A 57671-nucleotide genomic window follows, 5' to 3' on the forward strand; every position below is an offset into this window, starting at 1 on the left:
TTATTAAAAGTCATGGTAACGCTAAATTATAACGATAAAGGTATAGGTTTAAACCTCTTTAAGTATGCTTGCTATATTAATACACAGTTCATCTTCTAAATGCAAGTAAATAAAGGGAGGTAAACTCAATGTTCAAAAGATATTAAGCCATTAGTATTGATAAAAATTAAAGTAATAAATCATGATTAATGAGCTAACTCATAAACTTTAAGTTTAACTAACTTATATAAACTTATGATATTGCTTATAAATATAGGTACATAAAAAACTTTCAAAAATTTTTATATTACGCTATTAACTTTTCATTACTTAACTATTTATTACTATAGTGGTTATGTTGAATTATCTGCAATATGCTATTATTTAACACGGTTTTGATGGCTTAGAATCTAACTCTAACTTAGTGAATTGAAAATAATTAATAATTGTTAGTTTATAGTTAATAGTTTAAATAAAAATAGTTAACCCTTACGTATTCAATATTTGTCCCTACACACTTCAGTCTATTTAAAATTTAGTAACAGACTTTTATAACGACATACTTTTTTAACAATAGACTTTTTTAAATAATAATAAGGTTTCGCATGAATCAAAATCCTATCACAAACTCTATATTAAATATGGTACTGGTATTAGCAGAATCTGTTATTTCCATCGTGTTAAGGTTTGATCCCAACCTGCGTAAAGCAATGTACCCATTAGCTAAGTCTAATACGACGGTTTGTATACGAAGCTATTTGCCACATACTCAAGTTTTCGCGACGTTTAACAACCGCGGGGTGTTATTAGATACCAAACTAGCAGACGATCATCAAAAAGCCGATGTCGTCATTAATGCTTATAGTCATCAACTTATTAATTCGTTAATCAGCAATGACCCTAAGCAAATCAGTAAATTAACTATGCGAGGAGCAACTGAAACTGTGGTCCAATTGCGCCACTTTTTAGTTCAGCTTGGTATTGCTAGTCTGTTCCAAAGTTTAATACGTACATTTAAGGGTGACAATAAATCGGACAAACCCAAATCTACTGAGGAAAATAAGCCAGACTACAAAGCAAGAATTCAAGAACAACAAGAACAGCTTAATGTTTTAAGTATGCGGAATCATGAGCTTGAAATGACTATAAAAGAGGTACAAAGTAAGCAGAAAGTCACTTTGATTGCGCTAGTAGTTGTCTCTTTAGTTGCTATCGGCGCTATAATTGGATGGATATTGTAGTTAAAGTATTAAAGTGATTTAAGTACTTGATTAGGTACGTGAGTCGAGAACTTTGCTTTACTTATTAGGTAATATATATCTAATTACTATGACATATTAAAACCTCTTACACTAAATATCTCTCATACTTAATATCTCTTATATTCTATACATTATTAAAACTTTTATATAAAAGAGGCGTATTGAAGATTTCAATACGTCTGTTTTGTTATGTACTATTCAGTCTATTTTAGCCCTTTTTAAAGAGACGTTAAGATACTTTAAATGACTAAAATAATTAGCCCTATTTGTGCTAATTCTACCTGCCTATAGCTTGCGTTTTAATCTATCCCCCCCCATATAGCAAGTAACATCCACCTATTGTAATTAAATAACTACTTTAATTTTTTTGCCAGTTAAATCTCTTCATTCGATAATTAAGTTTTATTTTTTTAAGATATATTGCCTTACAAAAACTTTACTATCAATACAATATTTAATCTTGACTAAATTACTCAGGTTTAATTATAATAGCTTTATTATAATTCATAGTAAGCTTTGGAGGCACGATGCGCTTAACTACTCGAGGAAGATATGCGGTTACTGCGTTACTTGATTTGGCTATTCAAGATAGTGACACTTCAAGCGCTGTTTCCTTATCTGATATAGCAAAACGCCAATCAATTTCGATATCTTATTTAGAACAGCTTTTTTCTAAATTAAGAAAAGCTGGATTAGTCACTAGTACTCGAGGTGCCTTTGGTGGTTATCATCTTGCTAAACCTTTAGCTGACATTGATGTCATGACCATAATCACTGCCGTTGATGAATCTATTAATGCGATGCAATGTGATGGTAAGGGCAACTGTCAAGGTGGTGCGATGTGCTTAACCCATGATTTGTGGTGTGCACTATCAAAACATATCGAACAATATTTAAGAAACATTACTCTAGATCAATTATTACAAATGGAGAATGTGAGTGATGTTGCAGCGCGTCAACAATTGATTTCTGAGACCGCAACTGATATTTCATTAAATAACCTAAACCCTAATATTATATTCTCAGCCAGTGAGGTTAAACCAGTATGAGTAACTTAGATCGCCCTATTTATCTTGATTATGCAGCAACAACTCCTGTAGATCCTCAGGTTGCTAAAGTTATGGCTGAATACATGACCTTTGATGGCATGTTTGGTAACCCAGCATCACGCTCGCATGGATATGGCTGGCAAGCTGAAGAAGCAGTAGAAAACTCGCGCCAGCAAATTGCAGACCTTATTAATGCAGACTCACGTGAGATTGTATTCACATCAGGCGCGACTGAGTCGGACAACTTAGCCATTAAAGGTGCCGCTCACTTCTACGAAGGTCGTGGTAAACATATTATTACGAGCAAAATCGAACACAAAGCTGTCCTTGATACTTGTCGTCAACTTGAGCAAGAAGGTTTTGAAATCACTTATCTTGTTCCGCAAGAAAGTACAGGCTTAATCCTACCAGAGCAAGTTAAAGAAGCTATGCGCGAAGATACCATCTTAGTATCTTTGATGATGGTTAATAATGAGCTCGGTACACTTACTGATGTAAAAGCTATTGGCGAGATTACTCGAGAAGCTGGTGTTATATTCCATGTAGATGGTGCTCAAGCAGCTGGTAAGACGGAAATAGACTTGCAAGACATGAAAATTGACTTGATGAGTTTCTCAGGTCATAAAGTTTACGGTCCTAAAGGTATTGGCGCTTTATTTGTACGCCGTAAACCGCGTGTACGTATTCGTGCTGAACAACATGGCGGTGGCCACGAGCGTGGTATGCGTTCAGGCACTCTGCCAACACACCAGATTGTTGGTATGGGGGAAGCGTTTGCTATTGCTGGTGAGCGTCTCCAAAATGATAGAGCTCATGCTCAAAAGATGCATGATAAGCTTTGGGCTGGTGTACAAGATATCGAAGAGATCTATCTAAATGGTAGTCTTGAAAATAGCGTGCCTCATATTATCAATATTAGTTTTAACTTTGTTGAGGGTGAGTCGTTAATGATGTCGCTTAAAGACATGGCTGTCTCTTCTGGATCAGCTTGTACGTCTGCTACGCTTGAGCCGTCATATGTACTTCGTGCTATCGGACGTCCGGACGAACTGGCTCATAGCTCAATACGTTTTAGTTTCGGTCGTTATACTACCGAAGAAGATATTGATGTTATATTGGCTCAAATTCATGAAGCGGTAGATAAGCTTAGAGATTTGTCTCCACTTTGGGATATGTATCAAGACGGTGTTGATTTAAACACGGTTGAATGGGCTGAACATTAATATTAAATGAACATCAATAATAGCTAACCATTAACATAGCTAGCAAGTAAATATTAAATAATAATATTCATATTTTGATAGGTTAAAACCTAGGAGTAATACAATGGCTTATAGTAATCAAGTAATTGACCATTATGAGAATCCACGTAACGTTGGTAATTTAGATAAAAATGCGACTAATGTCGGTACTGGTATGGTTGGTGCACCCGCTTGTGGTGATGTCATGCGCTTACAGATCCAAGTAGATGATGATGGCATTATTGAAGATGCAAGATTTAAGACGTATGGTTGCGGATCAGCTATTGCCTCAAGCTCATTAGTTACTGAGTGGTTAAAAGGTAAAACGTTGGATCAAGCTGGTGAGATTAAGAACAAACATATCGCCGAAGAGCTTGCTCTACCGCCAGTTAAAGTGCATTGTTCAGTATTAGCAGAAGATGCGATTAAAGCCGCTATTCATGACTATCAAGCAAAAAGTAATTTAAAAACCGATGCTTAATATGAGTTAAATAGTGTCGGTGAAACACAAGCTAATGAATTTAAGCTATTGAATTAAATCAAAAGCTACTGAATAAAATAAGTAGGAAAGTCTATATGATTGAATTGACCAAACGCGCAGCTAAACATGTGACAGATTATTTAGATAATCGTGGTCATGGTGAAGGTATACGGGTGGGAATTCGCACTGCTGGGTGCTCAGGACTAGCCTATGTACTTGAATTTGTTGATGAACCTGATGAGGTTGATGAAAAATACACAAGTAATGGTGTCAATATTTTTGTCGATCCCAAAAGCATGGTTTATCTTGATGGCTTACAAATGGATTATGTGGTTGAAGGTCTTAATGAAGGCTTTAAATTTACTAATCCAAATAAAAAAGGCGAATGTGGTTGTGGTGAATCTTTCACCGTTTAACTTATATCATCTATGATACTGCATCATAAGTTTTGAAGTATTGCTTCTATTACTCGACTGTTTTATTACTTACCTTATTACCTTTAGCTGACGACGTTGTTCGTCAGCTTTAGTTTTTAATATTATAATATTTATAACTGATATAACTCCTATAATTAGTAAGCTTGCTTCTTATTCTAGTATGGATATCTAAGGGTTTACCTATTTACATGTTACGATAACTCACTTTTAAATATTATCATCCTTATTCATTTTTCAATACAATAAACTTATGTCTAATATTAAACCTTCATTTTCAAACTTTTTTGATTTATATGATCAGCCTGTGGCTTTTGATATTGATACATCAATGTTAAATCAAAAATTAAGAAGCCTTCAAAAGCAGTTTCATCCCGATAATATAAGTGGCAGTAGCACTGCTCAATCTCAGCAAAATTCTGCGGTTATAAATCACGCCTATGAGATACTATTAAATCCCGATAGCCGTGCAACCTATCTATTAGAGCTTTCTAATCAAGAGCTTAATACCGATAAGTCTATAAGCGATTTAAATTTTTTAGACGATGCTATGGATTTACGAGTTTCATTAGAGGATGCTGAAAGTAATCAGGATATCGATACATTACAGTCCCTCAAGGCAAGCGTTGATACCCGTATTGATGACTATTCCGATCGATTTAAAAGCGCTTATTTAGATCAAGACTGGAACAGTGCTATTGATGCGACGCAAAAGCTTAAATTTCTTGTTAAGCTAAAAAGAGATATTAATACCGCTATTGATACCAGTCAGCAAAGTCATGACAATGATGATGATTTGTATATATAAAGTTACATTTATAAAATTGAATTTATAGAGTTATGGTTTGATTTTATACTATATATTTTGCATAGTTAGACTCAAGAACACTGTCACTTATGAACACTGTCACTTAAGAAAAGTGTCATTTGACCCTATTTATCGCTTTATAGTAAATTTTCTTTTTTTTATTTCATATTTTCTTAACCGATTGAGTTTTATATGTCTTTATTACAGATTGCTGAACCTAACAAAAGTACCAAACCGCATGAACATAAATATGCTATTGGTATAGATTTGGGGACGACACGTTCTATGGCCGCTGTAGTGCGCTCGGGTAAAGCATCTTTAATAGAAGCGCCTACTTCTAAGTCGCAAAAGGACATGACAAATTCAACCGAAGCTGCTGTTATTCATAACCCTAAAAGCAGCACGACTCTATCGAATGAAAGCCCTACAGATACCCTACTACCTTCGGTTGTTTACTATGGAAATAACTTAAATACGTCTAATCCTGTTGTAGGTAGCTTGGCGCTTGAGCAGTTCGAAACTGATCCCAGTAACACCATCATCTCTGCTAAACGCTTTATGGGTCGAAGCATCAAAGACATCAAATTTTCGCACCCTTATGAGTTGAAAAGCACTGATGCCCAGCAAGCATCCATGCCTTCGTTTATCACGTCACAAGGTGATATTTCGCCGGTTGAAGTATCAGCCCAGATACTTCGAACATTAAAAAATCGTGCTGAACTAGCGTTACCAGATGACAGTCTGCAAGGTGCGGTCATTACCGTACCTGCTTATTTTGATGAAGCTCAGCGTCAAGCAACAAAGGATGCCGCAAAGCTTTCGGGACTTGAGGTATTACGCTTATTAAATGAGCCTACAGCTGCAGCAGTTGCTTATGGTCTTGATCGAGACGCTACGGATACTAAAGAAAAGATTTATTTGATATATGATTTGGGCGGCGGTACTTTTGATGTGTCGTTACTCAAGATGAATGATGGGGTATTTGAGGTACTTGCTACAGGAGGCAACAGCGCATTAGGCGGAGATGACATGGACCGCCTGATTATGGGCTGGCTATTAAAACAAGCCGGTCTAAATCCTGCGGATTTGTCTGCTCAGCAGAGATCAAAAATTGCACGCCAAGCTGAAAGGTACAAACAAAAGCTTTCCGATACTGATCGTGTTGACGTAACTTTAGATATAGCAAATACAACTTGGCAGGGCACGCTTGATTCAGATTCATTAACTCAAATCATTGAACCGATTACTCGTAGAGCTTTAGCGACCTGTGAACAAGTTATTCGCGATGCTAATATAAAACCTGATCAACTTGATAATATTATCATGGTGGGTGGTTCTACGCGCATGCCAGTCATTCAAAATTCAGTGCATGATTTTTTTGGTATCAAACCACTGTCTCATTTAAACCCAGATGAAGTAGTGGCTTTAGGTGCAGCTGAAGTGGCAGATCAGCTCATTAAAGATGACAAGTCTAACAATGTCTTATTATTAGATGTGACACCACTGTCTCTAGGTTTGGAAACGATGGGCGGACTGGTTGAAGTTGTGATACCGCGTAATACCCCTATTCCTGTCGCTAAAAAACAAACCTTTACGACTTATCAAGATGGTCAGACAGGAATGGTGATACATGTTGTGCAAGGCGAACGCGATACAGTCGAGCACTGTCGCTCACTTGGCCGCTTTGAGTTATTTGGTATTCCACCTATGAAGGCAGGTCTTGCACGTATAGAAGTTACTTTTGATATTGATGCGAATGGCCAATTATCTGTAAGCGCTGAAGAATCCACAACGGGCGTTAAAAGTGATATTAAAATCACGCCATCTTATGGACTGAGCGACGAACAACAAGAAGCGCTATTACGCTCTGGGTTTGAATATGCTGAGCAGGATAAGCTTTCACGCAGCTTGATTGAAGCGAAAGTCGAAGCTGAACGGGAGATACTTGCATTGAAGTCTGCTATGCATGAATATGGTAATTTATTATCTGAAACTGAACTAAACGATCTTAGTAAAGCCATACTAGATTTAGAAACTGCTTTAAGCCAGACCTCAGCCAGCGCAAAAGAGGATCTAAGTGCTATCAAAGATAATGTTGATGCCAAACAATCACAATTGAAACCGTTAAGTGATAGCTTCGCTGCTCGTATTATGAACTTAAGTATTAAACAATCGTTATCAGGTACCAGTGCAGAAGACTGGACTGAATAGGAACTTATTTACAATTTATATTTGAAATGATCATATCTTACTATCTTGGATACTTTTATGCCTAAAATTACATTATTACCTCATCACGAAATATGCCCAGAAGGAGCGGAAGTAGAATTAGACAATGGACAAAACCTATGTAAAGGTCTTCTAGAAAAGGGATTTAAGATTGAACATGCCTGCGAGATGTCAAAAGCATGTACAACGTGTCACGTTGTGATTCGTAAGGGATTTAATAGCTTAGAAGAGATGGATGATATTGAAGCTGACTTACTTGATAGGGCTTGGGGACTCGAACCCGATTCACGCTTATCTTGTCAAGTTATCGTTGAAGACACTGACCTATTGATTGATATCCCCAAATACACACTTAATCATGCTAAAGAGAATCATTAATTACGTTAATTCTTTAAAGTTATATAAATAAGACACCTCAAGGGTGTCTTTTTTTATTTTATATATGTCATTATCGGTTATGTCATTTGCCAATCAAAAGGCATTTGATTATGTCCTCTTAAGGCCATCATTAGCGTTTGTTTCATGGCTAAGTATACTTCTTGAGTATAGGGTACGGATGGCGTTCCCCACACTGGATTAGGCCATGCTAAATCATTTTGAAAACGTACAATATGATGAAAATGAAGCTGAGGGACTTGGTTACCGAGTGCAGCCACATTCATCTTGTCTGCGTTGAATGTCTTTGCTAATTGGCTTGATAGCCAGCTTGATTCACGTAAAAACTGAGCTTGATCTTCAGCTGATAGCTCATAAATTTCTTGTACTCCAGCAACTCTAGGTATCAAAATCAACCAAGGAAACTGGCAGTCATTTATTAAACGACAAGTAGACAAAGGAAAGTCGCCTACTAAAAACGAGTCTTTGGCAAGTGTCGGATGAAGTTGAAACATATTTGCTCTCTGATTTTTATATAAATTATTTGTTAGCTATTTTATCAGGTATTGCCTAGATATTATAGATGTTGATAAGGTTTAATTGGGTTTACTTGGATGTGGCAGTCTATAGTCAAAGAAGTCTAAAATGGTGACAATGCAACCGAGTGCAAGTACTACGCCTGTAGAATTAGTGAGGTTAACGCCATAACCGTTTAGTAGTTCGCTGACTATATAAATAAACTCGTCAAATCTAAGCACAAGGTCTAAAAAATAGCCACCGTCAGTACCACATTTGAATGTTCAACAGACCCTAAGTCCATACACAAAAAAAACAGCCTTAAGGCTGCTTTACGAATAGGTATAGTTTCCAAATACCATCTTAACTAGTCGTTCTTATTATTGTCCTTTTGTTCTAATAGTCATCCTTGGTATCGAATATAACTTTTAACCTGAGTACTTAATTAATTGTACATTACATTTCCACGGCGTCATCTGCCTCATCGTTACCCCATTCTGGCGAATTTAATTCTTCAAGTTCAATCGCAAAATGCACATTTCGTTTATTATTAATATATGGAGTACTTGTAAATACGTTGCTATTGACTCCCCTGCTATTTATTACTTTATGTCTTAATATTGTATACGAACTCACTTCTGCCTCCTTCACTATTTTATTTATTGAAATATATACTAAATACAATAAATGACAACGCTATGAAGTATTGATGACAATTTTATGACTATCTAGGGTGTTCAATACAGCTGTCCTGATGAAGTTATGGCAATGTAGTGTGGTTAAGGCTATGAAGTTTTGGCTATATAACCAAATTCAAAGTCAATTGACTGGTTGTGTAACCGACATTTACTCGTTGGATTTTTCATTGACGTGTTTGGAGAAGTGATTTAATAATTCGTGTACCACATCAATGCGCTTTTGAGGCGTATCGAGCTTATCAGGATTGGTATAGCGTATCCCTGATGCACCGTTCATGCGGTATCGATTACCATCTGACTGTATTAGTTTTATAATAGCCAGCGCTTCCACTGGCGTATCAGGAGCGAATTCTAGTGATACACTGTTTGTGGTTGCGTCTATTTTATTAATGGCTAATGGTTCAGCTTTAACGCGTAACTGATGAATTGCAAGGAGCTGTATGGTTTGTTCTGGTAACGCACCAAATCGATCAATCATCTCTGTACGAATATTTGTCAGGGTATCTTTATCCTCAGCATTACTGATACGTTTGTAGAACAATAAACGCTGCGGCACATCATTGACATAATCTTCAGGAATTAAAGCGGAACAATGTAGATTGATTTCGCTAGTTAGTGATAAAGGTGTATTAAGATCAGGCTCTTTCCCAGATTTAATGGCTTTAGTCGCCCGCTCTAACATATCCATGTACAAACTAAACCCAATAGCTTGCATGTTGCCACTTTGCTGTTTACCAAGTAACTCACCTGCACCGCGAATTTCAAGATCTTCACTTGCCAACATAAAGCCAGCACCTAGAGTATTTGCACGCTCCACCGCCATCAAACGTTTTCTGGCATCGCCCTTAAGCCCTTTCACCGATGGCACCAGTAAATAACAATATGCTTGATGATGGCTTCGTCCTACTCGCCCGCGCAGCTGATGTAGCTGAGCTAAACCAAATTTGTCAGCACGTTCTATAATTATGGTATTGGCATTGGGCACATCAATACCCGTTTCGATAATGGTAGTACATACCAATACGTTAAACTTTTTGTGATAAAACTGCTGCATCACTTGCTCAAGACCACGCTCGTTCATTTGACCGTGCGCAACCCCTACTCTTGCTTCAGGTACTAACTCACGAATGTTTTCAGCCATTCTCTCGATACTTGCGACGTCATTGTGCAGTAAATAGACCTGCCCGCCACGCAGCAATTCACGCAAGATGGCCTCTTTCATGAGTGGATCGGACTTTTGCATCACAAAAGTCTTAATAGACAGTCTTCGCGCTGGCGGCGTAGCTATGATTGACATATCACGCATATCCGTTAGGGCCATATTCAAAGTTCGCGGTATGGGCGTCGCTGTCATGGATAGACTATCCACATCGCTTTGAATCGCTTTAATGCGCTCTTTGTGGCGCACCCCAAAGCGGTGCTCTTCATCGACAATCATCAATCCTAAATTGGCAAATTTTACATCTTTTTGCAGTAATTTATGCGTCCCGATAACAATGTCTACTTTTCCAGCTGCCAAATCTTCTAAAACTTTATCTTGATACTTTTTACCCCCAAATCTCGATAAAGTCTCGACTCTAATAGGCCAATCTGCAAAGCGGTCCTTAAAGTTGTCTTCATGCTGACCGGCAAGTAAGGTAGTCGGTACCAGTAACGCGACCTGATAACCACTATTTACTGCAATAAATGCCGCTCGCATGGCAACTTCGGTTTTACCAAAGCCGACATCGCCGCATATTAACCTATCCATAGGTTTGTTTTGCTTCATGTCATGCATTACTGCATGAATAGCATTGGCCTGATCTGGTGTTTCTTCGAATGCAAACTGACTAGCAAACAGCTCATATTGATCTGTTTCAACCTTAAAATTAATTCCTTCTTTTGCTTGACGCCGAGCCTGCATATTAAGAAGCTCTGCTGCAACATCATGAATTTGTTCGAGCGCTTTTTGCTTGGCTTTATCCCATTTACCACTACCAATTTTATGTAGTGGTGCTAATGCTGGATCGCCGCCACTATATCGGCTAATGAGCTGTAGATTTGCGACAGGTACATAAATACTGGCATCGTCTGCATATTTAAGATGAATAAACTCTTGCTCACCCTCACCTGCATCAATGGTTATTAGACCATGATAACGCCCTATGCCCTGATTAATGTGTACAACTGGACTGCCCTCAGTCAGCTCTGTGACACTTTTGATCAAGAACTCTTCTGAGACATCACTTTGACGACGTCTACGAGTCTGTAATACTTGCCTACCAAAGAGCTGGGTTTCGCTAACGATAGAAAGCTCACCCTCTATCACTACCCCACGCTCTAAAGGTGCAATAGTTAAGCCAACAATGGGTTTAAGATCGAGGTCGTTTTGCTGAGGTGACTTGTATAACGGACTGGTTAAAAATTCATTAAGATTATTAAATGTTTTGACATCCAGCTTACCTTTAAATAGCTCTAAAAGTATCTCACGGCGTCCCGCTGTTTCTGCGACGACTAATATTGGACGGCGTACATCTTGAGGATTTGCACCATTTATACGCTGTCCAACATCTTCCCATGGCTCTGAGGCGTAGGCCAATAACTTAGCGAGCGGTTCGGCTTTTTGATGACTGACGGGCAGATCTGGGGGAATCTTAATTGGCAGCTTAACCTTACCACTTTGACTGTCATTTTCTGCGCCTAAATCCTGATGACTCAAGACGATACGCGAGTAGTCATTGAGCTTTTCGTTCAGTGCATTGCTCGGTAAATACAAAAGAGCTGGGTTGAGAATGGGCTTATCGATATCATGGCGACGCTCTTCATAACGGCGCTGAATTTGAGACCAAAAGTCAGCTTGAGCTTCAGCAATATGCTCGTCTGCAATGAATAAAGCATCTTTTGGCAGGTATGAAAACAGATGACCAGTTTGAGACCAATCTTCAAGATCGAAGAATAAAGGCTGATAGTATTCAATGCCGCTACTGGCGATTCCTGCCATCACATCTTTATGTAGCTCAAACTTGCGGGCACTGGTTTTTGGAAACATGGCAGCGAAGTTATTGCGGAAGGTATCTCGCCCTTCTTCAAGTGGAAACTCTTTTGCAGGTAATATCTGAAACTCTGTGATGGGCTTAGAAACATCGGGTAATTTATGGAGTAAAGACAATGATTCTACGGATAAATCATGCTTGTTGGCACTGTCTGTATCTGAACGACTTGATACCAGCTCTACGAGGGTTTGGGTAGATAAGGTACGCTGGGTTTGCGGGTTAAAAAATCTTATGGTTTCGATTTCATTATCAAACAAATCTAGGCGTAGAGGAAAGGGCTGACCCATAGCAAATATATCTACCACACTACCGCGAACGGCAAACTCCCCTGGCTCAAACACATTGTCGACAGCTCGGTATCCTGCTGTAGCCAACATTTCACGCTGCGTTTCAATATCAAATACATCTCCGGCACTGAGATCAAAGTGCTGCCCAATAAGCCAGCTTGGGGGTGCAACGCGGTGCATGAGGGTTTGAATACTGATGAGTAAAATACCCTCTTTTGGCATTTCGGTAAGTAGATTTATCCGTTCACTAACGATATCTTGATGCGGCGACAACTCATCATAGGTTAGGGTTTCCCAGTCTGGAAATACATAAGCATCTACGCCGCAAAAAGCCAACTCTGTTTCAATTTGATTAAGCTGGTTTTGATCTTTGGTCACCATGACCTTTAAGCGGTTTTCGACATTAGCCTCTGGGCAATCGGTTAGGCTTGCAAGCCACAAACTTCCCGCAGCAGCATGTGCAGGATATAGCCATCGCCTATGTTCTGTTTTGATTGGAAATAGTTGTTTGTTGATGGGGGTAAAGATATCAGTTAACGGATGCTTATGGTGTTTGGGCATAATGGTGAAATTTTTATCCTTAAGGGTAGCCGATCTTATAGATAGCCAATTTGTTAATTAGGGACACGCCCTAGACTCTTTTTTAAAGTGCTTACTACACGCACTAATGTAAAATGCTGACTTTTAGCGATGACTTTTAGCGCTAAATTATAGTGCTGACATAAACGGCTGATTGTACGTACCGCCAGTTAATAGGTGGTGCGGTTTAGCCCTGATTGCAGCGGAAATACTTGGTGATGTCCTTGAGTGAAGCGCTAGTCTTAGCGCGTTATCGCGGTAGCAGGAACGCGATAAGATGTAGCGATTCACCAAGGACGAACCAAGATAGTAGCGTAAAGCAGGTATGGCTTCGTTCATACCTATTAAAGCTTATAATTAAATTTTAATGGTTTTGGGTAATTGGTTCACAGTTATTTTCAATTAACTCATTGGAGCAGCTATTAGCGAATATATTAACCCGTTTATGCTAAATCAATAGAACATTAAATGCCTTATCAAATTGTTAAAACGCCAACATAATTGACTTTATGTTAGCGTATATCGTTTTAACAACTATTAAATGTCTTTAAAGTAAAGGTTTTTCGCTGGCGATAATGCCATTGTTATCGGTATATATGTACATTCCTGAGGTGAGTGTCAAATCACCAAAGCGTATTTCGATATCGGTTTGACCTTCACCGCGCCGAGTTGATTTGCGCGGTATACATCCTAGCGCTTTGACGCCAATATCCATTTGCACCATATCATCGACATCACGTACACACCCATATACGATCACGCCTGCCCAGTCATTATCAATTGCTGATTGCGCTATCATATCGCCCAGCAGCGCACAGCGCATTGAGCCACCACCGTCTACTACTAAGACTTTCGCCTCGCCGTTGTCATCGCGCCCATCGCTATTTAAGAGCTCTTTGACGCGGCTGTTATCTTCAAAGCATTTGACTGTTACGATTTCACCGCAGAATTTGTCTTTGCCGCCGAAGCTTTGAAAGGTTTTGCCTTCTATATTAGGCAAGCAAACTTGGCTTTCAGGGTTGGCATCTAATAAATCACAGGTTACAAAGTTGGTTTTGGTCATTTCAGTCATCGCTTTACCCTTTTAGTTAGACATCTTTTGGTTAGAGATAGTTTAGTTAGGCATGGTTTGGTATTTTATATATGGTTTGGTGATTTATATATGAACATAAGTTTAGTTACGTTGATAAATAAGCTTAAGACTTTATACGTGTCATCGCAAGCAGTTGTTTGTTTTCAATGATAGTTATCTTGTTTTTGACTTTTTCTTTATCTGTATATCCATCGACGTACTTATGACGATCGTATACTTGCTGGGCGCTTAATGCCATCGCTGCAGCAACGCGCTGTGCTTCAATAGGACGCGAACCAAAAGATTTCGACACCAAAGGTGAGACAAGCTTGAATGCAACTTGCGCAGAGTTCTCAAGCACCCGCCCTTTGTGCATACCCAATAGTAAGGAGGGGCGGAAAATAACCAGCTCTTTATATCCAAGTTGTTTTATTGACTCTTCAAGCTCACCTTTTACTTGATTATAAAAAAATCGACTGTTGGTATCTGCGCCTTTGGCAGATAGTAAATAAAATCGTTCTACACCTTTATTGCAGCATAGCTTCGCAAACTGATAATTAAAACCATAATCAACGGCTTTGAACGCTTGCTCACTACCTGCAAGCCGTTTGGTGGTGCCAAGACAAGTAAATGCATCAGTATTTGCACCGATATCGATGTTTGTCATGGTTTGTTCTAGGTTGCTAAAGTCGCCTAAATGATAATACTGCATATGGCTATCAATATGCTTCGGCGCAACTCTTGAGATGATAATTAAGCTGTCATACATTCGGCTCAAGTACTCAACCAAATGTTGCCCGACCAGACCTGTTGCGCCTATTAAAATGGCTTTTCGATTCATACCTTTTATAACCTATAATTTAGTTCTGTATATTAGTACTGAATAAATGCACAGCGAGAGCTGTTAAAGATTCAATTTGAGTTCAACTAAGAGCTGATATTTAATAATTTTTGCAATTTTTATTTAAGTTATGACATACTCTAAACGCATTTTAGCGTCGCCACAATCAGTTATTCATGTTTGCAATCTTTTGACACAAAGCTTGTCAATTTTGTACACAAATGATATAATCCCGCGCTTTATAGCAAACTAGTCAAATAATAATTTATATGGCTCATTTTAAGTATCTTATTTTTAAGTTGCTTATTTAGTGGTTTAAATTTATTTAGCTGTAGATGTATTTTAATAAGTGGTGTAATTAAATTCACCCAAATTTGCATCTGCTATAAATCTCCTTGCTATTGACAATGGTGTCAATGGCTATTAATCCGTAAGGAGTCCTAAATGCGACATTACGAAGTGGTGCTTATCGTACACCCAGATCAAAGCGACCAAGTAGTAGGTATGGTTGAGCGATATATTAAATTAGTTCAAGACAATAGTGGTGTTGTACACCGTCTTGAAGATTGGGGCCGTCGTCAGTTGGCTTATCCAATCAACAAAATCCATAAAGCTCACTATGTATTATTCAATATTGAGTGTGATGGTGAAACTCTATCAGAGCTTGAAGAGCTATTCCGTTACAACGACGCGATTATCCGTAGTTTGGTTGTTCGTCGTGATGAAGCGATTACTGAGCCTTCGCAGTTAGCTAAAAGTGCTGACGAAAAACGCACTCGCAAATCGCCACGTGAAGACAATGAAAACGATCAGAACGCCGAGTCTGACGCATAATTTAAGCTCATTTAAGGAGAACACCCATGGCACGTTTTTATCGCCGTCGTAAATTTTGCCGTTTTACTGCTGAAGGTATCACTCACATCGACTATAAAGATGTTGAGCTATTAAAACAGTATATTAGTGACAATGGTAAAATTGTACCTAGCCGTATCACTGGTACTTCAAACAAGTATCAGCGTCAATTAGCAACTGCTATCAAACAAGCCCGTTATTTAGCATTGCTACCATACACTGACAACCATCAGTAAGCCAACTTAGGAGTGACTCATGCAAGTTATTTTATTACAGCGTATCGTCAACCTTGGTAAGCTTGGCGATACTGTTGATGTTAAATCAGGTTACGGTCGTAACTTTTTAATACCTCAAGGTAAAGCGTTACCTGCAACAGCTGCGAACGTTGAAAGATTTGAAGCACGTCGTGCTGAGCTTGAAGCCATTGAAGCTGAAGAAATTGCAGCTGCTAAAGAACGTGCGGATGCATTAACTGATGTTAATGTTATTATGCGCGCTAAGTCTGGTGAAGATGGTAAGTTATTCGGCTCTATAGGTACACGTGATATCGCTGATGCACTTACTAAATCAGGTCTTGAAGTTGACCGTTCTGAAGTTAAATTACCAGAAGGTACTTTACGTCAGATTGGTGAATACAAGGTTGATATCCAGCTTCACCATGACATCTTTGCTAATATCTTAGTAACCATTATGTCTGAAGATGGTCTTGCCGAAGCTGCAGCTGCTAAGAAAGAAGCTGACAGAAAGAAAGCTGAAGAAGCAGCCGCTAAGAAAGCTTCTGAAGAACCTGTTAACGAAGAAGCTGAAACTGCAGTAACTTCTAGCGAAGAGACTGAAGAAGAAGCTACCTCTACTGAAGAAGCTTCAGAATAATAAGAGTATTATAAAGCTTATAGTTTAGTAAAAAGTCAGCTTAGGCTGGCTTTTTTTATATCGTCATTTTAATACTGTAGTTAAAGTAATCTAAAATAATTACTATGCAACCGAGTGCGAATACTATATTTAAAGAACTTTAAAGTAGTCACAAGGCAACCTAGAGCAAGTACTACTAGGGTAGGCTTAACGAGGTTAACACCGTGACTCTTTATAAGTTCGCCGACTATAGTACATTAGGGCGAGTGAGGTTGCACCGTAACCGTTTAGTAGTTCGCTGACTATATTCTTATATAGAAGTTTTATACTAAAGGTCTTGATATTTCTTATTTAAGACTAATATATAAGTTGTGTGAGACGTTATACCTTATTATTAAATAAGTGCTTTTTAAGGACAGCATCCAATAAGACTCAATGGATCAAACTTGTTTAAAACACTGAAATATAGTATAATATGTCGTTCTATCAATTGGGGATGTTCTGGCTTCGACGCTGGTGATGAAACTCAATGATGCATGTCGAGAGTATATGTCCTCTCGTAAATCAAACATATATTGTTATAGTCGCAAACGACGAAACTTACGCTCTAGCAGCTTAAACCCTGCTTACTCCTCTGCCCTTTACCCATAGTGGGTTAGACGAGTTGAAGCGCACGCATATGGGTTCGCTTAAGCAACTGCCTTAGTTGTTTGGGTTCAAACTTAAAGGATCGCCCAATCCAACCTGACTGTCGGTTCGGTGCGGGCTAAAACTAAAGACAGACCCTAAACATGTAGATTCATGAGCGTAGTGCTGGCGGACGCGGGTTCAACTCCCGCCATCTCCACCATATTCTTAAAAGCTTGTCACATTAATGTGGCAAGCTTTTTTTATGTTTATACTATAATCTGCTTTAATAACGTATCTACTCTAACCTCTCGTATGTTCGAAATTTTCGATATGAGTTCGACATTCTGACATTTTAAAGTCTTGATGCAACTTAAAGTCTTGATGCATTAAAAAATGTTGATCCATCTTAAAGCGTTTATGCATCTTAAAGGGTTGATGTATCACTGCTCTTTTAATTGTTTGATGAACATAAATAATGCCGTTTTAGCCGCTCGTATTTGAACTGCTTGTCTATCTCCGATAATGGTTCTTTCAATAACTGTCACTTGGTTGTTAATACACAAAGCAATAAAGAACCGTTTCTTTGGGCGACCAGATGCTGTCACTGATGTTTGAGAGACTTTGCAATGTAATAAACCCAAACCATTTTCTAACTGGTGTTGGTTAATAAATTCTATAAACTGACTTTTTGCCGATGCTGGCGTGATATTCATTTTTTCAGTTTTGGTAGTGCTAACTAATAAATTCTCATAGGTGGCGTCCGTACTTAAGATTCTATGACTCAAGTAAGCACTGGTGTTAATTTCAATAACCCCAAAGTTATCAATCTGTATTTGACCTAATACCTGTTCAAGTGACTCATTTTGTTCACTATACAGATAGTTACCCAATAACTCCTTTATCTGACTTGCGATTGGTTTAATATCCTTTTCTGCGTGTTCAGCACTCTGTGATTTAACTGACAACCGAACTGTAATCTCACCTATACCGGCATAAGGGGCAATTGATACCTCTTTTTGGTGTTTAATTAAATCTTTTAGAGTATTCTCCACAGCAGACTCACCGATATTGCCAAACTTAAGATACTTTGAATAAAGCTTTTTTCGCTTGCCAAGTAAGTTATCAATATAAGGCTTAAGCGCACACTCAAACATTACTTTCATTTCTCTAGGTGGGCCTGGTATCACTGCAAAATAGGTGCCTTGGTATTGATGAACAAAGCCCACAGCAAGTCCAACTTCGTTTTGAAGTATATGACTGCCTTTAATAATATTGGCTTGTCTTTTATTAGAGGCGATTAGTGACTTACCCCCGCCTTTAAACAATTCAAGGATTTTGTGTTCCGCTGCTTTATCGATAATCAGATTAGAGTTCGTAAATTCGGCGATAGCGTCTTTGGTTAAATCATCTTCAGTTGGTCCCAAACCTCCACAGCAAACTACTATGTCTGAACGCTTACTGGCTATGCTCAGCGCCTCCTTAACGCGGATCATATTATCACCTACCACTCCTTGAAAGTAGACATCCACGCCCAAATCTGCCAATTCTTTAGCCATATATTGAGCATTGGTATTCACAATTTGACCAATTAATATCTCAGTTCCAATGGCGATAATTTCGGCTTTCATAGCAGTCACCTTTTTTATAATTTTTATAACTTACGAATTGATCAAGGATTAGTTAATAAACAACTTGAGAACCTATTAATACCACAGTGCTTAATCAAAGCTTATGATTCAGTCAATAGCCTATGATTCAATTAATTACTTATGATTCTCCATAACTTATGGCGTAATCGATATTATCTGACGATTCAATATAACTCTTAAATATTGTAAGCATTTATCATAGCAATCAATAAACTATACATTGTGTAGTAATCTTCTAAATTGTGCAAAAATAAAAAAAGTCTGACACTTTATAGTGGCAGACCATCATGACTCATAAACTTTATAAAACAATAACTATGAATAGATTTTAGACATAAAAAAAGATGGCCCCATCAGCACATCCTCGGCACACAATATATCTACTACCGTTGCTACCTTCCGGTCCTGGCGGGGTTCGTAGTACACTGTTGCGAGGCTACCAATGGAGCCACCAAACACGTATTATACCTAAACTTTCATTGTTTTCAAGTAGATTCGAATTAATAGTAACCCTTATTGACTAAGTATTATTTATGTAAAGTATCATTTATGTAAAGTATCATTGATGTAGTGAAGTTGCGCGTATTGGAATAATTAAATTTCAGTTTTTTATCGAAACAATATTCACAGGTTTAGAACTTACGGCAATATTTAAAACTGCTACTATTTAGTTGGTATGTTTATAAGTGGCAATACTAATATTCCTAATAAACTAGTATGCTTAAATAAACCAATTCATTAATCTAATAACTTTAAGGGTAAGGATTCACTCTATGCTTAAATCAATGTCTAAAACGCTAACTAAAGCCAGCTTATTGTCATTAATCGGTTGTGCTGCATCAATCACTCAAGTTGCGCATGCAGAACCCAATGGCTACAATCAAATCAGCTTTGATGTAGAAGCGAGACAAGAGGTCGAAAATGATGAAGTAACGGCTACTTTATCCAAACAAGTACAATCCTCTGACCCAAATCTACTAGCTACTCAGTTAAATACCGCTATTAATCAAGCACTTAATATCGCTAAACGCTACCCTACCGTGACTGCAACTACCGGTCAACAAAATAACCATCCAATATATAATAAAGATGGCAAAATAAAGGGCTGGACAGGCTCTGTCAGTATTGATTTAAATAGCAACGACTTTACTAGCACTAGCGAGCTAATTTCTAAATTACAAAATACCTTAGTCATCCAAAATATTAACTTTGGCGTCTCTGAGAACAAACAAAAACAAATAGAACAGGCGTTAATCAAAAAAGCATCACTGCAATTTAAAGAGCAAGCGAAATCTTTAACTGAAACTTGGGACATGAGCGGGTATCAAATCGTCAATGTTTCTCTTAATACCAATGGTGGTTATCAGCCACGTCCGGTAATGATGATGCGCGAATCTTCTTTTAAAGGTAGTGTACCCGCTCAAAACTTTGAAGGCGGTAATACTAAGCTGGGCGTTACTGCTAGCGGTACGATTGAGCTCATACCTTGGATGAAGTAATTGAGCGTTAAAGATTAATAAAAAAAATCCCTGACTTTTAGTCAGGGATTTTATTGTTTTGATTATTAGAAGCAGTCTACAACGGCTTATAAGCTATAGTACATGTCAAATTCAACTGGATGTACTGTTGTATTTAGACGCTGAACTTCTTCTTCTTTAAGATCAATAAAGCCTTCTAACATGTCTTTAGTGAATACATCACCTTTTAGTAAGAACTCATGGTCATCTTTAAGAGCTTGAAGCGCTACTTCTAGGTTTTCAGCAACAGTTGGGATTGAACCTTCTTCTTCAGGAGGAAGATCATATAAGTTTTTATCAGCTGCATCACCAGGATGGATTTTGTTCTGAATACCGTCAAGGCCAGCCATCAATAAAGCCGCGAAAGCTAGATATGGGTTGGCAGTAGGATCAGGGAAACGTGCTTCAACGCGTACACCTTTAGGTGAACTGACATATGGAATACGGATAGATGCTGAACGGTTGCGAGCTGAATAAGCTAACATGATAGGCGCTTCATAATGTGGTACTAGACGCTTATAGCTGTTAGTTGATGGATTAACAATCGCATTTAGCGCACGAGCATGCTTGATAATACCACCGATGTAATATAGTGCATTTTCTGATAAACCAGCGTATTCATCACCAGCAAACGTGTTGACACCATCTTTAGAGATTGACATGTGCACGTGCATACCAGAGCCGTTATCACCAACGATAGGTTTTGGCATAAAGGTCGCAGTTTTGCCGAATTGATGTGCGACGTTATGGACTACGTATTTAAATTGCTGAACTTCATCAGCTTTACGAACCATAGTGTTGAATGAAACACCAATTTCAGACTGACATGATGCAACTTCATGATGATGTACTTCAACGCGGTCTGGACCCATTATGTCTTCTAAACGCTGACACATAACCGAACGAAGATCTTGTGAGCTATCTACTGGTGGTACAGGGAAATAACCGCCTTTAACACGTGGACGGTGACCCATATTACCCCAATCATAGTCGTTATCAGTAGACCAAGCCGCTTCTTCCGCTGTGATACGATGGCGGGCACCTGACATATCTACTGACCATTTAACGTCATCAAATACGAAGAATTCAGGCTCTGGACCAAAGTAAGCCGTATCACCAATGCCTGTAGATTTTAAATATTCTTCTGCACGGCGCGCAATTGAACGTGGATCACGAGAATAACCCTGCATCGTCGTAGGCTCAATGATGTCACAGGTTACAACAACTGTCGTTGCATCATAAAACGGGTCTACAAACGCAGTTTCAGGATCTGGACGTAGAATCATGTCAGACGCTTCAATACCTTTCCAGCCTGCTACTGATGATCCATCAAACATTTTACCATCTTCAAGGACATCTTCGTCGATTGTAGACGCTGGATAACTTATATGTTGCTCTTTACCGCGGGTATCGGTAAAACGAAAATCTACCCATTTAGCACCAGATTCATTGATTAGATCAAAAAGTTTGTTCGACATTTTATGTCTCTCCATTTATTAGTAACAAATACTTAGTTGTCGTTAGTTCAAACGCAACTAATTCTAAAAATTTATGCAATATATGATTATATAGCACGTTTAAAAAATTAAGTTATTCCTAAGTTATTCCTATTGATACGTTACTTTCATCCATATACATATTATAGGCTTTCATGATTTAGTAAAGGCTTAAAATAGTATAGGCGACAGCAGAATAAAAACCTAGTAGTCTTTCAATATAAACCCTTAAAAGATGAACCTCAAAATATAAATCAGTTTTTGATAACAGCTTATATACCACTCTAGCAACTAAATCAGTAACTTAAATAATAATCAAAGAGCCGTATCAATATATACTTTAAATGACGTCCTTATCTAATGGCTTCTCATTCATAAATTAAGTTTTTTAACTTAAGATTTTCTTATTTAGATATTGCAAATCATATGCCAGAATCATTTACCAATATTTAGTAGGGTGAAATTTACGGCCCTATCGCTTATAATTTCAAGCCTTAATAAGGAATGAGTAATTTGATCAGCTATTAGAGATTTATTAAAAATCGATATGCACTGTCAATAAACAAATTTTAAATTATAAAGGCACTTTTATTGTGCAATAGTAAACAGGAAAGAACTATTTTAGTGCATATTAGTATGAAATGATATCACCCTATTTATTTTTTGAATGCGTGTCATTCAATTCAATAAGTTGTCATTTGTTCTATTATTAATTGACTTATTAATTGTCTTATCAATTCGCTTGTCAACACACTTATAAACCCGCTTATTAATTCACTCGTTGATACACTTATAATCTCGCTCTTTAACTCACTTATAATATCGCTTATAAATTTATTTACAAAGTGCCAATTAAATTATGATATTGCTAATAGATAACTATGACAGCTTTACCTACAATATTTTGCAATACTTAGAACAGCTAAATACCAACGTGCTCGTCTGTAAAAATGACGACATTAGTATCAAAGAAATCACGCATATGTCTCCTAAAGCGATTGTTCTCGGCCCTGGCCCTGGTACCCCATCTCAGGCTGGTATAACTTTGGACTGCGTGAATCAATTTTATAATAGTATTCCTATTCTCGGCGTTTGCTTAGGTCATCAAGCTATTGCAAAAGCATTTGGTGCAAAAATTATACATGCACCAAAAGTGATGCACGGTAGAGTCTCTAAAATATATCATAATCAAGCAGGCTTATTTAAAGGTATAAATAACCCTACTGAATTTACCAGATATCATTCTTTAATTGTTGATAAAGCGACATTACCATCAAGCTTAGTAGTGACGGCTTGGACGCGTAGTGAAGATCGTCTTAATAACACGTCACACAACACACTATCCACTAAAAGCATAGAAAGCTCAGCGCCTATTGATTCATCTGCGCAATGCCACCCAACAAATCCAAACATCCATCTATCAAATCCTAATATGTTACTAAATGAGTTGGATACGGAACTTAATGAAATCATGGCCATACGCCATAAGCAATTTCCTATTGAAGGGGTTCAGTTTCATCCTGAATCTATTCTAAGTCACGACGGGCTGAAGCTATTTAAAAACTTTTTAAAACTCAATGATTTGGTTTAAATATAGTCGCTTTGAGTTCAATAGACTTGCTATCTATTGTGAATTTCATTTATAAATTTTATGAGATTTACCTTACTGTCAAAAACTTTGCGTAGGCTGTTGCTTTAATCCAGCATATAAGGTTAATAGATAAATTAGGCTGGGCTAAAAGCATGCCCTACTATAGGGTGTAATAAGTTGAGAGAGGGGTTGAGATTTAAATATGTCTATAGTGTTGTCAGTTATTTGAATTTAGAAAATACCGTCACGTTATAGTCAACAAACTACGAAACGGTTGAAACGTTAAACTTGCTAAGCCTACATGAGTTATACTTTCACTCGGCGCCTTGTAACCATTTGACTTCTGGGACTATATTATAATGTTCTGATATGAGAACTTATGACATAATATGATGATGTATGCCATAAATGTTATGATTTTTGAAATATATCATTGACTTCAAATCTTCTTAAACTACTAATAATTTGAAACTTATGACACATAATGAAGCTTTTTCTACGGCAAATTTAACTGATGATCAGGTTAACCACATTTTGACCACCGCATTAAACCGTATTACCAAACGCATCGATTTGACGGTCAAAGAGATGCGTGAAGTCATGACGATAATTATGGATGGGCGATGCTCAGACGCAGCTATGGGTGCTATCCTCACTGGATTAAATATGAAAGGTGAGGCCATCGACGAAATAACCGCTTCTGCAAGTGTCATGTTAGATTTTGCGACCAAAATTGAACCAAACTGCGAAAATTTGGTTGATATTGTTGGTACTGGTGGAGATGACAGTAATTTGTTTAACGTTTCCACCGCTTCTGCATTCGTTGCTGCCGCTGTAGGCGCGCATGTTGCAAAGCATGGAAATCGAGGGGTGTCTTCAAAATCTGGTAGCTCTGATCTGCTTGAGCAGGCAGGTCTAGACTTAAGTATTACTCCAGATCAAGCCCGCCAATGTATAGAGCAGCAAAACATTGGATTTTTATTTGCACCTAATCATCATAAAGCCATGAAACATGCAATTCCTGTGCGTAGAGCGCTAAGGATTCGTACCATCTTTAACATACTGGGCCCTTTAACCAACCCCGCTGGTGTCAAAAATTTACTCGTTGGTGTATTTGCAGACACGTTGTGCGAACCTTTGGCTCATGTATTTAAAAACTTAGGTGCAAATCATGTGATGGTGGTAGGCTCTAAAGATGGCTTGGACGAGATCAGTCTTGCTACCAGCACTAAAGTTGCAGAACTTAAAGATGGAGTAGTGACGGTATATGAGTTATATCCTGAAGACGCAGGTATAGAATCGCAAACGCTAATCGGCTTGAGTGTGAATTCTTCTGATGAAAGTCTCAATCTTATTCAAGCTGCTTTGTCGGGCGACAAGTCAACAAAAAGTAGTGTAAATAAAGCAAGAGACATGATTGCATTGAATGCTGGCGCGGCTATTTACGTGGCAGGACTGGCCAGTAACCTCCCTAATGGTGTCAGCCAAGCACAGAATATTATTCGATCCGGTAAGGCGCTGGAAAAAATGAATGAATTAGCGGCTTTTACTCAAGCATTTGATGAATCATAATGTTGTTAAATTACAAATTAACCTAATGTTTAATTAGGGGTTGTATAGAATTGATTTATTAGGACTGCTGATAGCTACCAATTTATCCAAGCTGTGTTCCAAACTAGGCGTAAACCGCTGATAATGTCTAGACCTTAGCTAGGTTTACAACAACGTTTGGGGCAATTTTAGCATCAGCCTTACAGGGAAGGGCTATTTTTTGCCAATATATTGTGAAATTATCTAACTTAGAACAACTAAGCTGCGAAAATTTCCCTGCATATTGACTAAAAAATAGCCACTGCCAGTTCCATGAATCAATTCTATACAGCCCCTAACTTATAGTATTAATATTTTTATTTTACTGTCAGCGCTAAACCTGACAATGCTTAAATCATTAGAAAAGACGATATATATAAAGTGTTCTTAAACTCGAGTTTATTATGATGCAGAATAACACCCTTGAAATACCTTCGATACTAAAAAAAATTATCGAAACCAAAAAAGATGAAGTATCTATAGCTAAAGCTAATAAACCCATTGATGATATAAAATCAGAAGCTTTAGAATTGTTTGAATCCAATAACGCACCGCGTCGAGGGTTTGCAAACGCTCTACGCCATAAGAGCTGTCTGAAGCAGCCCGGTATTATTGCTGAAATTAAAAAAGCGTCTCCTTCAAAAGGTATTATTAGTCCTAATTTTAATCCCGCTTCTATTGCCAAACAGTATGAAGCAGCAGGCGCAACCTGCTTGTCAGTATTAACGGATGAACTGTATTTCCAAGGTAGTAACACCTATTTAAAAGAAGCAAAAGAAGCCAGCAATCTGCCTATCTTACGTAAGGATTTTATGATAGATCTTTATCAGATTTACGAGTCTTATTTATTAGGTGCAGACTGTATTTTATTGATTGTGGCCTGTTTGGATGATGATACGCTTTATTCATTACATCAATTAGCCTGTGATTTAGATATGGATGTTCTAATTGAGGTGCATACCCTACAAGAGTTAGAAAGAGCTTTAAAGCTGCCTCATTCCCAACATAATATTTACGGTATTAACAATCGCGACTTAAACACTTTTAATACGAATCTTGAAACCTCTTTAGAGCTTAAACAATATATAGATACTCATACAGATGTTAAACTAGAATCAAAACTATTAGTGACCGAAAGTGGTATTCACAATTCTGATGATATAAAGCTTATGTTAGATAACAATATTTCAAGCTTCTTAATTGGGGAGCAATTTATGAAAACAGACCATCCTGGGGATACCCTTAAAAGCTTAATAGAGTCGTTATAATCGATACATTATAGTTTTAAAATAGCTCTCAAATAGTTTGCAAATAGCTTTCTAATTCTGTCCTAATTAGATCAAATTCAACTATTAATACGAATATATATCAAACTTTAGGTCGTGTCCCTATTAGGACTATGAGTCTAAAAATGTGATAGATTTTTGTCAAACACGAACTATTTCGAAGATAATATAGGCATATTATCTAGAAATTAGACAAAGGTTGGCGAAAATATAGACATTTCTAGACCATAACTTATTTCATTTGCAAATAGGTATACGCCTTAAGCTCATTAAATAAATAAAGTGAACGACAATATGACTAAATCATTATTTTCTAAAGACATGCAAAATCAGCTTAAAGAGCTGAAAAGTGAATTGAGTAAAGGCCGTGCTACCTCGCCCGATGATCCAGAAAATGTAAAACCAACTGATCCTGTAGCGCTACCCACAAAAAAACAAGTTGAAAAAACAGTCAAACAGTTGGATAGCGAGCATATAGATGATGAAAAAATATTGTTTATGCAAGCCATGGCAGGTGTTGAGCCTATAAAAGATAACAATACAATCTCTGAGGTTAAAGAACCTAAAATTAAACCTGATGCTGATACATTATCAAAGCGTGCAGCGGCCCAAGGAGATGAGATTGAAACTTTAGAATCAGGCTTATCAGATATGCAAGCGCTACTCAATCCTGTCAGTGGAGATTCATATTTAATCTACAAAACGCCGACGTTACAGAATAAAGTCTTTAATCAGCTTAAACAAGGTAAGCTACGCTGGTATGATGCGGTAGACATCCATGGTGCTACCATTGATGAAGCTAGAGAAGCCGTAATTGCCCTAATAGCTCAGGCTAAAAAGAACAATGAAACTGTCGTTAAAATAGTACACGGCAAAGGTACTGATGCTGTATTAAAAACATGTGTTAATGGCTGGTTAAGACAACTGCCTGAAGTGCTAGGTTTTAGCTCTGCACCGCCTAAAGATGGCGGCAATGGTGCAGTACTGGTGCTACTAAAAAAGAATAAAACCGATAATCATAAGTCTTAAGGCATTTGAAAAAATATTGAATGGTAGATATTTAATATTTTATTATTTAACTTATGATATCACTTAAGCCACTACTTCTAAGTAGTGGCGTTATAGTGTTCGATTAACTACTGAAAGATATGAATAACAATACTTAATTTCATCAGATGTTTTATTTATCAACTGGTTTATTCATCAACGGGTTTATTTTCAAAGGTTTTAGCAGCGGTTGATGGTGTCGTTTCTGAGGTTTCAGTATCAATAATAATACGCTGAGTTTCAAGTGCATGTTCTACGTTGTACTTCTCCACTTCTTTAAGAATCTCTATAAGCAGTTGTGTCTGCTTGTCATAAAACTCATCGGCTCCGCTCGCATACACATACGCGCGAAACTCAATTACCAAACAGTCCTGTCGCAGTTCTGCAATTCTTACTTGCGTCCATTCAGAATTTGTAAGTTCATGATTATTCATAAACTCTTCCATATCCTTTAAAAACTCGTCAAGATCACTGGCACTTATGTTTCTTTTAATATAAATATTATGCAAAAAGTGAAACATATCACGGGACGCAAAATTTTCGATGGACATGGATGAAAAGTCACCATTTGGCACGGTTACAATAGTACGATTAAGAGTTCGTAGACGGGTAGACCTAATACCAATGTCGATGACTGTACCTTCCAATGGTCCAAACTTACAGTAATCCCCTACTCTTACAGGCTGATCTGCAACAACGACGACACTACCGACCAAGTTTTCAATCATTTTTTGAGCACCGAGCGCTAAAGCTAAACCACCCACACCCAGCGCTGCGATACCAGTTGTTAAATCAAAACCTAAGTTCCCAAATATAAATATACAGGCTAGGATTAATAATAGTGTTTTTATAACCTTTCGCAGTAAGCTTAAGATGGAGACACGTTCGGTTTGGTTTTTCTTATAACTTTGGCGTTCAGCACGGTTAAAAATAGCATCTATTATACGCAAGAGTAACCATGTTGAAGCAAACCAGCCAATAATGTCTTTGATACGGTTCACAGGTTCTCTAACCGTCACTGAGACTCCGGCATACACCATCACTTCATATAAAATGATTGACGTCAATACAAGCGCTAACGGTAAAATAAATTTAGAATCTGCTGGTAAGGGCTTATTACGTATACGTTGATAATATTTTTTGAGCACTAAATAAATGACACCAACAAAGATATAGCTTGATGCTATGCATATTAGTGCTAAAACCAATACTGCAAATATATCTGCTAAGTTATAACCCCCTACGGCCTTGTCTTTTAAGGGTTCAAATGTGTATTTATCTATAAGTGAGGTGTTTGTGGCAAATTGGGTATTCTTGATAGCTTGAATGGTCTCGGAGGAAACTTGCCAGTATTGATTACCGTGTACCGAGTTTTTGCGTACCAATATAATATCAATCACTTGATCACCTGAGGTGATTGTACCTACTTTTTCAAGCGAGGAAGGTAGCTGATCGGCTAAATCGCCGGTGGGACTATTACTGATTTGCAGTTCAGCATACAGCCTTCCCCCTTGATCCAAGGCTAATTTAAGCTGGCGCACTATTTGGACAGGGTTGTCACCCGCGTTTAAATTAAGATAGTTTGCAGCAAGTGAAGCATTATTTTCAGATAGCGCTCTAATAAATCCTTGAACGGTACTTCGCGGTGTTTGACGACCGAAAGGATCAATTATTTCAGGCTCTGGTGCTACTGTCGCTGCCACTGCATCCGTAGATTCATTTTCAGCATGAGCGCCAAACGACATAAACAACGCTAAGATGATAAGAAGAGAGACAGATAGTTTTTTGGCTATAGAATGTATAGATTCTAATTTGACGTCCACAACTTTAAATTTAGCATCTGTTTTTTTCAATTTGACGTCATTGTTTTGCAAGCTTTCATTCGCCTCTAAATTATGTGCCTCTAAATCATGTGCCTCTAAATCATGCGCCTCTAAATCATTCGCTTTAGCAAAGTTACTTTTATTTTCAATATCTGAACTGGTGGTCTTCATGCCAGCTTTAATCAAATTAGCAGACTGTGAATTAGCCGACTGTGATCTGAATAAACGTGTCATTGTGCTAGATTTATATTTAGCGTTGGATTGGTTTATAGGGTGGCGCATCTAGACAACCTTTAGTCTTATTTAAATAAATGTCATATATCATTTGAAATTGAATTTATTGGTATAAATTCAGCTTTTATCTACCGCTATAGATTTGTCCAAATAAAAGTAACATTTATTTTTAGATAGCATTTAGATTCAAAGAACTTATAATTCTAGCATGGCTTTAATAGGCTACAAACTTTATCCCCCGCTTATTTTTACTAAAATTCTATATATTAATTTTTTTATTCGTACAGATTGACGCTTATTGAATCAAATTTGTTGAAAAGTGAGTATAAATCAATTTAAAACCCTTACTTTTTGATGCTAATAATGGATAATACATGCACAAGGTTCTGCTAATCGTTTAATAGACCTATTTTACCCCTTCAAACAATTATTATATCCGAGTCAATAATGAATACCTCTTATAGCACTTTGTACAAAAGTTTATTCAATGCATCCACTACTCTCTTAACTACCATAGCGTGTCTGTCTTCTTTTTCAGCGTATGCCGCTCAGGGTTTTGTAGATGGTTTGCCGACAGCTACTTTAGATAAAATCACGATAACTGCCACACGCACACCACTCGCTATAGACAATACAATAGCGCAAACACAAGTTATTGGCAGTGAAACCTTAAATACCTACCAAGGACTATCTGCGTTAGAAGTTATAAAACGCCAGCCAGGTTTTAGTCAATTTAGCTACGGTGGTTTGGGGACAGGTGGAAACTTCTATCTACGTGGGTACGATAATAAAAGTATTTTGGTACTGATCGATGGCATGCGTTATAGCTCTGTTAGTGCTGGAGGCGCTACCCTAAACTTATTACCCGCAGAACAAATCGAACGTATTGAAGTCCTATATGGGGCATCAGGGTCAAGCATCTATGGATCAGATGCTATGGGCGGCGTTATTCAGATATTTACCAAAGGTAATAATATTAAACACAACCAGCTCTCGGTGATAGTTGGAGCGGGTAGCAATGATCATTATTTGTACGGTGCGACGGCACAATTACTAAATAATCAGGGATCAAGTTTAAGCTTATCTGCTGTGCACAATGAAACTGAAGGCTACAGCGCTGTTTTACCTGGTGGTTATGGGTATAACAAAGACGACGACGGGTTTGAGAGTGACAGCTATAGCTTGAATCTAAAACATCAAATTAATGATTATATTAATGTTGGCGCAAGTGGTATATTCATGGATTCAACAACAGATATTGATTCAGCGGATGAGCGCAACTGGGTTACCGGTGAAATAATTTCATCTGCTCTAGATGACTCTTATGCAGATCAGAAGAATGGGGCTACTACGATATATGCTCAATACTTTACAGATCAATATGATGTAAAACTATCCTATGGTCATAGCGTTGATAAGTCCTCTACCTATGAAACTGAAGCACATATTGGTAATCCAAGTGAATTTAATACAAAGCAGCAGCAAGTTAATATAATAGGCACTTACAACTTACCTACAGGTGAATTGATATACGGGGCTGAACATTTAAAACAAAAGCTTGATTCTAATGTGTATGATGCAGATGACCGCAAAGTAACCAGTGGTTTTTTAGGTTATCTAACCTCATATAATAATATTGATGCTCAGGCTAACGTACGTTATGACGATTATTCAGAATTTGATAGCGAAACCACATATAACTTTGGTGCTGCTTATAACTTTACGCCGAAACTTCGTGCCGGTGTTAATTATGCCAAAGGCTACCGCGTTCCAACATTTAATGATCTTTATTATCCTGGGTTAGGCGATCCCAATTTAAAACCTGAAAACAGTGATAACTATGAATCCTTCATAGAATATACAACACTAATTCAATCTACTAGGCTTACTGGATATTATAATAAAGTTGACGACAAATTAATCTTATTAGCGGAATATGACAATCAAGGTAATTATCTAGGTGGCATGGTAAAGAACTTAGATAAAGCTAAAATCGAAGGTATTTCGTTAACCTCTGATTGGGATATTGATAACTATCTATTTGGTTTAAGCTACGACTACCAGAGGGCTAAGGATAAAAGCAATTATGCGGGTAGAAAGAACTATAAAGGGGAAGCAATCGATTACAATGGTAACTTTTTACCTATTAGACCAGAAAACAAAGGCATGGTCTATGTAGGATATCGTATTGCTGACTTAGATGTTCGCGCAGAATATCAATACGTTGATGACTATTATTATGACAGTGCAAATAATACCCAGCTGGACAGTTACAACTTAGTGAATATAAGTGGTAACTATATACTGTCGCCTTCACTGAAATTATCGGCTCGATTAAATAATGTCTTCAATAAAGATTATGTCACTTCACCGGGTTATAGCACTGATAATGGCACGAACTTTTTAACCTCATTGACCTATACATTCAAATAAAATAGATTTAAAGACTAAAGCGTGTCTTCATATGTAACTTTAAATTTTAAAATTTGAAATAAGCCACTTGAGTAAGTGGCTTATTTTTTAAATTTTATTTGGTATTTGGTATTTGGTATTTGGTATGGAGTTTAACTGATTTGTTTATAGTTCAGAATGATTTATATTTACCAGTCATATATAAGTTTCTATATCTGTCATAATTTTAAGGTATGATTGAATAATTCTGGTTTGGTTCAACTTTCTTATCTATAATATTAAGCCTATCTAATGACTATTAATACCCGCTTTAAATCTTTAATGATGAAGCCCTTCATTTTGACAGGTTTAATGATAAATGCATCATTGTTAACTTCGTGTAGCACCGTTTCAGTAAATACAACCAGCTCCAGTCGAACCATACAAAACCAACGTAGTAATATTGTCACCGCCAGCATCTTAAGTAGAAGAACCACATCCGTACTCAGATCTAAGGGTATAGATGCAAATAATTGCTTGTCTAGTTTTAAAGAATGTTTAGAGAACATCGATCGAGGTACTCTCAATAAGAACAGCCGCGAAAACTTAGCATTATATGCTGAGCTCTACTTAGCTAAGGCTAAAAGTATTGAGTCAAAAGAAGGCTGCGAACCTGAAATAGTCAGACCCCCTATTGACCCTTATTACGCCAATGCTCCCTTGAGTGATGCTGAGAAAATAGCACGTACCAATGAGCTTATTGAATGCAATACCTATTATCGTATTTACTTACTAAACGCTATTAAGTACAGCTACGGCTATCTGTTTTATGCACAGTTAGCGCCTAATGCCGAGGAATCAAAGCAATTATTAAGTAATTCGAACCATTTACCAACAGATTTAGACATCCAAACTCAAGATGTGTATGACGATGCTTCTGATTCCCTCATTAAGCGTCTCTATGTCAATAGAAATATCAGTCATAAAGTTGCAAATGTTACCTCGTACTTAAGTACTGACTTAGTCTCAGATGCTAAGCAGTCTATGGACAACGTCGATAGCTCTGGTATCGCATCTTATGGTGGGCAGATAAAAGTTTTAAATTTTACTTTCCCGCCTATTGAAGACAATAAGTATTTTGTACCTATCAATGCTAAAGAAGAGCCGGCTGTTTTAAACACTAATAGTAATACTGACCTTAAGCAAGTGTCAAAGCCTGAGATTAATACACTGAATGAAGGCAATGGTTCATCACCCTCTATTACTGCTCAACCTTCCTCTATAGACCTATACCTTCCTAATGAACCAGAATATCTTCAAAACTCACGCCGTTATAACCAAAGTATAGATAAAATTTATGCCAGTCACGATCTAAGCTTCTCTGGTCTAAACACCGTCAGTAAGCGAGAAGGCTTTGGTGTGAGCTATGTGACTTTATTTGAAGACCGACTGAACACATCAATTAAAGGATTATTAACCTCTGACAACGAATCTCTTAACTCTGAGGATCCTTTAGACCGTATCCATTTGACAGGCAATTTGCTTCTATCAAGTATTATTCAGCCCAAGGGTGATACTTTAGAAAATGTCTTACAAAGTCAAGATTATGATATTAATTTATATAACCCTTATCATACCGAAACCGTTGACATATTAGGCAATCCATACTATTTAGCTGCCAACTTCTCAGCAAGCTATGGCATGTGGTTAGCAGAAAACAGACTTAATAATGTTGGTTATTTTAACTTGTTAGCCAAACAGCAGTCCTTGGTCCAACCACAATTGTTTATGCTAGAGCCTTACGACCCTAATAAACGTATTATCATTATGATTCACGGGTTAGCATCTAGTCCAGCGACTTGGGTAAGTGTCACGAATGACATAGGTAATGACGTTAATCTTAGAAACAATTATCAAGTTTGGCAAATTTTCTACCCAACCAACATACCAATTTTAGAGAACCGTTACCGTATTCAAGAATTAATTGAAACAGCGTATGATCTAAATGATCCACGCGCTGAACATATAGCCAGTAATCATAGTGTGCTAATCGGCCACAGTATGGGTGCAGTCATCGGAAGAATGCTGGTATCAAATCAAAATCTTGAACAAAAATTTATTGAACTTAGCCGTAAAGAGCCGGCTCATAAATTAAATAAAATACTGTCTAATAAGCTTGATGAGCTCAATATTAAAAATAGATTGTATCTAAATAAAATAGACAGTATTGATACTGCTATATTCATCTCAGCGCCATTTAGAGGTACTAACTTTGCCGATAGATGGTTTACGCAACTGTTACGCCGTATTGTGCAATTGCCTATCGGCTTTTTACAAACTATTCAGGGAAATCTAGCCAGTATAGCCTCAGAAGGAGAATTAACCTCCAATCCTTTAGGTGCATTATATTTTGAAAATGGTGCCAGCCAGCTTAGTGACAAATCCTCATTTATGAAACTCACTGCTGATCTTAAAATAGCGGACGGTGTGACCTATCACTCTATCATTGCAAATAGAGATTCGGATTTGTTTCAAGGCTTAATGAGGTTAAATATCACCAGTGCACCCGATACAGAGCTCTCTGATTTAGATAGTTTATCGCCAGAGAAAGCTGCTATTAGTGCAGAATCTAAAAAAGTGGATAACGAAAATAAAACCAATGGTGAGTATTCGAATCTAACTATCGGTGATTTAAAAGATGAATTGACACAAACGATCACACCTAATCTCTCAGATGGAATTGTGCCTTATAAGAGTGCACATTTAGAAGGTGCGGCCAGTGAAACCATATTATCAGGTGGTCATGGCATTCATGAAACGCCAGAAGCTATTTTAACATTACGTAAAATATTGCATGAACACCTTAATAAATATCCAGTCGAAGAACAATAAATCAATCAGATAACTAATTGAATAAGATGTCTAAATTGTTTAAATCAATAATATGTATGATGGCTTCTGATACCTATATATTTTTAGTATGTCTATTTGGCTGTTGAGAGTGCGTCACGCACAGGTTTAAAGCTACGACGATGCTTGGGCAACACACCAAGCTCTGCTATGGCTTCAATATGAGGCTTAGTAGGATACCCTTTATGGTTTTCTAAGCCATATCCTGGGTATATTAAACCCTCTTGGATCAGATGACGGTCTCGTATTACTTTTGCAATAATACTGGCTGCTGCAATGGCGGTATGACGACCATCTCCTTTTACCAAGGCTTGCGCTTTAAATGAATAGCACGACTCAGTCATTGAATTACCGATATCTGAATTACCTTTGTCTAAATTACCGTTATTTGAAATAAAGTTATCTAAGTTATCATTTAAATCATTATCGTCATCAAACTTAGACCTGATATGAATCCTATCCTTTTTAAATATTCTATTATTTAAATTGGGAACTGTATTACCATCAATCAATAATTCAAATGTCACCAGTTCTGATAAGTCTATTTGTTTAAATGTATTATTTTGCTTTGATAAATTATGGTACCTTGATAAATCTGTATGTGGATAATGCGTTGTGTCGTTATTTTCTGTTTTATATAATATAGACTCTTTGACTTCATCATGATGCATACCTATAAATTTCTGAACATTATTTTCCAAAAATACAGCCATTGAACAAATCGCTCGTTCACTTGCTAGCCGCATTCCTAATAATGTAGCTTGCAGTATATTGATCTCATCAATTACGCTTGCAGGTATGTCTACGGTTAAAATCAATAAAGCAAGTTCGTTTATCGGTTCAAACAACAACTCACGCTTTTTTTCAGTTAGCTTTTTAGAGTCCGTCATAATTTGTAAGGGGGTATTGTTCAATAGCTTGGCGTCAATCTCACCCGACCATCTTGAAGGTAGAACCGCCGCCGACACCACCACACTACCGTATAATGGCCCCCGCCCTACTTCATCAATCCCTACTTGCATACAATAAGGCTCATCAATCTCATCAATCTCATCTATAGTATTTGAATTAAGATGTGATCTGATATCTTTAATAATTTCTAGATCGTTGATATGACCATTAATTTGGATAGGATCTTTTAAAGGGTTTTGTGAATCAAATGAAAATCCATTTATTGTATCGAAGGTTTCATGTAAGTGATACAACGTGTCGTTAAGTATTATCATCTACGCTTTATTAGACCTCTATATAGTATAAATATTTAATTTCTATGTGATGATATAATCTTTAATGACTTTCATTATAATCATGCCATGTGTTGATAACAGCAGCGACTGCACTTTGATTGCTTTGTTTACGCAGCCAGTCAGAGGTTTGTTTAAGCTTTTTAAGTTGTTCGACATACTCTCGATCTTGTATAAGCCGATTGACAGTGCGGCATATATTTTCAGCAGTGGCTTCTTTTTGAATAAGTTCTGGAACTATTGGCTCATCAGCTAATATATTTGGTAAAGACACATAAGGCAGTTTTACCAAACGCTTTGCAATGGAATAAGTGAGTTTGTTTAATTGATAAACCACAACCATGGGACGATTGAGCAGCATTGCTTCAAGTGCGGCTGTACCAGAAGCCAATATAATTAAATCCGACATGGCCATGATAGATTGGCTAAAATTAGCATTGGTTTGCTTCTCGTCATAGGCAACAGCCACCACTGATCTGAGCGATGCATTTTGTTTGTCTACTAAATCTTGAACAATATATTGATGGTTCTTATCAATAGTTGGGATTATAAAACATAAGTTTTCGTCAATTAATAACAATCGGCCTATGGCTTCTAACATAAGCGGTAAAATTGCATTAATCTCAGAGCGTCTGGAACCAGGCATGAGACAAATGATATTACTGATATCATCTTTACGATTTGCAAAATAGGTATGTAGCTCATGATTATTCCATACCCTCTCTAAACGCTGCTCGTGCGTTGAGACCTCTATAAATTCTTTGGGTATGCTATGTAATAAGGGATGGCCGACGCATACCGCAGGATGATTATGCCGCTCATAGACCTCAAGCTCAAAAGGGAATAAGCACAGTACCAAGTGAGTGGCTTTTTTGATAGATTCGATACGTGATTCTCGCCATGCCCATATTGAAGGACTCACATATTGAACGCAAAATACCCCTAAAGGTTTAAGCTTTTTGGATACCCTTAAATTAAAATCTGGCGCATCAATACCGATAAACATATCGATATGAGCCTCTATGAAAGCATTAACCAGCTCTTTTCGAGCTTTCAATAGGTCTGGCAACCGAGACATCACTTCCACAAGTCCCATAACCGCCAATCTGTCTAAAGCAAATAAAGACACCAGCCCTTGTGCCGCCATTTTTGGCCCACCGACGCCCACCCAAATGACGTTTTCGTATAGGTTATTCATTTGCTGCATAAAGTCAGCTCCGAGACTATCACCCGAGGCCTCGCCCGCAACAATACCGATGACTAGCGGCCGAGGTACAACTGCCTCGTGAGCTTCTTGAAAATCTGTAATAGCTTGATCTTTAGGTACATATGAATCTGCAGCGGATGCTAACATTATCAACTCGACTTTCTATTTAAAAGGCTGGATTTAACTTTTGGTTCAATTTTATCTTATGGTTAAATTTTAAACTATTGACTGAATTTAAACGATTGATAGTTAAAAGGCTTAAATAGTATAACAAAAATTTTTACCCCCTATTCCTTATATCAGGTAATCAAAAACGTATAACACTTGTCAATATCATTCAATGCCCTCATAATAATAGGTAACTACTTAAAAAATATTGAATTAATTCGCTACTTTTTTTGTTTTACATCTATTGATATTGATACGAATAGTGATGTCAACATACTTAATAAACGATATTAAATGATCAATGGCTTATAACTGGTGCCCAGTAACCAACTTTTAATCAATTAGGAATGGTTACATCATCTATCTCGATTATCATTTAGTATGATTATAAAGTCGTTTTATTGAGTGATCACCACTAATTAAACTATCAACCGAATTTATAACGAATTAAACTAGGCAGATTGCTTATGACGACATCTTCGATTTCCCACACAGCAGACATTGACGACGTGAATATTGAAAAATTTATACCGCTTGTTACCCCAGCAAAACTTAAATCAGAGTATCCACTATCTGAAAAAGCACATGATACAGTTTTAACAGGTCGTACTACCATCCAAAACATTTTAGATGGTAAAGACAAGCGTTTGTTGATTGTGGTGGGTCCTTGTTCTATTCATGATGTAGAAGCGGCGCATGAATATGCTGATAAATTAGTAGAGCTTGCCAAAGAAGTGCAAGACAGTCTGTATATTGTCATGCGGGTTTATTTTGAAAAACCTCGAACAACAGTTGGCTGGAAAGGTCTGATTAATGACCCCGATATGAATGACAGCTTCCATATAGAGAAAGGCCTGCGTATGGCTCGTAAGCTTCTATTAGATTTGAATGAAAAAGGTCTACCTTGTGCGACCGAAGCATTAGATCCAAACACACCTCAGTACATGCAGGATCTTATTAGTTGGTCTGCCATCGGTGCACGTACTACTGAAAGTCAAACTCACCGTGAGATGAGTTCTGGCTTGTCGTGCCCTGTTGGATTCAAAAATGGTACCGATGGCGGCATGACTGTTGCTGTCAACGCCATGAATGCCGTTAAATATGGGCATAACTTTTTAGGCCTTTCAAGTGATGGTCAAGTCAGTATTATTAAATCCAAAGGAAATCCATACGCTCACGTAGTTTTACGTGGGGGTAACGGAAAGCCAAACTACGACCAATCATCTGTCGAAAAAGCTGAAAATGAGTTGGAAAAAGGCAATGCTATGGTCAAAATCATGATTGACTCAAGCCATGCAAACTCTGGTAAAGACCCCTACTTGCAACCTATGGTTATACAAAATGTGGCTGAGCAAATTGCCAATGGTAATAAATCTATTATGGGCTTAATGATTGAAAGCCATTTAAAAGGTGGCAATCAAAAATTAACCAAAGATCCAAGTGATCTTGAGTATGGCAAATCGATTACAGATGGCTGTCTTGATTGGGACAGTACCGTAGCCTCATTACGCAATCTGCGTAATACCATTAAAGATGTGATTGAAACACGCTAGCAACGCTATAAATGATTTAAATATTATGAATGACTATCCTCTTTGAAATAGCTATTTATCTTATTTAGTAAACCTTAATAGAAAACGCCTAACATTGAGTTAGGCGTTTTTTTTGAAATTATATATATAACGAACCAATCAGTTCTATTCATGACCTGCATTTAGTATGGTCTGCAAACTTTCAATAACATTATTCGAGGTAACATTTTTACTTAACGCTTTAAGTCTTTGTTCAGTCATACTGCGTAGAGGCTCTATCAGTGTATACCATCTTGATAATACTTGTAATAAACGAGATGCCAATACAGGATTACTGTCATCTAGCTTCTGTACCACCTCTATATATAAATCAATACCTTTACTGGTCCATAGTTTGGTAGGATTAGAAGCAAAGCTACTTACTACGGCACGTATGCGGTTTGGCGTATGCCAATCAAAATCTGGATGCACAATCAGTTTTTGTACCTCATCGATCGAGGCATTGTCATCAGCGGCCCGAATACTGAACCATAAATCGATGACCAAAGCTTCTTCTTCAAAACGGTTGTAGAAATCCTGTAGGTAGGCATCTTTTAAAGACGCACCTTTAGTATCTGATTGTTTATCAGCACTATTGTCGTAGGCCTGCTGATGATGAACTAAGCTACTAAGTGCACCCAAGCGCTCAGTCATACAATAGGCATTATTATACTGCGCTTTGGCCCATTCAAGAGCATTTTCAATTTGTGCTTCAAACGCCATGTCTAAAACCACATTGCGTAATGCACGTATACCTCGTGCTTCTGGCGTATCTGTATAGGGCTCGATAGGTAAATTGGCATATATTTCAGATAAGTCTTCTTTTAATGTATTGGCCAATTGCTTTTTGAGCTTTTGTCGTTTTTGTTTAATTATTTCAGGGTCGTAATTTGAATTAAATGCGGTAGCAAGCTCACGTTCAGCAGGTATATCCAATATCCTAGCGGCCAACATAGCGTCAGTATCGACAAGACTTAAAAAGGCTTTTTTAACCGCATCTAGGTACGTTTTAGCGTCTATATCTTGTAATAAGACTCGATTAACTAAAGCTTGGGCACTCTGCCACTGGTTAAACCCACTGATTTCAAAGGCTAACAAAAATGCGAGATCTTCTTCACTGTGGTCATACTTTAATTGCACCGGCGCACTAAAGTCGCGTAGGACAGAGACAACAGGCTCTAGACCTTTAGTAGTTTTTAAATTCTTAAATTCAAACTCTTGAGTGTCCTCAGTTAACATTAATAGACATTCTTCAATTAAGTCACCAGTCTCTCTATCAAAGATAGCGGTAGCAATAGGAATAGGTAAAGGTTTAGGGGCATCAAAGCCTTTTACATGTCGAGTATGCTGAGACAAGGTAACGGTCAAATCGCCCGTTTGGCTCTTATCATCAAATACATACGTCTGGCTACCAGCAACTTCTGGCGTACCGGGCTGTGTGTACCAGCCTATAAAATGCTCTACCGATTTACCCTCAGCACTTAGCGCAGATAACCAATCCTCTACAGTGACAGCTTGACCATCGTAGCGTTCAAAATAGGTGTCCGTACCTTGACGGTATTCATCGCCCAAAGTATTGGCGAGCATGCGTACCACTTCAGCACCTTTTTCATAGACAGTCGCGGTATAGAAGTTATTAATTTCTATAAAACTATTTGGCCGTGGCGGATGTGCCAATGGACCTGCATCTTCACTAAATTGATGCGCCCTAAGCATGGACACATCATCGATACGTTGAACCGCAGGTGACTGATGATCAGCTGAAAAAGACTGGTCTCTAAATACCGTTAAACCTTCTTTTAAGCATAGCTGGAACCAATCACGGCATGTAACACGGTTGCCTGTCCAATTGTGGAAATATTCGTGAGCGATAATAGACTTAACGCTAAAACTACGACTATCCGTGGTGGTTTCAGGACTTGAAAGCACACAAGATGTGTTAAAGATATTTAAACCTTTATTCTCCATAGCACCCATATTGAATTGACTGACTGCGACTATCATATAGCGGTCAAGATCATATGCCCGCCCATAGTTCACCTCATCCCAGTGCATGGCGTCTTTTAGTGCTTGCATAGCGACGTGGCATTTATCAATATCATGCGCTTTGGCATAAATTTCAAGCTTAACGTCCCTGTCTTCAATGGTGGTGTAGCTATCTTCTAATACGGCGAGGTTGGCAAAAACACACGCAAATAGATAGCTGGGTTTCTTGCTTGAATCATGCCATATCGCATAATGCCGCCTACTATCACCATCAACCTCACCCGCTTCTATCAAATCACCGTTCGCTAGCAAAGTTGGATAGGCAATATCTGCCTCTAATCGTGTCGTAAACACAGACAATACATCAGGTCGATCGGGGTAGTACGTTATTTTACGAAACCCTTCCGGCTCGCACTGGGTCACGAACATCTGATCACTACCCTCACCCGCGATATATAGACCTTCTAGTTCAGTATTGGCATGCGGTTCATGCTGTACCTTGATATTAAGTTTGGCATTCTCAGGTGCGTCATGAATAATAAGACTGGTATCACTAAGGGTATAACCACTTGCATCAAGCGTTTTTTCGTTAAGTTTTATCGATAACAACGTCATATTTTGTCCAAACAACACCAAGTCTCCTGGGTATTGACGGGACATTTTTAATGTACTTTCAACCTCAGCATGTTTTTCAAATAATTTGATGTCTAAACTGACGCTATCAACCTCAAATACTGGTGGCTCGTAATCCTTAAGATATACTTTTGCAGGTACACTCGTATCTTGTGGGTTATGATTGGGCGCATCAGGCATTGTGTTATTTATTATTGATGCATTATCGTCATCTGTAATGTTATTGTTATAAAGTTCAGACATTAGAGCTCTCATTTTAGTGATGTAAATTAATTATTATCGACTCATTTATAAATCCATTTATCTCTCATCTATCGTTAAACTGCACGTCATTTTAAATAGAATTAATATAGAATGATGAGACGCATATAGATTTTTATAAGTCATTCAATGTATATTGTTGCTTAAACAAAATTTTAAACCTCTAAAAGTCTTAACTCTTCAAAAAAGTCTCTAATTAAACAGTCTCTTATAACTTCTAACCTTCTTTAGTATAATCGAATGAAGTAGATGGATTTAAGTCGCTATTTTAAGAACAATTAATAAGTATAAATTATGACAATTAAAAATCACTCTGATCTAGATACAATATCTTTTATAACACAGCATATTCTCAGTGTTATTGACTATCTTGAGACTGATGAGCATCACTCCCTAAACGTAATACTCACGAGTACTAAAAGCTTAAACTCTGAGGTATCCACTATAATTTTTGACTTACGCCCTCAAATTAGTATGACCACGCTTTCAATAAATGAGTTCTTAGAAACACCTTTCAACTCAAGATTCGATTTAGGATGTTTTATTGAGCCAAGTGTGACTAATAATTCAGAATTTAATACTATATCGGACTACAATGGTCATCAAAAAAAGGAAAGCGGAGACCTTAGAAAATATGATAATCATACCGATACTTCAAAAACTCTGAATATCATTGCAATGCGCTTAAGGGATTTATTTGCGCATCAAAGTATTGTATTTACGCGCACTGAAGATGCCGTACCCTATCAAAACCAGTCCCAACAGAATTGTACAACTCTAAACAGCTTAGGATACACCTTATTAACATCTGATAATCAAACACAGGCTAATAACAACATACAATGTTGGCAGTTTAACTTATACGATTATAAACAGCGTCCAGATTGGCTAAATTCAAGATTTTGGGCTAATCCAGAAAATTATGATAAATACCGCTGGTAAAATCTGGTAATAGATTGATGAGTTAACATAATTCATTTATTTGACTGACTTTATGTCTATTATTTCTATAAGTTAAGGTCTCAAAACATGCAAGATTAATCATATTTACAGTAAGCCTACTTACACAAAATAACATCAGATATTATTTGTGCTATATTCTTATCCATAAGTCATGAATAATAATTAATGATTATTTAAGCCGGTATTAATTGATATATACATTAAATAAAGAACACATCATTGAGGATAGTAATATGAATACCATAACTAAATTAACGGGTTTAGCAATTATTTCAACAGCAATGGCATTTAGCTCAGGTTGTGCTAATAAACGCTCGACCTCTGAAGTCGTTGTAGCCCCTATGGGCGTACCGGGAAATGCAGTATATGGAACGGGTACGATAGTCACTAACCCAGCATCCATACAAGCAGCTGCGCAAAATGTAAGGGGTATCGTGTACTTTGCATTTGACAGCAATGCAATTACTAGTGAAGCTGCAAGCGTATTGAATGAACAAGTTGCATTTTTGCGTAATAATCCTAATGCTACCGTGTTAGTCGCGGGTCATACTGATGAGCGTGGTAGCCGCGAATATAACCATGCATTAGGTGAGCGCCGTGCAAATGCAGTACGTAATTATTTAGCTGGTCAAGGTATTAGCAATGCTCGTGTAGAGACGATTAGTTATGGTGAGGAACGTCCTGCTGTAGTTGGTAACGATGAAGCTGCATATGCTCAAAACCGCCGTGCAGAACTATCTTACTAAGAATAGTCTTAATAAGTTATAGACTGCAAACTGAGTACTATTCATATTAATTAATAAGCCCAGCTAGCACTGGGTTTATTAGTTTTATAAAGATATGAACAATTAACGTTTAATAATTTCAATTTTATACTAATAAATACTTAACTAACTCATAGACTGCTAATTTATGATAGCGAATAGTTTCTTCTTTAGTTTGAACTTGGCAGAACTTGCTAATCAGGGTAAAGATATTATTCAACCTACCTCAGCGCTAAGCCCATCTTTGTCAGCTTATGCAGCTAAGTCTCTATCGCCTATCTGGTTAGCCTTTGGTCAGATAGAAGATCTTAACAATACTGATGATATGAGTGCTGGTACTTGTATCGATAGTCCATCAATACAAGATCAGAAAAAAATCAATTCTTCAGATTCTAACTCCTATACTAAAATAAAAACAAATCAAAACTCTCGTCAAAAAATTGCGGTACGCCAATTACTTAATGATTTGAGTCATCACTATAAAAACGACATGAATTTATTTGCAACCACTCACACTTTACGTCAATTTTCAAATAATGGTGATGTAAACAACATTTCGTTAAATGACTCAATTTATCCTTACCTATTAACGCCTTACAACTACTATGTAAGTTTTTCACATTCTAAAAATTTTGCAGCATGCGTGGTCTATCACTCACCTATTGGTTTAGATATAGAATTATCAAATGTCTCTCTAAAAGTAGCGCATCGGTATTACCATCCATATGAATTAAAGTGGCTAAATACATTAGATACGCATCAATGCAAACTTGCGTTAAAGCTACTTTGGTCACTTAAAGAAGCTAGGATTAAACGATTGGGGAATGAGGACAATACAGTTGGTTTGTTTAAAGAGTTAAAGTATGACTTAAGTCTGCCTGCCAGCCATCTGCTAAAAATCTATTTCTCAAGCGATCCGTCTACGTTATTCGATACAACGTTATTCAATACATCATTATTTAAGACAACGCTATTAAATACAACGTTATTTAAGACAGCGGCATTTAATAATATCATTAGTAAAATAATTTATAAATATAACGGGCAGGATGTTAATGATAAAAAATACTATACTGCACCAGTTTATTATGCAGATGACCCATATAACTTTAGCTATATTTGGATACCAGATTGTCATTTAGTTATGGCGCTATAAATTCAGATTTTTACAAAGTCTAATCTACCATAATGACTATCTAAAAAGATTGTCAAACTCTATCACATTGTTTTATTTAACATTAATACTATATAGAACAGTATAAAAATAAAAAAAACGACTCAATTGAGTCGTTTTTTTAAATCATGCAACTAACAGATTACTATCAATAGTAATAAATCTTAGAAGCGTAGAGTAACACCTGCTTTAACGATTGGATACCAGAAATCATCTTTTTGAATTTCTTGTTTAGCAGCTTCATTAAAGTTTAAGGTAGAAACTTGACCAGCATCATTTACGCCAGTTACAGTTTCGCCGCCAGAAACTTTAGCATCAAGCTCACCCATGTACGCCGCACCTACTTCAAAGAAACCACCCCATCTTTTATTAATATTAGGACGGTAACCGATAGTCGCATAAGGCGCTAAAGTGTTCTTGTTTTCAGCTTTGATATTAACAGTTTCGTTACCAATGTTATATTCGTAGCCGTCGATAGAAACTGTAGCATCAGAACTATTAGACGTTAAAGTTGCTTTAACTTTGTTATCGGGAACCATTACACCACCAGCAATCGTAAAGTCGTTTGCGAATGGACGCATTTGAACGCCAATGTATGGGTTACTAAAATCAAAATCATAAGCGATGTTACCATCGTAACGACCATAGCCGTCACCAAAAGCTTTTGACCAGTTAATCCAATCATTACTGTCTAAATCTTGATCGCCGTCAAAATCCATACCTGACCAACCAGCTTGAAGCTCAGTAGTTTCATTTAAGCCCCATGCGATGTTAGCACCGTAGCCCATTGTACCAACTTCAGCACTAATAGCGGCTGGATTAGTTACGGTATTGAAAAGTGTCTTAGTAGTACCCGTTACCGCACCAGCAGTATTTCTAACAAGCCCAGCGTTACGGTCATACTGATAAGCAGGTTGAGTTTCTACAACTACCGCATTCGCATCAGTAACAACGACGGCATCCGTAGCTGCCATAGCTGCTGTTGATCCTAACACTGCTGCAGCCAAAGCTGATAATTTTAAAAGTTTCATAATATCTCCAAATTTCAAACTGTATTAGGCCAAAATTACGCAATTAAAAAAGCAATCCAGATAAAACCACCTGAACTGCTAATCCTTTAATTGCTCAATTAAGACATCCCGTATTAATGTATTACTATTAAACACTTTTTTACAATTTAAGTCATCCTCTCATAGTTGTTTTTTAATAGAGTTTCTGTAATTTTTACTTACAATTTGTAATCAGTTAAGATTAGATGAGCTGTTTTACAACTAAATATTGAATAGTTGAGTATAAAAACCAATTATTAAATCTAAATCGGTGATAATGATTTAAGAAGTGAGAAGATGACAATCGTACTTACTTCCATTACAATATGCAGCTACCGAGAGGTGTTGCGTCAGTATGTTTAGCACGATATATATTATATCACTTAAATACAGATTAGTTAAACGTTACTGTCAGGCTCGGTATATCGGTATGGACGCTATTTAAAAATTATTATGTTGCTGCTTAACTTATATCTATTATCTACTACTTCATTCATATAAGTTTGTTTGTTTTTAATTGACTAGCTCCAATAATAATTTTTATGTGCTAAACATTTTATGTATTTATAGCATCCGATAGTCTTAGTGTATACAAAGGTTTATAGGCTTTTGAACAAGTAGCGATAGAATATTAGCACTAACTAAAAGTAGTTTTAAAACTCAATAGTTATCATTTTATTGTATCCTTATTTAAATTTTATAAGGGTACAACCTACTATTAATGTTTTAAATGTATCGAACCTACTTTAGTTGTCTCTATTCTACTTTTTACTTTAATAATGTCTTAAACTTTTAACTAAACAATCAACGACACCTGCGTAAATTTAACCATAAATTTAATTCTATCTAGGAGTTCGAGATGGACGCAGTGTCTAACATCGATTCAAGTTTTACTGACTATAAAGTTGCCGACATCACACTTGCTGATTATGGCCGCCGTGAGATTTCACTTGCAGAAGCAGAAATGCCTGCTCTAATTGGACTTCGTAAGCGCTATAGCGACGAGCAGCCTTTAGCTGGTGCCAAAATTCTTGGTTGTATTCATATGACCATTCAAACCGCCGTACTTATCGAGACGCTTGTGGCGCTTGGTGCTGAAGTACGCTGGACTTCATGTAACATCTTCTCTACTCAAGATCACGCTGCGGCAGCCATGGCGGCTAGTGGTATTCCTGTGTTTGCTTGGAAAGGCGAAACTGAAGAGGAATATGAATGGTGTTTACGTCAGCAATTGCATGTTGGCGGTGAAGAAAGCAGTCAGCTTTGGGACGCTAATTTGATACTAGATGATGGGGGCGATTTAACCGCATTAATCCATAATGACTATCCACAAATGCTTGATAGCATTAACGGTATTTCTGAAGAAACGACTACAGGCGTGCACCGTTTGATTGATATGTTAAATAAAGGCACTTTAAAAGTTCCTGCTATTAATGTTAACGATGCGGTGACTAAGTCAAAAAATGATAATAAATATGGGTGCCGTCATAGCTTAAATGATGCGATTAAACGCGCAACAGATATGTTACTTGCAGGTCGCCGTGCATTGGTTATTGGCTATGGTGATGTGGGTAAAGGATCTGCACAAAGCTTACGTCAAGAAGGCATGATAGTACGTGTATCTGAAGTTGATCCAATCTGCGCCATGCAAGCATGTATGGATGGATACGAGCTGGTTTCACCTTATATTAATGGTACAAATAACAATACTGCTGAAAATATCAATACACGTTTATTACAAGATACAGACCTTATCGTTACGACAACGGGTAACTACCATGTATGCGACAAGCATATGTTAGCTGCTTTAAAATCAGGTGCTGTGGTTTGTAATATAGGCCATTTTGATACTGAAATCGATACCCAATTTATGCGTGATAATTGGAACTGGGTTGAAATCAAACCTCAAGTACATCAAGTTTACCGCTCTGATGATGACGGCGATTATTTAATCTTATTAGCAGAAGGTCGCCTTGTGAATCTTGGTAATGCGACTGGCCACCCTTCACGTGTCATGGACGGTTCATTTGCAAACCAAGTATTGGCACAGATGTATCTACATGAGCAAAAGTTCTCAGAGCTTCCAATAGATGACCGTAGCAATAATTTATATGTCCGTGTCTTACCTAAGAAGCTTGATGAAGAAGTAGCCGCTGCAATGGTCACAGGATTCAGTGGGGTTATGACCAAGCTTACCCCAGAACAAGCAGATTATTTGGGTGTGCCTGTTGAAGGCCCATTCAAACCTGAAGATTACAAGTATTAAACACTAGCCTATAATGCTTAGTTAGTATTAATAATTAAGAAATAAAGCCCTAATGAGAACCTTATAAAATTATTTAATATTTAGGTTCTTATGGGTATTATTCAGTAAGCTAAATTATCTATAGTTCTTTATATTATAAGGCGCTAATCAGTTAAATTATTGAAACTTTTATATTAATTTTTAGCAAACATTAGTGCCTTTTAACTCCTTACAAAGGACCACACATGAACAAACCTCAATTTTCTTTTGAGTTTTTTCCTACCAAGACTGATGACGGGGTGGCAAAGTTATGCCAAACGTTTGATACCTTAAATGAGCTATCTCCCTCATATTTTTCAGTAACCTATGGTGCAGGCGGAACTACCCGGGAGCGTACCTTAGGTATTGTAGAAGCGCTCCAAAAGCGTGCAAACACCCCTATTGCTCCGCATATCTCTTGTATCGGTGATGATAAGAATGAGATTGCCGAACTTTTAGATTTCTATAAATCCATAGATATAGATCGTGTTGTTGCGCTGCGTGGTGATTTGCCCTCAGGTCAAGTGGGTATGGGCGAGTTACCTTTCGCAGTCGATTTAGTCCGTTTTATTCGTGAGCATTCAGGTGATCACTTCAAGATAGAAGTAGCAGCTTACCCTGAGATGCATCCTCAAGCAAAAAGCTTTGATTTTGATATTCAGAATCTAATTAATAAGTTTGATGCTGGTGCAGATTCAGCTATCACACAGTTTTTTTACAATACAGAGAGTTATTTGTATCTCCGTGCTGAGCTTGAAAAGCGTGGAGTTGATACGGATAAGCACAAGCTAGTAGCTGGTATCATGCCTATTACAAATTCAAATAATTTGGTCCGTTTTGCTGATAGCTGTGGCGCTGATATACCCCGTTATATCCGCAAACAGTTAGCAGATTACGGTGATGATCGTAAAGCTATTCGAGAGTTCGGCTTTGAAGTTGTTCACCGTCTATGTGAGAATTTAATTTGTGAGGGTGTGCCTGCATTACATTTTTATAGCATGAATCGCATTGAGCCAAATAAACGTTTGGTAGGATCATTAGGTCTATCCCCTGTTCAACATGCTGTGCAAGAAGAGGGATAATCCCATGCGTCGTTTTTTTTATTCTTCAATTTCAAGTACGAACTTTGAGGATGTTTCTAAAAACGCTTCCCCGTCATTAAATAGCCTTAATATTGGCAGTTCTCTTATGCTACCTGAGAATGTATTTCATCATTGGTGCCGCGTATTGCGCGCCAAGATAGGTGATCAAAGTATCTTATTTGATGGTTTAGGCGGCGAGTCAACTGTACAGCTGGAGTCAATAGATAAGAAAAACGCAACCGTTAGGCTTTTATCTCATTCAACCATTGATAGAACGTCTGATTATCTAACAAATATAGCCATTGTCATGAGTCGCGGAGACAGAATGGACTATGCCATTCAAAAGTCGACTGAACTAGGCGCCACCTCAATCCAGCTTCTTACTAGCCAATATAGTGAAGTTAAACTAAAATCCTCTCAAGTTGATAAAAAGCTTAAACATTGGCAACTAGTTGCTTTATCCGCCTGCGAGCAGTGTGGGCTTAACTGCCCTACTTTAGTATTGTCACCAATATCCATAGTATCGTATTTAGAAGGTGATAGAGGTCAGGTACATGATTCTATTCAGTACTTGGTTGAAAGCGACTATTACAGCAATTACTTCAATCAATATGATTTATACCAAGGCTTAAATGATACAAGAGGTCAAACAAGCGGTCTTGGACCTGGTCGGTTAACTGATAAAGCTGATAATGTAAACAACCCTGAAATTTACAATGCAAGAAACCCGTCATTAAATTTAGTGCTGGCCGTACCTAATACTGAAGAAGACTGTAAAATTAAAGTGCATCAATATATTAGTGATATGATGTCATCAGGTGCTAAAGCTACATCTGATTCTAAATCGCTCACTACTTCTAACATTTCTTCTACCTCTAACACTTCACTCTCAACGACTTCCTCTACGTCAATGTATGTGACACCCCGCTTTAATATCCTTATCGGTGCCGAAGGCGGTCTATCTGATAAAGAGTATAAATTATCTCGTGAAAAGGGATATTTGCCTTGGCAACTGGGTAACCGTGTACTGCGCACAGAGACTGCCCCTGTGGCCGCTCTCTCAACATTAATGGCAATCTCAAAAATGTCATCTGTTCAATATTATACATAAGCGTCTTAAGCACTAATACTTCAAAAATCAGCATCATTTTTAATTTTTCAACAAAGTTTTTGTGACTTATAAGTCTAGCCAAAGGCTTGTAATATAATGGCTTAACATCTATCTTTTATGTCCTAATAGTTAAAATTATTTATAGAAATTAAACCCAGATATTAACTGTAGAAATTAATAACTGGAATTCGCCATGAAAGTTCATTATATAAATGACTTTTAATCGTAAGTGATTATTAATCTTTCTTTATCGTTTAATTTTTTCTCATCTTTTGCCCATCTTGAATCGTGATTCGCCCTATTCATTTGAATGAACCCAATAAAGGATATTAGTATGCAATACAAAGCCCCTATCAGAGACATGCAGTTCGTTTTACATGAGCTTTTAGACAGCACTTCTCACTATAAAAGCATGGCTGAGTATGAAGAAGTTGAAAGTGACATTGTCGATAGCTATCTTGAAGCAGCTGCAAGCTATGCCGAAAACGAATTGTCGCCGCTAAATCGTACCGGTGATGAAGAAGGTTGCCATTTTGATAATGGCGTGGTCACCACCCCGACTGGTTTTAAAGAAGCGTACCAACAGTACTGTGAATTAGGTTTTGCAGCACTATCCGCTGATGAAGAGTTTGGTGGTTTGGGTATGCCCTCTTCATTAGGCACGGTCGTTAATGAAATCATTGGTACGGCAAACTGGTCTTTTTCAATGTATCCACTTTTAGGTCATGGTGCTATTGCAACCCTTGAGCATCATGGTAGTGATGAGCAAAAGCAAACCTATCTTAATAAAATGGTTACAGGCGAGTGGTCGGGCACTATGTGCTTAACTGAGGCGCATGCCGGTTCTGATTTGGGTCTTATCCGTACTAAGGCTGTGCCAAACGATGATGGTACATATGCAATTACAGGTCAAAAAATATTTATCTCATCAGGTGAACATGATTTGACAGAGAACATTATTCATATTGTTCTTGCGCGTCTTCCAGATGCCCCTAAAGGTACTAAAGGTATCTCATTATTTATTGTGCCTAAAGTTAATATAAACGCTGATGGCAGCTTAGGTGAGCGCAATGGTGTTACTTGTGGCTCAATCGAGCATAAAATGGGTATTAAAGCATCTGCCACTTGTGTGATGAACTTTGACCAAGCAACAGGCTATCTCGTTGGTCCTGAAAATCGTGGTCTAAACTGTATGTTCACGTTTATGAACGTGGCCCGTATTGGTACGGCTGTGCAAGGTCTAACGGCATCTGAATTGGCATTTCAAGGTTCATTAGAATATGCTAAAGATCGTTTGGCTATGCGTTCATTAGCAGGCCCGCAAGAACCAGAAAAAGAAGCTGATCCTATTATTGTACATCCGCCTGTACGTAATATGTTATTGACTCAAAAAGCGTTTGCTGAAGGCGGCCGTGCTTTAATCTATTATTTATCTTTCTTTGCCGATACCGTAAATAAAGGTGAAGGCGAAGCACAACAGTACGCCGATCAAATGTTATCGTTACTCACACCTATTGCTAAAGCCTTCTTAACAGAAACAGGTTATGAAGCGGCTAACCATGGCGTACAGGTTTACGGTGGTCATGGCTTTATTCGTGAGTGGGGTATGGAGCAAAATGTTCGTGATACGCGTATTGCTTGCTTATATGAAGGCACTACTGAAATTCAATCCCTTGATTTGTTAGGTCGTAAAGTATTGGGCTCACAAGGTAAGCTGCTAGCTAACTTTACCAAAGTTATCCATAAATTCTGTAAAGAGCACGAAGGTGACGAGTCAATGAGTGAGTTTATCAAGCCACTTGCTGACTTAAACAAAGAGTGGGCAGATATTACTGCCAATATCGGTAAAGAAGCGATGCAAAACCCATTGGCAGTTGGCGCGGCATCTGTTGACTACATGTACTATAGCGGTTACGTCACTTTTGCTTATTTATGGGCACGTATGGCAGTGGTTGCTAAATCAGCGCTGACAGGTGATACCACTGAAACGGGTTTCTATGACGCTAAAGTGAAGACAGCACAATTCTTCTTTAGTAAGCTGTTGCCACGTACTCGTACACATGTAGCTCGTATCGCCACTGGAGTTGAGCCATACATGAGCATGGATGTAGACCAGTTCGCTTTCTAATTTAATTGTAACGAATAAACGCTACTTAGGCTAACAATCAAGTGCTACTATCGATGTGTAGCACTTGTCTTAAGTACTGAATTTAAGCAAAATATAATTTACCCCTTTGATTAACGACTGGTAATTATTTTTGGAGCGGCTACGCTTTACTTCTAGACGATTCAAAAATGATTGCCGGTCGTCATATCTTATTGATATGTGTAAGTTTAGTTAAGTAGATATTCACAAATAATCCCAAAATCATAAAGAATAAAAGGATCATTATGGCGATTTATAATCCCCCATTAGATGAAATGCGTTTTATGTTAAATGACGTATTTGATGTCGAGAAATTTTGGCAAGCCAATGAAAATTTAGCTCATGTTGATATGGATACCGTCAACATGGTGCTTGAAGAGATGGCTAAGCTGTCTAAAAACGTTTTATTACCTCTTAATCGTAGTGGTGATGAAGAAGGCGCAAAGTATGAAGGCGATGGTGTTGTCTCCACACCTGCAGGCTTTAAAGATGCGTTCAAACAGTATGCTGAAGCAGGCTGGATTGGTCTTGGCGGCGATCCTGAGTATGGCGGTCAAGGCTTTCCAAAAATGGTAACAATGCTTACCGAGGAGATGGTATTTACTGCAAACCAAGCGTTTGCTTTATATCCTAACCTTTCTGTCGGTGCTTCACTATGTTTACTAGCTGCTGCCAGTGATGAACAAAAAGAAACCTACCTTGAAAAAATTTATTCTGGCGAATGGTCAGGCACAATGTGTCTTACTGAGCCTCATGCGGGTACGGACTTGGGTATCATCAAAACCAAAGCCGTACCAAATGATGATGGTAGCTATGCCATCTCTGGTACTAAAATCTTTATTACTGCCGGTGAACACGACTTAACCGAGAACATCATTCATTTAGTATTGGCAAAAACACCCAATGCGCCAGAAGGCTCTAAAGGCATCTCACTATTTATCGTACCTAAGTTTTTAGTTAACGAAGACGGTAGCTTAGGCGCACGCAATACGTTATCTTGCGGTTCTATCGAACATAAAATGGGCATCAAAGGCTCAGCAACTTGTGTAATGAACTTCGACGACGCTAAAGGTTGGATGGTAGGTGCTGAAAACACCGGGTTATCATCGATGTTCGTAATGATGAACTACGAGCGCTTAACCATGGGTCTACAAGGTTTAGGTGGTACTGAGCTTGCTTATCAAAATGCCGCAGCCTATGCGTTAGAGCGTGGGCAAGGTCGTAGCGATACTCAAATTCAAAGCCCAGAGAAGCCTGCTGACAGCATTATTCATCATGCTGATGTGCGCCGTATGTTGTTAAATGCACGCGCTAATGCTGAAGCGTCACGTTGCTTTGCGATGTATGTTGCCAAACAGTTGGATGAATCTAAATTTAGTACCGATGCCGACAATGCTAAAGCTGCTGCGAGCCGTGTTGCGTTATTAACGCCAATTGCTAAAGCATTTTTGACTGACAAAGCATTAGAGGCCACCGTTGATGGTCAGCAAGTATTTGGCGGTCATGGTTATATTCGTGAATGGGGTATGGAGCAAATCGTTCGTGATACCCGTATTGCTCAAATTTACGAAGGTGCAAATGGCATTCAGGCTCTCGACTTATTAGGTCGTAAAATCGTTCGTAATAATGGTAAATACCTTGAGAATTTCTTAGGTGAGATTCGTGATTTCGTATCTACTATGAAAGCTGAACATAAGATTAAACAAGCGACATTAGACGCTGCTGATACGATCGAAGAGCTTACATCAACCGTTTTAACTAACTTATCGACTCGTAAAAGTGAAATCAATGGCTGCGCGGTGGATTACCTACATGCCATGGGCTATTTATGCTATTCATTCATGTTTGCCATGATGGTAGAAGCGGCACACGATAAAGAAGGCGAGTTTTATGCTGATAAATTAAAATTAGCTGACTATTATGTCGGGCGCATTTTACCACGCATACGTGCTCACGCTGACATGGTTAAAGCAGGTAGTGACCCCATTATGGCATTCGATCATTCTTATTTTGAAGAGAATGTCAGCTAGGTTATAGTTATATATTTATTTTCTTATTATTTAATTTAAAAAGACAACCAAGGGTTGTCTTTTTTGTTGAGCGTTGTTTTTTGTTGAGCGTTGTATTTCTATTAAGGATTTATTTAATGAAGGCTTATTGGTAAATTAATTAATAGTTTTATTAATTATATCTGATACATGCTCTCAGGAATTATACTACAAATTAGCTATAAACATTTCTCACTATTAGCGCGTAATATAGCATGATATTTGCATTAGTAAAGAACGGTCATAGATGATAAAAGCATGACTGTTTTATACACGGCAGGCTTTATACACGTAACTATTAACACAATGTTATAAGTAAAAAGTAATAAAACTTAAGATTAACTATATTTCAATAGCCGTTAAAAATATTTTAAACTTAACATCTCTAACCTTATAATCATAAAGTAAAAATTGATTTGACATTAATAATTCAGAGGATATTTTAGTGAGTGAGCTTGAGCGTATTTTAAATAAGATAACAGCGCTACAACATGTACCAGAGCCCTATGTTCTTAAACAGCTTATTGATCTGCTTAGGGTCAGTCATGATGATAAAAACGCTCAACAATCCGCGAATGTCAAAATTGATGAGCTTATCGATATATTAAAGTCCAACCCTGATTATGCGGTTGGTCTGACCACCTTTGTTCTCACTTTATTAAATACGCACTATAAAATGTCTCTATTTACCGACACGGGTATCTTAGGATACGGTTTTGTACATAATGTGATGCGGTTGGTTGGTCATCGCTTTCTACCGTTATTACCTGATGATGACAATATGATAGAGATTATAGACTACCTCTTCGATGATCGAGATGATGATCAATGGCTAGACTTAATTGACACCACATTGTGGGAGCAATTAATCAACATATTGTCTCAAGGCGATATTGACAGCGAATTGGTCGCTGAGGTAAAGAACAACCTTATTAACGCCATGGTCGTCTTGTCATATCGTATAAATGGGTTGGGATTGCATCAAGATTTAATGAAAGCCTACCCCGAGATGATTGATTATTCAGCTGCTTTTGTTGCTCAAAACCAAGAGACGCTCCTGTTTGCTAACGAATATCGTAACGAGCAAGGTTTAGAAGGTCGTCCCGAAAATAAAGGAGATGAGCCTGTCTCTACCGACCCCTTATTAGTGATGCTCGAACAGTGTGATAATACCGTATCCACTATTCGCAAGCGCATTTATAAAACTGGCATATCTATACGTTTGACCAATATGCTACTGCGGTTGGAGCAGAAAATTAACCGCCTAAGAGTATTGAGCGAATTATTGTCTAACGAACATCTAAATCGCGATAAGGCCATTGTTGAGCTTAGTCAGGTTCTTATTTTTAGTGCTAAACAGCGGTACAGCATACGTTATCTATTTCGCACCAATACGGAGCTGCTATCTCGTAAAGTCACTGAAAATTCAGGTCGCGTTGGCGAGCACTATATCAGTACTAATAAAGCGGGCTATAAAAAAATGTTTAAGAAGGCTGCTATTGGCGGTTTTGTTATCGCATTTATGGCAACGCTTAAAATACTAGCTTATAACTTAGATTTGGCTCCTATGGGCCGCGCATTTGTTTACAGTATGATTTATGGTCTGGGTTTTGTATTTATTCATATTATTCATGGAACCGTAGCTACCAAACAACCCGCTATGACAGCAGCTGCTATTGCTTCAACAATTTCTGACGGGTCGGGCAAGCGGACTCAACGACTCTCCAAACTATCAGAAATCATGGTTGATATTTTACGTACTCAATTTATAGCCATTATGGGTAATGTTTTGATAGCCATGCCATTGGCGTTGATTATCTCTTTTGCATGGGTGCAATTTACTGGCGATCCAATTATAAACTTCGATAAAGCAAAATATTTACTTGATGATTTAAACCCTATTACTTCCCTAGCTCTTTTTCATGCAGCTATTGCGGGCGTTTATTTATTTATGGCAGGTCTGATAGCAGGTTTTTATGACAACTTAGCTGTGTTTAATGATATTGGTGAACGGATAGGAAGACACAAACTATTACTAAAATTTATGTCTGTCAAAAAGACGGAGCGATTGGGCGCATTTGTTGAATCCAATTTGGGTGCAATAATGGGTAATTTTATGTTCGGTGTATTCTTAGGTAGTACCGCAACTATTGGGTTTATATTTGGTTTACCTCTTGATATACGCCATATTGCGTTTTCATCTGCTAATTTTGCACATGGTATCTTTAACATTCCAGCGGACTACTTTAGCATCACTTTGGTTCTTATCTCTTTATTAGGGGTTGCCTTAATCGGTATAATTAACTTGATGGTTAGCTTTTCATTAGCGTTAATGGTTGCTCTTCGATCAAAAGGCGTTGAGTTCTCTGAATGGAAAACTCTCGGTCATTTATTACTCAATCATATGGTTACCAATACCCGTGATTTCTTTTGGCCAAGACCTGAGCCTATGCAATATGCACATATCAATGAACAAGGTCAGATGATTTATGAAGATAATAATGACAGTAGCCATACTGCTAACTCGCCATCAAATGCTGTATCAGCAAATATACAATCAAAGTCAGCAGTTCGTCACTTATCCGAGATTCAAGTGTTACCAAAAGGTATGACCATTGATAAGGACAAAATAGATGAGATAAAACATAAGAAACAATTGCAGCAGAATCTAGCCAGCGCTGATGGGAAAGAAGTAAACCCTAAACCCGCTAAAAAGGTAATATTAACGAATGATATACCTGAAAATTTAATGCAAAATAAGATCCATAACGGGGCACAAGTTAGCGATAAACAAGCTACTGACAAACCTGATAGACAACTCAGCTCACCTCATAAAACGACGCGCATTGCTGAATTAACCTCTGTAGACAAACACAACAAGTTATCTTCAAACCAACAGACTTCTAAGGATAAAAACCTGTCCATTCAAGAACAGGGGGATAAAAAACACTCCTTACCAAAACCTAAAAAACCCCCTAATCTTCCAAATTAAGGGGTCCTTAAAGTTAAGAGGTCATCAAAGCTCAAAGGTCATCAAAGTTTGTAAGAATCCGATTTGCTAACGTTTATTAATTCTTGGGACAATTTTTTGAAGATGTAATGGTTTTGCCATCGCTCAATCTATAGGCAACTAAACAATTGCCCCACACACATCCGCCATCCAATGCTCGTGCATGAGGTAAGTCTATTTCAGCCTTTAATGCCGCCCAGTGACCAAATAATATCTGTC

Annotated in this window: 40 protein-coding genes, 2 other RNA genes and 1 pseudogene (1 of these 43 only partly in view); 29 read left to right on the forward strand and 14 right to left on the reverse strand. The window is 37.7% G+C overall.

Annotated features, from left to right (window positions below; genetic code table 11):
- Nucleotides 1–584 precede the first annotated feature (584 nt).
- From AC2SLP_RS03950 to fdx, 8 genes are all read left to right on the forward strand, one after another.
- Nucleotides 585–1220, forward strand: a complete 636-nt coding sequence (locus AC2SLP_RS03950) for a hypothetical protein (protein WP_486535334.1) — start codon at nt 585–587, stop codon at nt 1218–1220.
- A gap of 548 nt (nt 1221–1768) precedes the next feature.
- Nucleotides 1769–2290: an Rrf2 family transcriptional regulator gene (locus AC2SLP_RS03955; RefSeq protein ID WP_486535335.1), complete on the forward strand. Its 522-nt coding sequence runs from the start codon at nt 1769–1771 to the stop codon at nt 2288–2290.
- Complete coding sequence (locus tag AC2SLP_RS03960) at nt 2287–3513, forward strand: IscS subfamily cysteine desulfurase (RefSeq protein WP_486535336.1); 1227 nt, start codon at nt 2287–2289, stop codon at nt 3511–3513. The genes AC2SLP_RS03955 and AC2SLP_RS03960 overlap by 4 nt, the downstream gene beginning before the upstream one ends.
- A 103-nt stretch (nt 3514–3616) precedes the next feature.
- Nucleotides 3617–4012: a Fe-S cluster assembly scaffold IscU gene (gene iscU, locus AC2SLP_RS03965; protein WP_486535337.1), complete on the forward strand. Its 396-nt coding sequence runs from the start codon at nt 3617–3619 to the stop codon at nt 4010–4012.
- A gap of 95 nt (nt 4013–4107) precedes the next feature.
- Complete coding sequence (iscA, locus tag AC2SLP_RS03970) at nt 4108–4428, forward strand: iron-sulfur cluster assembly protein IscA (RefSeq protein ID WP_486535338.1); 321 nt, start codon at nt 4108–4110, stop codon at nt 4426–4428.
- Nucleotides 4429–4699: 271 nt separating this feature from the next.
- Nucleotides 4700–5254, forward strand: a complete 555-nt coding sequence (gene hscB / locus AC2SLP_RS03975) for a Fe-S protein assembly co-chaperone HscB (RefSeq protein ID WP_486535339.1) — start codon at nt 4700–4702, stop codon at nt 5252–5254.
- Between the two features lie 192 nt (nt 5255–5446).
- A complete protein-coding gene (gene hscA / locus AC2SLP_RS03980) occupies nt 5447–7465 on the forward strand; it encodes a Fe-S protein assembly chaperone HscA (RefSeq protein WP_486535340.1) in 2019 nt (672 codons plus the stop codon).
- A 57-nt stretch (nt 7466–7522) separates the two neighbouring features.
- Nucleotides 7523–7861 carry an ISC system 2Fe-2S type ferredoxin gene (gene fdx, locus AC2SLP_RS03985; RefSeq protein WP_486535341.1) on the forward strand — a complete coding sequence of 113 codons (339 nt, stop codon included), beginning with the start codon at nt 7523–7525 and terminating at the stop codon, nt 7859–7861.
- Between the two features lie 77 nt (nt 7862–7938).
- On the opposite strand, the gene AC2SLP_RS03990 is transcribed toward fdx, so the two are convergent.
- From AC2SLP_RS03990 to AC2SLP_RS04010, 5 genes are all read right to left on the reverse strand, one after another.
- Nucleotides 7939–8373, reverse strand: coding sequence for an HIT domain-containing protein (locus AC2SLP_RS03990; protein ID WP_486535342.1), 435 nt, complete (start codon nt 8371–8373; stop codon nt 7939–7941).
- Between the two features lie 457 nt (nt 8374–8830).
- The gene (locus AC2SLP_RS03995) at nt 8831–9010 is read right to left on the reverse strand and encodes a hypothetical protein (RefSeq protein ID WP_486535343.1); all 180 of its coding nucleotides are present in this window, start codon (nt 9008–9010) and stop codon (nt 8831–8833) included.
- Nucleotides 9011–9220: 210 nt separating this feature from the next.
- On the reverse strand, nt 9221–12952 hold the full coding sequence (mfd, locus tag AC2SLP_RS04000) for a transcription-repair coupling factor (protein ID WP_486535344.1): 3732 nt from the start codon (nt 12950–12952) through the stop codon (nt 9221–9223).
- 565 nt (nt 12953–13517) lie between these two features.
- On the reverse strand, nt 13518–14033 hold the full coding sequence (gene rraA / locus AC2SLP_RS04005) for a ribonuclease E activity regulator RraA (RefSeq protein ID WP_486535420.1): 516 nt from the start codon (nt 14031–14033) through the stop codon (nt 13518–13520).
- 133 nt (nt 14034–14166) lie between these two features.
- Nucleotides 14167–14883 carry an NAD-dependent epimerase/dehydratase family protein gene (locus AC2SLP_RS04010; RefSeq protein WP_486535345.1) on the reverse strand — a complete coding sequence of 239 codons (717 nt, stop codon included), beginning with the start codon at nt 14881–14883 and terminating at the stop codon, nt 14167–14169.
- Nucleotides 14884–15327: 444 nt separating this feature from the next.
- On the opposite strand from AC2SLP_RS04010, the gene rpsF reads away from it, so the two are divergent.
- The 4 genes and pseudogenes from rpsF to ssrA all read left to right on the forward strand — a co-directional run bounded on the left by rpsF (nt 15328) and on the right by ssrA (nt 17437).
- A complete protein-coding gene (gene rpsF, locus AC2SLP_RS04015; protein WP_486535346.1) occupies nt 15328–15717 on the forward strand; it encodes a 30S ribosomal protein S6 in 390 nt (129 codons plus the stop codon).
- A gap of 26 nt (nt 15718–15743) precedes the next feature.
- The gene (gene rpsR / locus AC2SLP_RS04020) at nt 15744–15971 is read left to right on the forward strand and encodes a 30S ribosomal protein S18 (RefSeq protein ID WP_007395263.1); all 228 of its coding nucleotides are present in this window, start codon (nt 15744–15746) and stop codon (nt 15969–15971) included.
- A 19-nt stretch (nt 15972–15990) separates the two neighbouring features.
- Nucleotides 15991–16485 (forward strand): annotated as a pseudogene (gene rplI, locus AC2SLP_RS04025) (50S ribosomal protein L9); the annotation flags it as partial.
- Between the two features lie 594 nt (nt 16486–17079).
- Nucleotides 17080–17437, forward strand: a transfer-messenger RNA (tmRNA) gene (ssrA, locus tag AC2SLP_RS04030).
- A gap of 220 nt (nt 17438–17657) precedes the next feature.
- Here ssrA and AC2SLP_RS04035 read toward each other — a convergent pair.
- A complete protein-coding gene (locus AC2SLP_RS04035; protein WP_486535347.1) occupies nt 17658–18845 on the reverse strand; it encodes a CinA family nicotinamide mononucleotide deamidase-related protein in 1188 nt (395 codons plus the stop codon).
- Nucleotides 18846–19214: 369 nt separating this feature from the next.
- An RNA gene (gene ffs, locus AC2SLP_RS04040) (signal recognition particle sRNA small type) lies at nt 19215–19311 on the reverse strand.
- Nucleotides 19312–19639: 328 nt separating this feature from the next.
- Between ffs and AC2SLP_RS04045 the strand changes: the two genes are divergently transcribed.
- Nucleotides 19640–20365 (forward strand): SIMPL domain-containing protein, encoded by a 726-nt coding sequence (locus AC2SLP_RS04045; RefSeq protein WP_486535348.1) that lies wholly within the window; start codon nt 19640–19642, stop codon nt 20363–20365.
- A gap of 86 nt (nt 20366–20451) precedes the next feature.
- On the opposite strand, the gene glnA is transcribed toward AC2SLP_RS04045, so the two are convergent.
- The gene (gene glnA / locus AC2SLP_RS04050; RefSeq protein ID WP_486535349.1) at nt 20452–21861 is read right to left on the reverse strand and encodes a type I glutamate--ammonia ligase; all 1410 of its coding nucleotides are present in this window, start codon (nt 21859–21861) and stop codon (nt 20452–20454) included.
- A gap of 877 nt (nt 21862–22738) precedes the next feature.
- Here glnA and AC2SLP_RS04055 point away from each other — a divergent pair.
- The 4 genes from AC2SLP_RS04055 to AC2SLP_RS04070 all read left to right on the forward strand — a co-directional run bounded on the left by AC2SLP_RS04055 (nt 22739) and on the right by AC2SLP_RS04070 (nt 27375).
- Entirely contained in the window at nt 22739–23470 is a 732-nt protein-coding gene (locus AC2SLP_RS04055; RefSeq protein WP_486535350.1) for an anthranilate synthase component II, read from the forward strand.
- Between the two features lie 474 nt (nt 23471–23944).
- Nucleotides 23945–25042 (forward strand): anthranilate phosphoribosyltransferase, encoded by a 1098-nt coding sequence (trpD, locus tag AC2SLP_RS04060; protein WP_486535351.1) that lies wholly within the window; start codon nt 23945–23947, stop codon nt 25040–25042.
- A 425-nt stretch (nt 25043–25467) separates the two neighbouring features.
- A complete protein-coding gene (trpC, locus tag AC2SLP_RS04065; protein ID WP_486535421.1) occupies nt 25468–26328 on the forward strand; it encodes an indole-3-glycerol phosphate synthase TrpC in 861 nt (286 codons plus the stop codon).
- A 312-nt stretch (nt 26329–26640) separates the two neighbouring features.
- Nucleotides 26641–27375: a Smr/MutS family protein gene (locus AC2SLP_RS04070; RefSeq protein WP_486535352.1), complete on the forward strand. Its 735-nt coding sequence runs from the start codon at nt 26641–26643 to the stop codon at nt 27373–27375.
- 167 nt (nt 27376–27542) lie between these two features.
- On the opposite strand, the gene AC2SLP_RS04075 is transcribed toward AC2SLP_RS04070, so the two are convergent.
- Nucleotides 27543–29498, reverse strand: coding sequence for a mechanosensitive ion channel family protein (locus tag AC2SLP_RS04075; protein WP_486535353.1), 1956 nt, complete (start codon nt 29496–29498; stop codon nt 27543–27545).
- A 399-nt stretch (nt 29499–29897) separates the two neighbouring features.
- Between AC2SLP_RS04075 and AC2SLP_RS04080 the strand changes: the two genes are divergently transcribed.
- Nucleotides 29898–31883, forward strand: coding sequence for a TonB-dependent receptor plug domain-containing protein (locus AC2SLP_RS04080; protein WP_486535354.1), 1986 nt, complete (start codon nt 29898–29900; stop codon nt 31881–31883).
- A 270-nt stretch (nt 31884–32153) separates the two neighbouring features.
- A complete protein-coding gene (locus AC2SLP_RS04085; RefSeq protein WP_486535355.1) occupies nt 32154–34733 on the forward strand; it encodes an esterase/lipase family protein in 2580 nt (859 codons plus the stop codon).
- A gap of 92 nt (nt 34734–34825) precedes the next feature.
- On the opposite strand, the gene AC2SLP_RS04090 is transcribed toward AC2SLP_RS04085, so the two are convergent.
- The gene (locus AC2SLP_RS04090; protein ID WP_486535356.1) at nt 34826–35977 is read right to left on the reverse strand and encodes a ribonuclease HII; all 1152 of its coding nucleotides are present in this window, start codon (nt 35975–35977) and stop codon (nt 34826–34828) included.
- A 61-nt stretch (nt 35978–36038) separates the two neighbouring features.
- Nucleotides 36039–37349: a lipid-A-disaccharide synthase gene (gene lpxB / locus AC2SLP_RS04095; protein ID WP_486535357.1), complete on the reverse strand. Its 1311-nt coding sequence runs from the start codon at nt 37347–37349 to the stop codon at nt 36039–36041.
- A 488-nt stretch (nt 37350–37837) separates the two neighbouring features.
- Here lpxB and AC2SLP_RS04100 point away from each other — a divergent pair, with 488 nt between their 5' ends.
- The gene (locus AC2SLP_RS04100; protein WP_486535358.1) at nt 37838–38923 is read left to right on the forward strand and encodes a 3-deoxy-7-phosphoheptulonate synthase; all 1086 of its coding nucleotides are present in this window, start codon (nt 37838–37840) and stop codon (nt 38921–38923) included.
- Nucleotides 38924–39067: 144 nt separating this feature from the next.
- Here AC2SLP_RS04100 and pepN read toward each other — a convergent pair whose 3' ends face one another.
- The gene (gene pepN, locus AC2SLP_RS04105) at nt 39068–41740 is read right to left on the reverse strand and encodes an aminopeptidase N (RefSeq protein WP_486535422.1); all 2673 of its coding nucleotides are present in this window, start codon (nt 41738–41740) and stop codon (nt 39068–39070) included.
- 375 nt (nt 41741–42115) lie between these two features.
- Between pepN and AC2SLP_RS04110 the strand changes: the two genes are divergently transcribed.
- The 3 genes from AC2SLP_RS04110 to AC2SLP_RS04120 all read left to right on the forward strand — a co-directional run bounded on the left by AC2SLP_RS04110 (nt 42116) and on the right by AC2SLP_RS04120 (nt 44704).
- Nucleotides 42116–42763 carry a DUF6231 family protein gene (locus AC2SLP_RS04110; protein ID WP_486535359.1) on the forward strand — a complete coding sequence of 216 codons (648 nt, stop codon included), beginning with the start codon at nt 42116–42118 and terminating at the stop codon, nt 42761–42763.
- Between the two features lie 254 nt (nt 42764–43017).
- Nucleotides 43018–43530: a peptidoglycan-associated lipoprotein Pal gene (gene pal, locus AC2SLP_RS04115; protein ID WP_486535360.1), complete on the forward strand. Its 513-nt coding sequence runs from the start codon at nt 43018–43020 to the stop codon at nt 43528–43530.
- 166 nt (nt 43531–43696) lie between these two features.
- Nucleotides 43697–44704 carry a 4'-phosphopantetheinyl transferase family protein gene (locus tag AC2SLP_RS04120; RefSeq protein WP_486535361.1) on the forward strand — a complete coding sequence of 336 codons (1008 nt, stop codon included), beginning with the start codon at nt 43697–43699 and terminating at the stop codon, nt 44702–44704.
- Between the two features lie 182 nt (nt 44705–44886).
- Here AC2SLP_RS04120 and AC2SLP_RS04125 read toward each other — a convergent pair whose 3' ends face one another.
- Nucleotides 44887–45753, reverse strand: a complete 867-nt coding sequence (locus AC2SLP_RS04125; protein WP_486535362.1) for a hypothetical protein — start codon at nt 45751–45753, stop codon at nt 44887–44889.
- Nucleotides 45754–46639: 886 nt separating this feature from the next.
- On the opposite strand from AC2SLP_RS04125, the gene ahcY reads away from it, so the two are divergent.
- The 6 genes from ahcY to AC2SLP_RS04155 all read left to right on the forward strand — a co-directional run bounded on the left by ahcY (nt 46640) and on the right by AC2SLP_RS04155 (nt 57434).
- On the forward strand, nt 46640–48037 hold the full coding sequence (ahcY, locus tag AC2SLP_RS04130) for an adenosylhomocysteinase (RefSeq protein ID WP_486535423.1): 1398 nt from the start codon (nt 46640–46642) through the stop codon (nt 48035–48037).
- Between the two features lie 224 nt (nt 48038–48261).
- Nucleotides 48262–49137 carry a methylenetetrahydrofolate reductase gene (locus AC2SLP_RS04135; RefSeq protein WP_486535363.1) on the forward strand — a complete coding sequence of 292 codons (876 nt, stop codon included), beginning with the start codon at nt 48262–48264 and terminating at the stop codon, nt 49135–49137.
- A 4-nt stretch (nt 49138–49141) separates the two neighbouring features.
- A complete protein-coding gene (locus tag AC2SLP_RS04140) occupies nt 49142–50248 on the forward strand; it encodes an RsmE family RNA methyltransferase (protein WP_486535364.1) in 1107 nt (368 codons plus the stop codon).
- Nucleotides 50249–50582: 334 nt separating this feature from the next.
- The gene (locus tag AC2SLP_RS04145) at nt 50583–52376 is read left to right on the forward strand and encodes an acyl-CoA dehydrogenase C-terminal domain-containing protein (protein ID WP_486535365.1); all 1794 of its coding nucleotides are present in this window, start codon (nt 50583–50585) and stop codon (nt 52374–52376) included.
- Nucleotides 52377–52639: 263 nt separating this feature from the next.
- Entirely contained in the window at nt 52640–54424 is a 1785-nt protein-coding gene (locus AC2SLP_RS04150; RefSeq protein ID WP_486535366.1) for an acyl-CoA dehydrogenase C-terminal domain-containing protein, read from the forward strand.
- 463 nt (nt 54425–54887) lie between these two features.
- Nucleotides 54888–57434 carry a site-specific recombinase gene (locus AC2SLP_RS04155; RefSeq protein ID WP_486535367.1) on the forward strand — a complete coding sequence of 849 codons (2547 nt, stop codon included), beginning with the start codon at nt 54888–54890 and terminating at the stop codon, nt 57432–57434.
- Between the two features lie 76 nt (nt 57435–57510).
- Here AC2SLP_RS04155 and AC2SLP_RS04160 read toward each other — a convergent pair whose 3' ends face one another.
- Nucleotides 57511–57671, reverse strand: the 3' portion of a protein-coding gene (locus AC2SLP_RS04160) for a symmetrical bis(5'-nucleosyl)-tetraphosphatase (protein WP_486535368.1). The gene runs 676 nt beyond the window's last position; the window shows 161 of its 837 coding nt (coding positions 677–837); its start codon lies beyond the right edge, outside the window; the stop codon is at nt 57511–57513.

This window comes from Psychrobacter sp. CX21, assembly GCF_057396255.1.

Coding starts and splice junctions, on each gene's coding strand:
- iscU (WP_486535337.1), top strand. CDS start 3,617: ATGGCTTATAGTAATCAAGTAATTGACCATTATGAGAATCCACGTAAC.
- AC2SLP_RS04145 (WP_486535365.1), top strand. CDS start 50,583: ATGCAATACAAAGCCCCTATCAGAGACATGCAGTTCGTTTTACATGAG.
- AC2SLP_RS04075 (WP_486535353.1), bottom strand. CDS start 29,498: ATGCGCCACCCTATAAACCAATCCAACGCTAAATATAAATCTAGCACA.
- glnA (WP_486535349.1), bottom strand. CDS start 21,861: ATGTCGAACAAACTTTTTGATCTAATCAATGAATCTGGTGCTAAATGG.
- iscA (WP_486535338.1), top strand. CDS start 4,108: ATGATTGAATTGACCAAACGCGCAGCTAAACATGTGACAGATTATTTA.
- AC2SLP_RS04070 (WP_486535352.1), top strand. CDS start 26,641: ATGACTAAATCATTATTTTCTAAAGACATGCAAAATCAGCTTAAAGAG.
- AC2SLP_RS04135 (WP_486535363.1), top strand. CDS start 48,262: ATGAACAAACCTCAATTTTCTTTTGAGTTTTTTCCTACCAAGACTGAT.
- hscA (WP_486535340.1), top strand. CDS start 5,447: ATGTCTTTATTACAGATTGCTGAACCTAACAAAAGTACCAAACCGCAT.
- AC2SLP_RS03950 (WP_486535334.1), top strand. CDS start 585: ATGAATCAAAATCCTATCACAAACTCTATATTAAATATGGTACTGGTA.
- AC2SLP_RS04080 (WP_486535354.1), top strand. CDS start 29,898: ATGAATACCTCTTATAGCACTTTGTACAAAAGTTTATTCAATGCATCC.
- AC2SLP_RS04090 (WP_486535356.1), bottom strand. CDS start 35,977: ATGATAATACTTAACGACACGTTGTATCACTTACATGAAACCTTCGAT.
- AC2SLP_RS04045 (WP_486535348.1), top strand. CDS start 19,640: ATGCTTAAATCAATGTCTAAAACGCTAACTAAAGCCAGCTTATTGTCA.
- rraA (WP_486535420.1), bottom strand. CDS start 14,033: ATGACCAAAACCAACTTTGTAACCTGTGATTTATTAGATGCCAACCCT.
- AC2SLP_RS04140 (WP_486535364.1), top strand. CDS start 49,142: ATGCGTCGTTTTTTTTATTCTTCAATTTCAAGTACGAACTTTGAGGAT.
- fdx (WP_486535341.1), top strand. CDS start 7,523: ATGCCTAAAATTACATTATTACCTCATCACGAAATATGCCCAGAAGGA.
- AC2SLP_RS04120 (WP_486535361.1), top strand. CDS start 43,697: ATGATAGCGAATAGTTTCTTCTTTAGTTTGAACTTGGCAGAACTTGCT.
- mfd (WP_486535344.1), bottom strand. CDS start 12,952: ATGCCCAAACACCATAAGCATCCGTTAACTGATATCTTTACCCCCATC.
- AC2SLP_RS04150 (WP_486535366.1), top strand. CDS start 52,640: ATGGCGATTTATAATCCCCCATTAGATGAAATGCGTTTTATGTTAAAT.
- AC2SLP_RS04125 (WP_486535362.1), bottom strand. CDS start 45,753: ATGAAACTTTTAAAATTATCAGCTTTGGCTGCAGCAGTGTTAGGATCA.
- trpC (WP_486535421.1), top strand. CDS start 25,468: ATGCAGAATAACACCCTTGAAATACCTTCGATACTAAAAAAAATTATC.
- AC2SLP_RS04100 (WP_486535358.1), top strand. CDS start 37,838: ATGACGACATCTTCGATTTCCCACACAGCAGACATTGACGACGTGAAT.
- lpxB (WP_486535357.1), bottom strand. CDS start 37,349: ATGTTAGCATCCGCTGCAGATTCATATGTACCTAAAGATCAAGCTATT.
- rpsR (WP_007395263.1), top strand. CDS start 15,744: ATGGCACGTTTTTATCGCCGTCGTAAATTTTGCCGTTTTACTGCTGAA.
- hscB (WP_486535339.1), top strand. CDS start 4,700: ATGTCTAATATTAAACCTTCATTTTCAAACTTTTTTGATTTATATGAT.
- AC2SLP_RS04055 (WP_486535350.1), top strand. CDS start 22,739: ATGATATTGCTAATAGATAACTATGACAGCTTTACCTACAATATTTTG.
- AC2SLP_RS04110 (WP_486535359.1), top strand. CDS start 42,116: ATGACAATTAAAAATCACTCTGATCTAGATACAATATCTTTTATAACA.
- AC2SLP_RS04085 (WP_486535355.1), top strand. CDS start 32,154: ATGACTATTAATACCCGCTTTAAATCTTTAATGATGAAGCCCTTCATT.
- pepN (WP_486535422.1), bottom strand. CDS start 41,740: ATGCCTGATGCGCCCAATCATAACCCACAAGATACGAGTGTACCTGCA.
- rpsF (WP_486535346.1), top strand. CDS start 15,328: ATGCGACATTACGAAGTGGTGCTTATCGTACACCCAGATCAAAGCGAC.
- trpD (WP_486535351.1), top strand. CDS start 23,945: ATGACACATAATGAAGCTTTTTCTACGGCAAATTTAACTGATGATCAG.
- AC2SLP_RS04010 (WP_486535345.1), bottom strand. CDS start 14,883: ATGAATCGAAAAGCCATTTTAATAGGCGCAACAGGTCTGGTCGGGCAA.
- AC2SLP_RS03990 (WP_486535342.1), bottom strand. CDS start 8,373: ATGTTTCAACTTCATCCGACACTTGCCAAAGACTCGTTTTTAGTAGGC.
- AC2SLP_RS03955 (WP_486535335.1), top strand. CDS start 1,769: ATGCGCTTAACTACTCGAGGAAGATATGCGGTTACTGCGTTACTTGAT.
- AC2SLP_RS04035 (WP_486535347.1), bottom strand. CDS start 18,845: ATGAAAGCCGAAATTATCGCCATTGGAACTGAGATATTAATTGGTCAA.
- pal (WP_486535360.1), top strand. CDS start 43,018: ATGAATACCATAACTAAATTAACGGGTTTAGCAATTATTTCAACAGCA.
- AC2SLP_RS03960 (WP_486535336.1), top strand. CDS start 2,287: ATGAGTAACTTAGATCGCCCTATTTATCTTGATTATGCAGCAACAACT.